Here is a 43,581-nt window from a genome sequence, read left to right on the forward strand (position 1 = left end):
CAGTCCCTGTACGAGCTGGCCCGCCAGAACGGCGGTGTGTGGGACCGCTGGCTGCACGGCGCGAGCGGCACCCACGTCATGAACGGCGACCCCTCGCCGACGGCCCTCGCCGGCATCCACGCCTTCGGCGGCACGGACTTCGACCTGAAGGGGGCCCTCGCCTCCCTGGTGAAGGCGGCGACGGTGCCGACCGAGCAGGACCTGTCCCCGGCGGGCAAACCGGTCCTGTCGGCGGGCCAGCGGCCCTCCCTGGACAAGTACCTGAAGCTGCACTACATGCCGTCCGTCTCCAACGCCTGGGGCGGCGCCGCCGAGACGCTGGAGATGTCCACGTCCGACTTCGCCCTGACTCAACTCGCCGAAGCGGCCGGGCAGAAGAAGACCGCCGCCGCCTTCACCGAGCGCGCCCAGTGGTGGCAGAACAACTTCAACGTCGCCGCCGACCCCTCCGGCGGCTACATCGCCAACCGCAAGGCCGACGGCAGCTGGGTCACCGGCTTCACCCCGGACACCGGCAACGGCTTCGTCGAGGGCACGGCGGCCCAGTACACCTGGATGGTCCAGCACAACCCGGCCGGCCTTTTCGCGGCGATGGGCGGCCGGGAGGCGGCGCTCGCCCGCCTGGACGACTTCTTCCACGACGCCGACGGCGGCTGGGCGTTCACCGGCAGCGGCGGCGCCAAGTCCGAACTCGACAACGAGCCCTCGATCAACGTCCCCTACCTGTACGACTACGCGGGCGCGCCCTACAAGACGCAGGAGACCGTCCGCGCCGCCATGCGGCAACTGTGGACGACGCAGCCGGGTGGCATCCCCGGCAACGACGACCTCGGCGCGATGTCGGCCTGGTACGTCTTCTCGGCGATGGGCATGTATCCGCAGGTACCCTCCCGCGCCGAACTCGTCCTTGCCTCCCCGTTGTTCGAGCGGATCGACATCCACCGGGCGCACGGCAAGGACATCTCCGTCCGCGCCACGGGTGCGGCGGCCGGATCCCCGTACGTCCGGTCCCTGAAGGCGAACGGCAAGGAGAGCGAGCGCCCCTGGCTGCCGGCGAGCTTCGTCCGTGACGGCGGCCGGCTCGACTACACCCTCTCCGCCACCCCCGACCGTACCTGGGGCAGCGCTCCGTCGGCCGCCCCGCCCTCCTTCCGGGAGGGTGAGCAGCCGTACCAGATCGGCGTGGGCCCGACCACGGCGACGCTCGCGCCCGGCGACAGCACGACGATCGACGTGCGGGCCCTGTCACTGAACGGCGGCCAGGGGCCCGAGGTCCGCTTCGGTGTCCGGACCCCGTCCGGCATCACGGCGACCCCCGCCGAGGGCACGGTGACCGGCGGCGCCCAGCGGATCACGCTCACCGCCGCGCCGGACGCCGAACAGGGCTTCTACGACGCGAAGGTCACGGTCACCTCCGGCACCCAGTCCTACGAGCAGCCGGTGGCCCTCACGGTGGCGGCCCCGGGCAGCCTGCTGGCCGCCTACGACAACACCGGGATCTCGGACGACGAGGGCGACCACGACGAGGCCGACTACGACGGGGGCGGCTGGAGCTACTCCCGCCAGGCCCTGGCGGCGGCCGGCCTGACGCCGGGCGGGCAGGGCACGGTGGACGGCCTGGCCTTCACCTGGCCGGACTCGCCGAGCGGACGCCCGGACAACGCCTCCGCGGCCGGTCAGAGCATCGAACTGGCCACCCCCGCTGCCCGGTTGTCCTTCGTCGGCAGCGCGGTCAACGGCAACCAGCAGACCAAGGCCACCGTCACCTACACCGACGGCACCACCGGCACCGTCGACCTGTCCTTCACCGACTGGACCGTCGGCGGAGGCGGAGGCACCGTCCAGTACGGCAACACGGTGGTGGCCAGGACCGCGTACCGCAACGTCGCGGGTACCGACAAGGACGTGGTGACGACCTACGTCTTCGCCACCCAGCCGTACGAGGCCCCGGCAGGCAGGCGGATCAGCAGCGTGCGCCTGCCGGACAACGCCGACCTGCACGTCTTCACCCTCGCCACGGACTGACCTCTGTGCCGAGCAGCACGAAGGGGCGGGGCCCGTCGGCCCCGCCCCTTCCTCATGCCGTACGGAGGTGCGTCAGGCCAGCAGCTCCACCTCCGCCAGCGTGGAGGCGCTGTCCAGGACCAGGCGGTACTGCTGGTACATGCCCGGTGCGGTGATCGTGAAGGGGCGGGTCTGCTTGTCCCAGGCGAAGGACTCGCCGGAGCGCTTGTCCACCGTCTTCCAGGTCTTGCCGTTGGTGGAGGCCTGCAGCGTCCAGCCGGTCGGGGCCTTGGTGCGGTCGGCCGGCGAGGTCAGGGTGTACTGGACGGCCTTGACCCTGCCGGACACCGGCAGGTCCACCGACGTCACGGTCGCCTCCGTGGCCGACGTGTCGTCGAACAGCGGCCCGTCCCCCTCGAGGACGTCGGACCGGGGCGACGGCGCCTTGTTGCCGGTCGTGATCGACACCGGCGCCGCGCTCTTCCCGGTGCCCCAGGACGACGGCCGCGGACCCATGTCGAACTCCAGGGTGCCGCCCCGGGAGAGGACGGAGTGGGGCAGGCTCGTCGAGTTCCACGCCTTGCCGTTGAGCCGCACGCCCTGCACGTACACGTTCTTCGCGCTGTTCTTCGGCGCCTTGATCACCAGGTCGTGGCCGTTCTCCAGGTGCACGGTCGCCTTGGTGAACAGCGGGGAGCCGACAGCGTACTCACCGCTGCCCATGACCAGCGGGTAGAAGCCGAGCGCGGAGAACACGTACCAGGCCGACTGCTCGCCGTTGTCCTCGTCGCCGAGGTAGCCCTGGCCGATCTCGCTGCCCACGTAGAGCCTGGAGAGCACCTCGCGGACCTTCGCCTGGGCCTTGGCGGGCTGGCCGGCCGCGTCGTACATGTAGATCACGTGGTGGGCGGGCTGGTTGGAGTGGCCGTACTGGCCCATCCGCACGTCCCGCGCCTCGGTCATCTCGTGGATGATGCCGCCGTAGGAGCCGGCGACCTCCGAGGACCCCGTCTCCGGCGTGGCGAAGTACGTGTCGAGCTTGTCCGCGAGGCCCTTCTGGCCGCCGTAGAGGTTCGCCAGGCCCCGGCTGTCCTGGGGGGCGGTGAAGGCGTAGCCCCAGCCGTTGGTCTCCGTGTAGTCGTAGCCCCACACGCGCGGGTCGTACTTCGACGGGTCGAGGCGCCAGTCGCCCTGGGCGTTGCGGCCCTGGAAGAAGCCGATCCGCGAGTCGAACAGCTTGACGTAGTCCTGGGCCCGGTTGCGGAAGTACTCCGCTTCCTCCTGGTAGTGCTTCTCTCCGGTCTTCTTGTAGAGGGCCTCGCCCATCTGCGCGATGCCGTAGTCGTTGTTGTAGCCCTCCATTGCCCAGGACAGGCCCTCGCCGGTGGCGGTGCTGGTGTAGCCGAGGAAGGGCGAGGTGGTCATGCCCTTGCGGCCCACGCCGGAGGACGGCGGCACCACCGTCGCGTTCTTCACGGCCGCTTCGTACGCCGTCTTCGCGTCCATGGGCACGCCCTTGACGTAGGCGTCCGCGAAGGCCACGTCCGAGGAGGTGCCGGTCATCAGGTCGGCATAGCCCGGGGAGGACCAGCGGGCGGTCCAGCCGCCGTCCTTGTACTGCTGCACGAACCCGTCGACCATCTCACCGGCCTGCCCGGGCGTCAGCAGGGAGTACGCGGGCCAGGTGGTCCGGTAGGTGTCCCAGAAGCCGTTGTTGACGTACACCTTGCCGTCGACGATCTTCGCGCCGGTCTGCGTCGGGGTGTTCTGGCCGGCCGCGGGCGAGAACGGGGAGGCGTACCGGTCCTTGCCGCCCACCTTCTCGGAGCCCGAGTTCGGGTACAGGTACAGCCGGTACAGGTTGGAGTAGAGCGTGGTCAGCTGGTCGGGCGTGGCGCCCTCGACCTCGATCTTGCCGAGCAGCTGGTCCCAGGAGTGCTGGGCGGCCGCCTTGACGGTGTCGAAGGAGGTGCCGTCCGGGATCTCCTGGCGCAGGTTGTCCTTCGCCTGGTCGACGCTGATGAGGGAGGTGGCAAGGCGCAGGGTGACCGTGCGGTCCTTGCCCGCGTCGAGGCGCACGGTGCCGGTGACGCCGGCGGCCGAGCCGCTGGTCACGGGCTTGTCGAAGACGCCGTAGACGAACAGCCGGGTGGCGCCGGCGGACAGCCCGGACTTCACGTCCGAGTAGCCGGTGACGACGCCGTGCGCGGTGTCCAGGGTCAGACCGCCCTGGTTGGTGACGTTGTCGAAGATCACGCTCGCGTCGTCGCCCGGGTAGGTGAAGCGCAGCGCGGCGGCGTGGTCGGTCGGCGCCATCTCCGCCGTCAGGCCGTTCTCGAAGCGCACCCCGTAGTAGTACGGCCGCGCGGTCTCGTTCTCGTGCCGGAAGGCGAGGGCGCGGGCGGCGCGGCCGGTGTCCGGGGTGCCGGCGGCGGCGGACGGCATCACCTGGAAGGTCTGCCGGTCACCCATCCAGGGGCTGGGCTCGTGGCTGGCGCTGAACGCCTGGAGGGTCGGCAGGTTGGCGTCGTTGTTCGCGTGCGCGTACTCGTACAGCCAGCTCTGCGAGGACGCGTTGGTCACCGGCGTCCAGAAGTTGAAGCCGTGCGGCAGCGCGGTCGCGGGGAAGTTGTTGCCGCGCGAGAAGCTGCCGCTGGAGTTGGTGCCGCGGGTGGTCAGCACGTAGTCCGACAGGTGCGCCTTCGGCTTCTCCTGCGGCACCTGGGCGATCACCACGTCGTCCAGCCAGCCGCGGAACTTCGCCGGGCCGGTGGGGGAGTCGTAGGCGAGCAGGATCCGGTCGATCGTCCTGCCGGCGGCGACCGAACCGATCCGGGAGACCACGTTGTTCCACTGGTTGACGTACAGCGTCTTGGACTCGCCCTGGCCCTGCGGGCTCAGGAGGAAGCCGTGCTGGTCGCTCGCGCCCAGTTGGCTGAGGTAGGTGCCGTCGGTGAAGGCGAGGTCGACGGCGACGTTGGTGGCGTCGTAGTCGCGGTCGCCGTCGGCCATCGACGGGTAGAGCCGGTACGACAGCTGGGTGTCGGGCAGCACCGCTATGTTGACGTCGAAGACCTTGTTGTACGAGTATGCCCGGCCCTTCGCGGTGTGCCGGCCGGCGTAGCGCAGGGCGCTCTTGCCCGTGTAGCCGGCGCCCGACTTCGCGGTCGGGGAGCCGCTCGGGCCGCGGTCGACCAGCGAGAGCATGTCCTGCGGGACGGGATCGCCGTCGGCGCCGGTGGAGAACTGCACCTCGGCCAGCTGGAGTATGTCCGGGGCGCCGTTGTTCTTCGTGACGTCGAGCCGGAAGTGCTGGTACTCGGCCGGCTCGGCCAGGTCGTAGGTGTTGGTCTGGAACCGTTCGGCGAAGCTCTCGCCGGAGCGGGTGTCGACGGTCTTCCAGTCCTTGCCGTCGGTGGAGCCCTTGAGGGTCCAGTCCTTCGGGTCGCGCTCGGCGTGGTCGTTGGCCGAGGTGAAGGCGTAACGGGCGATCTTCACCGGCTTGTCGAAGTCGAACTCGACCCAGCCGGTGGGCTCGAACGCCAGCCACTTGGTGCCGGACTCGCCGTCGACGAGGTTCTCCTTCACCTCCCCGCCGTCGGTGTTCTCCGCGCTGGCCCGGACCTCGGTGATGTGGTCGGCCACGTTGCCCGGGATGCCGGTGCTGTAGCCGCCGTCCACGCCCGAGGCGCGCTTGGCGCCGTCCGGGCCGGTGTCGACGGTGTTCAGCCAGTCCGGCGCAGGCTCGCCGGCCTCGAACGAGGAGCTGAACTCCCGTGCGGCGGCCGGGGCCTTGCCGGGCAGGGCGACCGCGGCCCCCTGCGAGCCGAGTGCCGTGACGAAGGCGGCCGTGATGACGACCGCCGGACCCCATCTGTGCCGTACTCTGCGCTGCATGCGCGGCGTCCCTCCCTGCGTCGGACAACGTTGTCAGCTCTTTACGCAAGGACCAGTAGGGAGCCAAGTGACCAGGGATGTCAAGGGTGTTGGGTGTGGCATTCGGGTGCAAAGCCACGGATATATCCGTCAACGGGAGCCCATAGGCGGCTCATATTCCGCGTGAGGTCTCAACTCGGAAAAGACCCGCGGTGAACCTTGCTCTCGATCTTGCTCCGCTGACGGGAAGTGGACTATACCTGTCGGCGTCCGCGTGACCGCACGATCGGCCGGAAGCGGACCCGGGGGAGTTCGGAAAGGCAGGTGCGACGTGCGAAACGCGTCCGCCCCCTGTCTTCAGGCCGACCTCGGTGCATGGCACACAACGCACTTCCTGCACGACCCAGCTTGACCCGACCGCGGTGCCGGGGAGGATCCGGTTCACCGCCTGAGTCCTGGAGAAGGCGAGGACTTGAGCATGGGATCCACTTCCGCCGAGAACCACGGGGGCGTCGGCCGCCGGGCTCTGATCAAGCGGTCCGCCGCACTCGGTCTCATCAGCGTTCCCGCGATGGGCTTCCTGTCCGCCTGCGCCAGTGGTGGTGGCGGCGGTGACGGCCAGAACAAGGCCAAGACCGGCAAGAAGACCGCGAAGAACCCGCTCGGTGTCAATGACACCGCGCAGATGGAATTCGTCCTGTTCGACGGCGGCTTCGGCAAGGAGTACGCCCAGGACGCCGTCAAGATCTACGACCAGAACTTCCCCAAGGCGAAGACCAAGTTCTCCGCCATCCAGAAGATCGCGTCGACGCTCCAGCCGCGCTTCAACCAGGGCAACCCGCCGGACCTCATCGACAACTCCGGCGCCGAGCAGATGGACATGGGCGGTCTCGTCGGCAAGAGCCAGCTCGCGGATCTGACCCCGCTGCTGGACGCGCCGTCCTACGACGACCCGAACAAGAAGGTCCGCGACACGCTGCGCCCGGGCATCGTCGAGATGGGCCAGTTCGACGGCCAGCCGGTCTGGATCATGTACTACGCCTACACGGTGTACGGCGTGTGGTACTCGCAGAAGGCCCTGGACTCGCTCGACGAGCAGTACCCGGAGACCTGGGACGCGATGCTCAAGGTCTGCGAGAAGGCCAAGAAGAAGGGCATGGCCGGCTGGACCTACGCCGGCAAGTACCCGTACTACCTGCCCTTCTCGCTCTACCCGATGATCGGCAAGGTCGGCGGCCGCGACGTCCTGGACGCCATCGACAACCTCGAGCCGAACGCCTGGAAGCACCCGGCGGTCAAGGCGTGCTTCGAGGCCTACTACGAGCTCTACAAGAAGGGGTACGTCCTCAAGGGCACTCCGGGCCTGGACCACATCCAGTCGCAGACCGCCTGGGCCAAGGGCAAGGCGCTGTTCATCCCGAACGGCTCCTGGGTGGAGAACGAGTCCGCCAACGTCATCCCGAAGGACTTCGACCTCGCCGTCTCCGCGCCCACCGGCATCGACAGCTCCGACAAGATGCCGTTCGGCACCATCTGGGCTTCCGGTGGCGAGCCGTTCATCGTCCCGGCCAAGGCCAAGAACCCCGAGGGCGGCATGGAGCAGCTGCGCATCATGCTCAGCGAGGCCTCCTCGAAGAACTTCACCGCCAAGGTGAAGTCGCTCACCGCGTACAACGGCGGTACGGACGGCCTCGACCTCACCCCCGGGCTGAAGTCCGGAGTGGCGGCGCTGGACAAGGCCGGCTCCAACGTGGTGAACCCGCGGCTCCAGGACTGGTACGTGCAGCTCCAGAAGGAGAAGATCGGTGTGTCGGGCATCGGCGAGATGATGGCCGGCCGCCTCACCCCGGCCGAGGCCATCAAGAAGATCCAGGGCTTCGCCGACGAGGCGGCCAAGGACCAGTCGATCAAGCACTACAAGCACCAGTAGTCCTGAGGATCCGTCACCAGCGGTACCACCCGCCCAGAGATCGGGGTCGGCAGCAATGCAGCACGGCAAGTACCGGTTCATCGTGGGGTTCCTCGCGGTTCCCCTCGGGCTGTACGCGCTTTTCGTCGTCTGGCCGTTCATCCAGTCCATCTACTACTCGTTCACGGACTGGACCGGTCTGAGCCCCGATTTCCAGATGGTCGGCTTCGACAACTACCAGAGGATGCTCCACGACGACATCTTCTGGAAGTCGTTGCAGCACAGCCTGCTGTTCGCGCTGCTGCTACCGCTGGTGACGCTCGGTCTGGCGCTGTTCTTCGCCTTCATGATCAATGTGGGCGGGCGGCGTCGCAGAGGCGGACCGGCGATCTCCGGTGTCCGCGGCTCCTCGTTCTACAAGATCGTCTACTTCTTCCCGCAGGTGTTGTCCATCGCGATCGTGGCCATCCTGTTCGCCTTCGTGTACAACCCGGACAGCGGCGCGATCAACTCCCTGCTGCGCGGGATCGGGCTCGACAGCCTGCAGCCGCTGTGGCTGGGCGACCCGAGTCTCGCCCTGTGGTGCGTCATGGCGGTGCTCGTCTGGTCCACGGTCGGCTTCTTCGTGGTCCTGTTCTCGGCCGGTATGGCCTCCATCCCGGCGGACCTGTACGAGGCGGCGCTGCTGGACGGCGCCAGCCGGTTCGCCACCTTCTTCCGGATCACCCTGCCGCTGCTGTGGGACACCGTGCAGTCCGGCTGGGTGTACATGGGCATCCTCGCTCTCGGCGCGGAGTCGTTCGCGGTCGTACAGATCATGACGACCGGTCCTGGCGGCCCCGACTACTCGACCACCGTCATGGTCCTGTACGTGTACCAGAAGGCGTTCCGTGACGGTCAGGCCGCCTACGCCACCACGATCGGCGTCGCCCTGCTCGTCGTCACGCTGGCCTTCGCCGCCGTCGTGATGCGGCTGGGCCGGCGCGAGCGGCTGGAGTTCTGACCAATGAAAACGACCGAGACCCCCGCCCCCGTTCCGGCCGAGTCCGGTGTCGGTCTCGCCACCGCCGGCGTACCGGCCGAAAAGCAGGACGGACGGAAGAAGGACGGCTCCGTCCTCAACGTCTTCTCGCACGGCATCCTGATCATCTGGGCGATTATGGTGGTCACACCGCTGGTCTGGGCGGTGATGACGTCCTTCAAGGACGACGGCTCCATCTTCGGCTCGCCCTGGTCGCTGCCCGACAGGCTGCACTTCGAGAACTGGTCGCGGGCCTGGACCGAGGCCAATATGAGCTCGTACTTCCTCAACACCGTTCTGGTGGTGGGGGGTTCGCTCATCGGCACCCTGGTGCTCGGTTCGATGGCGGCGTATGTGCTGGCCCGTTTCGACTTTCCGGGCAACCGGTTCATCTATTACCTCTTCATCGGCGGCATGAGCTTTCCGATCATGCTGGCCCTGGTCCCGCTGTTCTATGTGGTGAACAACATGGGACTGCTGAACACCATTCACGGTCTGATCCTGGTCTACATCGCCTATTCGCTGCCGTTCACGGTGTTCTTCCTGACCGCGTTCTTCCGGACCCTGCCGACCTCCGTGGCGGAGGCCGCCTTCGTGGACGGCGCCTCGCACACCCGGACGTTCTTCCAGATCATGTTGCCGATGGCCAAGCCCGGCCTGATCAGCGTGGGGATCTTCAACTTCCTGGGCCAGTGGAACCAGTACCTGCTGCCGACGGTGCTCAACACCGACCCGGACAAGCACGTGCTCACCCAGGGGCTGGTGCAGTTGGCCGTGAGTCAGGGGTACAAGGGCGACTGGTCCGGTCTGTTCGCCGGACTGGTGATGGCGATGCTGCCGGTGCTCGCCGCGTACATCGTCTTCCAGCGCCAGGTGGTGCAGGGGCTCACGGCGGGCGCCCTGAAGTAGCCCCACCGCCCGCGCGCGCCGTCCCGAGCCTCCTGCCGCCCCGCCCCGTCACCCCGGCCCTCCTGACGCCCCGGCCCGTCACCCGTCCCGCACCCGTTCCGCCGCCCGTGCACGCCGCCCTCGCCGCCCCCCTCCGGGGCGTGCGGGGGCGGCTCGCGTATGTGCGCACCCGCGTCCGCACGTGCGCGCGTGGCACGGCTGCGTCAATGTGTCCAAGGACCCGGATACCGTTCAACCTCTTGACGGGAGGGGACCCGAACAGCTCAGCTTAGAGTTCACTAGTTGGACATGGACGGGGCCTCACTGAAGCGGCCCCGCGCTCAGGAGGTCGTCGTGGAGACTCCAGGGTCGCAGTCGTCGCTGCACCGAGCCAACCTGGAGCGGGTCGTACGTGCCGTGCGCCTTGCCGGATCACTCACGCAGGCGGAGATCGCGCGGACCACGGGCCTGTCCGCGGCGACGGTCTCCAACATCGTGCGCGAGCTCAAGGACGGTGGAACGGTCCAGGTCACGCCCACCTCCGCGGGCGGGCGCCGGGCCCGCAGCGTGTCGCTGAGCGGGGACGCCGGCATCGTGATCGGCGTCGACTTCGGGCACACGCACCTGCGGGTCGCGATCGGCAACCTCGCCCACCAGGTGCTGGCCGAGGAGTCCGAGCCGCTGGACGTGGACGCCTCCTCGACGCAGGGCTTCGACCGGGCGGAGGAGCTGGTCAACCGCCTGATCGCGGCCACGGGCGTGGACCGTTCCAAGATCGCCGGCGTGGGTGTCGGCGTACCCGGCCCGATCGACGTCGAGTCCGGCACGCTGGGCTCCACGGCCATCCTGCCGGGCTGGACGGGCGTCAGGCCCGCCGAGGAGCTGCGGGGGCGCCTCGGCGTGCCGGTGCACGTGGACAACGACGCCAACCTCGGCGCCCTGGGCGAGCTGGTCTGGGGCAGCGGGCGGGGCGTGCGCGACCTGGCCTACATCAAGATCGCCAGTGGGGTCGGCGCGGGCCTGGTGATCAGCGGCAGGATCTACCGCGGCCCCGGCGGCACGGCGGGCGAGATCGGGCACATCACGCTCGACGAGTCCGGCCCGGTCTGCCGCTGCGGGAACCGCGGCTGCCTGGAGACCTTCACGGCCGCCGGGTACGTGCTCCCGCTGCTCCAGCCCAGCCACGGCACCGGGTTGACGATGGAGGGCGTCGTACGGCTGGCGCGGGAGGGCGACCCGGGCTGCCGCCGGGTGGTCGCCGACATCGGCCGGCACATCGGCAGCGGGGTCGCCAATCTCTGCAATCTGCTCAACCCCAGCCGGGTGGTGCTCGGCGGCGACCTCGCCGAGGCCGGTGAGCTGGTGCTTGGCCCGATAAGGGAGTCGGTCGGACGCTACGCCATCCCCAGCGCCGCGCGCCAACTCGCCCTGCTTCCCGGGGCACTCGGGGGCCGTGCCGAAGTGCTCGGGGCGCTCGCCCTGGCGCTCAGCGAGATGGGCGATTCGACACTTTTGGACGGCACGCTGCACGCGGCCACTCCTGCCTTCACTTAGAAAACAGATGGCATCGTTGCCATCTCGTTAAGTATTTACTTCTTGACGTCGTACGCGCGGCCGGGATTGACTGCCAGCCACCTCGGCCGCAACGACGCGGCCTCGTCAGGGAGGTTTGAAGAAGTGAACACGCGCATGCGTCGTGCGGCTTTCGCCGTTGCTGCTGGTGCCATGGCCGTCTCGCTCGCCGCCTGTGGCAGCGCCAAGGAGTCCGGCGGCGACTCCGCCAAGTCGTCCGGCAGCGAGAAGAAGGGCGACGCCATCAAGGTCGGCCTGCTGCTGCCGGAGAACCAGACCGCTCGCTACGAGAAGTTCGACAAGCCGATCATCGAGAAGCAGATCGCGGATCTGACGAACGGCAAGGGCACGGTCGAGTACCTCAACGCCAAGGAGGACGCGACCCTCCAGGCGCAGCAGATCGACACGATGATCACCAAGAAGGTCGACGTGCTGATCCTGGACGCGGTCGACTACAAGGCCGTCGCCGCGGGCGTGAAGAAGGCCAAGGAGGCCGGCATCCCGGTCGTCGCCTACGACCGCCTCGCCGAGGGTCCGATCTCCGCCTACACCTCGTTCGACAACGAGGAGGTCGGCAAGGCTCAGGGCGAGGCCCTGCTGAAGGCCATGGGCGACAAGGCCAAGTCCGGCAAGATCGTCATGATGAACGGCGCCGTGACCGACCCGAACGCCGCGCAGTTCAAGGCGGGCGCCCACGCCGCCCTTGACGGCAAGGTGACCATCGGCAAGGAGTACGACACCAAGCAGTGGAAGCCGGAGAACGCCAACGCCAACATGGAGGGCGCCATCTCCGCCCTCGGCAAGGACAAGATCGTCGGCGTCTACTCCGCCAACGACGGCATGGCGGGCGGCATCATCACCGCGCTCAAGGGCGCGGGCCTCAAGACGCTTCCCCCGGTCACCGGCCAGGACGCCGAACTCGCGGGCGTGCAGCGCATCGTGACCGGTGAGCAGTACATGAGCGTCTTCAAGTCGTACCCGCAGGAGGCCGAGACCGTCGCCAAGATGGCCGTCTCGATCGCCAAGACCGGCAAGCTCGACAGCTCGCTGACGACGAGCACCGTCGACAGCGGTACCGACAAGGGCATCCCGGCGGTCATCGTCCCCGTCGTCTCGCTGACGAAGGACAACATCAAGGACACGGTCATCGACCAGGGTTACTACACGCTCGACGAGATCTGCACGGCCAAGTACAAGGCCGCCTGCGACAAGATCGGCCTGAAGTAACACTGCCGGGGCCGCCCGAGCGGCGGCCCCACTGACCTGCACGGGACACCGCGTCCATCGATCACGCGGACCCGTGTCGGCGCGTCCGGCGCCCTGCCGCCGACAGCCCCGCAGCACAACGGCGGGGCGCCGGACGGAACCCCCTCACTCTTCTTGTTCAACCTCCCGCCGGGGTCAGGCTCAGGCGGCGAAGGAGATGGTTCACGTGTCCGCTACGCCCGTGCTGGCGTTGCGCGGGGTCTCCAAGCGATTCGGTGCTGTCCAGGCGCTCACCGACGTAGAGCTTGAGGTCCACGCCGGAGAGGTGGTCGCCCTCGTCGGCGACAACGGCGCCGGAAAGTCCACCCTTGTCAAGACGATCGCCGGCGTGCACCCCATCGATGACGGTGTCATCGAGTGGGAGGGCAAACCGGTCACGGTCAACCGGCCGCACGACTCCCAGAACCTGGGCATCGCGACGGTCTACCAGGACCTCGCCCTGTGCGACAACATCGACGTCGTCGGCAACCTGTTCCTCGGCCGCGAGATCAAGCGCCGCGGTGTCCTGGACGAGGTCGAGATGGAGCGCCGCTCGCGCGAGCTGCTCCAGACCCTGTCCATCCGCATCCCCAGCGTGCGCATCCCGATCGCCTCGCTCTCCGGCGGTCAGCGCCAGGTCGTGGCCATCGCCCGCTCCATGCTCGGCGAGCCCAAGCTGGTCATCCTCGACGAGCCGACGGCCGCCCTCGGCGTCGAGCAGACCGCCCAGGTCCTCGACCTCGTCGAGCGGCTGCGTGAGCGCGGCCTCGCGGTCATCCTCATCAGCCACAACATGGCCGATGTGAAGGCCGTCGCCGACAAGGTCGCCGTCCTCCGACTCGGCTGCAACAACGGCGTCTTCGAGGTCAAGACCACCTCGCAGGAAGAGATCATCTCCGCCATCACCGGTGCCACGGACAACGCCGTGACCCGTCGTGCGGCGCGCACCAACGCGGAGGCCGAGAAGTGAGCATCGACAAGTCCCAGGCCACCCCCGCCGACGCGACCGTGGACGCGCCCGCCGCCGCGGCCGACGCCGCCCCCGCCGTCGACCCCCGCCTTCTCGTGCGCGAGCAGGGATTCGCCGGCTACATCGGCGAGTTCAAGCGCAAGATGCGCGCCGGTGACCTCGGAGCCATCCCGGTCGTCATCGGCCTCATCGCCATCTGCGCGATCTTCCAGAGCCTCGACTCGGCCTTCCTGGGCGCGGAGAACCTCAACAACATCTTCGTCGCCATGGTGGCCACCGGCATGATGTCGGTCGGCATCATCTTCGTGCTGCTGCTCGGCGAGATCGACCTGTCGGTCGGCTCCGTCTCCGGTGTCTCCTCGGCGATCATGGCCGTGATGAGCATCACCCACGGTATGAACGAGTGGCTCGCCGTCGTCAGCGCCCTCGCGGCCGGCGCGGTCATCGGTGCCCTGCACGGCTTCTTCTTCGCCCGCATCGGTGCGCCCGCGTTCGCGGTGACCCTGGCCGGCCTGCTGTTCTGGAACGGCTTCATGCTCCAGATCCTGGGTTCCAACGGCACGATCAACATCGACGGCGACGGCGTGGTCGGCAAGCTCACCACGTACTACTTCTCGGACGTGGCCGCCGCCTACCTCCTGGCCGTCGTCGCGGTCGCCGGATACTTCCTGTCGGCCTTCTTCGGCAACCGCCGCCGCGAGGCCGCGGGCATCCCGTCCCGCCCGCTGAGCGACATCGTGGTGCGCACCGTGCTGCTCGCGGTCGCCGCGTTCGCCGTCGCCTTCATGTTCAACCAGTACAAGGGCCTGCCGCTCGCTGTGCTGCTCTTCGCGATAGTCCTGGTCGGCACCGACTTCGTGCTGCGCCGTACCGCGTACGGCCGCAAGGTCTTCGCGCTCGGCGGCAGCGTCGAGGCCTCCCGCCGCGCCGGTATCAACGTCACCGCGGTCCGTGTCTCGGTCTTCGCCGTCGCGGGCCTGTTCGCCGCGGTCGGCGGTCTCTTCTGGGCCTCCAAGATCGCGGCCGCCAACCAGAGCGCCGGCTCCGGCGACCTGCTGATGAACGTCATCGCCGCGGCCGTCATCGGCGGCACCAGCCTCTTCGGCGGCCGGGGCCGCACCTGGAACGCGCTGCTCGGTGTGCTCGTGATCACGTCGATCCAGTACGGCCTTGCCCTGCAGGGCATCGCCACCCCGATCCAGTACATGATCACCGGCGGTGTGCTCCTGGCCACGGTCGTCATCGACTCGATCACCCGCAAGACCCAGAAGTCCGCCGGGCGCGCCTGAGCGCCACCGGCACCGAAACCGTGCCCGGCACCGACGTCGGTGCCGGGCACGGCCGCGCCTGAACAGGGTTTCCGCGGGGTACGACCGTTCGCGTGAGCCATCACCCACCGCCCGGGCACCGGCCGCTAGGACGGAACATTAGACTCGACGAGCCCGACAACAGCTCGATCAGCTCTACGAAGGAGGCACGGGTGCCGCTGCTGACCCGCATCAGGGGACCGCGCGATCTGGACCGGCTCAGCCTGGAGGAGCTCGACCAGCTGGCGCAGGAGATCCGTACCTTCCTCGTCACCGAGGTCTCCAAGACAGGCGGCCACCTGGGCCCCAACCTCGGTGTGGTGGAGCTGACCATCGCCCTGCACCGGGTCTTCCAGTCGCCGAAGGACAAGGTGCTGTGGGACACCGGCCACCAGTCCTACGTGCACAAGCTGCTCACCGGCCGCCAGGACTTCTCCAAGCTGAAGATGAAGGGCGGCCTGTCCGGCTACCCCTCGCAGGCCGAGTCCGAGCACGACGTCATCGAGAACAGCCACGCGTCCACCGTGCTGGGCTGGGCCGACGGCATCGCCAAGGCCAACCAGCTGCTCGAGCGGGACAGCCACGTCGCCGCGGTCATCGGCGACGGCGCGCTGACCGGCGGCATGGCCTGGGAGGCGCTGAACAACATCGCCGACGCCAAGGACCGCCCGCTCGTCATCGTCGTCAACGACAACGAGCGCTCCTACGCGCCCACCATCGGCGGCCTGGCCAACCACCTGGCGACCCTGCGCACCACCGACGGCTACGAACGCTTCCTGGCCCGCACCCGGGAGGTCCTGGAGCGCACCCCGGTCGTCGGAAGACCGCTGTACGAGACCCTGCACGGCGCCAAGAAGGGCCTGAAGGACTTCATCGCCCCGCAGGGCATGTTCGAGGACCTGGGCCTGAAGTACGTCGGCCCCATCGACGGCCACGACATCGAGGCCCTGGAGTCGGCGCTGGCCCGCGCCAAGCGGTTCAACGGTCCCGTCATCGTGCACTGCCTCACCGAGAAGGGCCGCGGCTACCAGCCCGCCCTTCAGGACGAGGCCGACCGCTTCCACGCCGTCGGCAAGATCCACCCCGACACCGGACTGCCGATCTCGACCTCCGGCGCCGACTGGACCTCCGTCTTCGGCGACGAGATGGTCAGGCTCGGCAAGGAGCGCAAGGACGTCGTCGCCATCACCGCGGCCATGCTCCAGCCGGTCGGCCTGGACAAGTTCGCCAAGGCCTTCCCCGACCGGGTCTACGACGTCGGCATCGCCGAGCAGCACGGCGCCGTCTCCGCGGCCGGCCTCGCCCACGCCGGGGTGCACCCCGTCTTCGCCGTCTACGCCACCTTCCTCAACCGCGCCTTCGACCAGGTCCTGATGGACGTGGCCCTGCACAAGTGCGGGGTGACCTTCGTCCTGGACCGGGCCGGTGTCACCGGCACCGACGGCGCCTCCCACAACGGCATGTGGGACATGTCGATCCTTCAGGTCGTCCCGGGGCTGCGGCTGGCCGCCCCGCGCGACGCCGACCAGGTCCGCGCCCAGCTGCGCGAGGCCGTCGAGGTCGAGGACGCGCCGACCGTGGTCCGCTTCTCCAAGGGCGCCGTCGGCCCCGCCGTGCCCGCGGTGGGCCGCGTCGGCGGCATGGACGTCCTGCGCGAGCCCGGCACCGACACCCCGGACGTCCTCCTCGTCTCCGTGGGCGCCCTCGCCCCGATGTGCCTGGAGGTGGCCACGCTCCTCGACAAGCAGGGCATCACCACCACCGTCGTCGACCCGCGCTGGGTCAAGCCCGTCGACGAGGCCATGGCCCCGCTCGCCGCGCGGCACCGCGTGGTCGTCACCGTCGAGGACAACTCCCGTGTCGGCGGCGTCGGCTCGGCGGTCGCCCAGGCACTGCGCGACGCGGGCGTGGACATGCCGCTGCGCGACTTCGGCATCCCGCCGCGCTTCCTCGACCACGCCTCCCGCGCGGAGGTGCTGGCGGAGATCGGCCTGACCGCGCCGGACATCGCCCGTCAGGTCACGGGCCTGGTCTCCAAGCTGGACGGCCGGTTCGAGCGGCCGGAGCCGGCGGTCGAGGCAGTGGTCGACGCGGAGGTCGAGGCACAGGTCGACGCGGCGGTGCAGCCCGCGCGCGACTGAGCAGCGGGACAGCCGGGACCGTCGGCTGACGGCACGGGCCGGTCGTACCCCCTCTTACGGGTGGCGCGACCGGCCCGTCTGCGTGAACCTGCGAGTGCCGGGGCATACGCATCCCCAGCTCTCTCGATCATGCCGAGCCATGTCGAGGACGACCAGCAGGGGAGGTCACGCCCGTGAGCAGCACCCTCTTCAGGACGAAGAACGTCGAGCAGTCGATCCAGGACACCGAGGAACCCGAGCACGCTCTCAGAAAGTCCCTCTCCGCCCTCGACCTGACCGTCTTCGGCGTCGGTGTCATCATCGGCACCGGCATCTTCGTCCTCACCGGCACGGCGGCCAGGAACACCGCCGGCCCCGCCGTCTCCCTGTCCTTCGTCGTGGCCGGGGTGGTCTGCGCGCTCGCCGCGCTCTGCTACGCGGAGTTCGCCTCCACGGTTCCGGTGGCCGGCTCCGCCTACACCTTCTCCTACGCCTCGCTCGGCGAGTTCCCCGCCTGGATCATCGGCTGGGACCTGGTGCTGGAACTCGCGCTCGGCACCGCGGTGGTCGCCGTCGGATGGTCCGGGTACGTCCACTCGCTGCTCGACAACGCGGGCTGGCACCTGCCCGAGTACCTCAGCGGCCGGGACACCGCGACCGGTTTCGGCTTCGACATCCTCGCCGCCCTCCTGGTTCTGGTCCTCACCGTCATCCTCGTCCTCGGCATGAAGCTGTCCGCGCGGGTCACCACGGTCGTCGTCGCCGTCAAGGTGGCCGTGGTGCTCGTCGTGATCATCGCGGGTGCCTTCTTCGTCAAGGGCGGCAACTTCGCCCCGTTCATCCCGAAGCCGCAGCCGGTGCCCGCGGGCGGCACCCTCAAGGCACCGCTCATCCAGCTGATGTTCGGCTGGGCGCCCTCGAGCTTCGGTGTGATGGGCATCTTCACCGCCGCGTCCGTCGTCTTCTTCGCCTTCATCGGCTTCGACGTCGTGGCCACCGCGGCCGAGGAGACCCGCAACCCGCAGCGCGACGTGCCGCGCGGCATCCTCGGCTCGCTGGTCATCTGCACCGTGCTCTACGTCGCCGTGTCGATCGTCGTCACCGGTATGCAGAAGTACAGCGCGCTGTCCGTGGACGCGCCGCTCGCCGACGCGTTCAAGGCCACCGGGCACCCGTGGTACGCGGGCCTGATCAGCTTCGGCGCGGCCGTCGGGCTGACCACGGTGTGCATGATCCTGCTCCTGGGGCAGGCCCGGGTCTTCTTCGCGATGAGCCGGGACGGGCTGCTGCCCCGGTTCTTCTCGCACACCCACCCGCGGTTCCGCACCCCGTACCGGCCGACCATCCTGCTCGGCGTGGTCATCGCCGTCGTGGCCGGCTTCACCAGCCTGAGCGAACTCGCCGAACTCGTGAACATCGGCACCCTGTTCGCGTTCGTCGTGGTCGCGATCAGCGTGATCATCCTGCGCAACACCCGCCCCGACCTGCCCCGCGCCTTCCGCACCCCCTGGGTCCCGGTGATCCCGGTCCTCTCCGTCTGCGCCTCCTTCTGGCTGATGCTCAACCTCCCGGCCGAGACCTGGCTCCGCTTCGCCATCTGGATGGTCATCGGCTTCGTCGTGTACTTCCTCTACGGCCGCACCCACAGCAGGCTCGGCCAACGCCAGGCGCTGGAGCGCCGCGGGACGGGTGACGCGGGCGCCTCCTAGCGGACAGCGGCGAGGCCGTTCGACGGGCCCCCTGACGGCCGGCGTCCTGCTGCTCGGTAGTGTTCGGGCAGCTACGGGGACGGACGGGCCACCCCGGCGGCAGCGGGCCGGAGGGGGAGCAGGTGACAGCGACCCTGATCGCCGAGGTGGCGCTGGTGACGACGCTGGCGTCGTTCGCGCAGGCGCTGAGCGGCTTCGGGTTCGCGCTGGTGGCGGTGCCGTTGCTGACGCTGCTGACCAGCCCTCAGAACGCCGTCGTGGTGGTCACCGCGCTGGGCGGGGTGCTCTCGCTGGCGGTCTGCGTCCACCAGCGGGAGCACGTCGGTGTGCGCACCGCGGGGCTGGTGAGTGCCGCGGGACTGGCCGGCATGCCGCTCGGGCTGCTCGCGGTGACGGTGCTCGGCGCCCGCTCGCTGTCGGCCCTCATCGCCTGCGTGGTGCTGGTGTTCGCCGTCCTGATCGGCCGCGGCCTGACCTTCCGGCGCGGGACGGGCCCCACCCTCGCCTCGGGTTTCGCCAGCGGGGCACTGCTGACCGCGACCGGTATGAACGGACCGCCGCTGGTCGCCACCTTCCAGGCGATGGGACTGGCGCCCCGCGAGTTCCGGGCCACGCTCCAGGCCACGTTCTGCGTCCAGGACGCCCTGGCCCTCGCCGGATTCCTCGCCGTCGGCCGGCTGACCGCGGACAGCCTGCTGCTGACCGGCGTGGGGCTTCCCGGCCTGCTGGTGGGCTGGTGGCTCGGCGACCGCCTCTTCGCCCGCACGGACCCCGCCCGCTTCAAGCGCATCGTCCTGGGCGTCCTGGTGGCCAGCGCCTGCGTGGCCCTCTACCAGGCCACACTGAACTGACCCACCCCGACCACTCGCCTTCCCCCTGCCCGGGCCCCGCGACCGAGTCCCCGGCCCGGAGCCACCGCGGCCACCGGGCCGGGGCCCGGGCTGGAGTCGGGGCCGGGGCCCAGGGCTGGAACCGGCGCCGGGGCGGGACTCGGGCCGCGGCCGGAGCCGGGTTCGGGGCCGAAGGCGAGCCCTGGGCCAGAGCCTGAGCGGGACTCGGGAAGGGGCCCTGAGCCGAAGCCGAAGCCGAAGCCGAAGCCGAAGTCGGGGCCGGAGCCGGAGGCGCAGCCGGGGTGGGACTCGGGCCACGGCCGGAGCCGAAGCCGGAGTCGGAAGCGGGCCCCGGGGCGGAGGATGGGCGGGCTACGGCTCGGAGCCGGGTTTCGAGGTGGGGCCGTGCAGCGTGCGTGGGCCCAGTGTGGTGGCGCCCGTCGCTGTGACCCGGCGGCGGAGTTCGCGGTCGGCGGTGACGACCACGCGGACCCGGTCCGCCGCGGCGGCGGCCAGGCCGACGATGTGGTCGTCACCGCTGCCGGGGGCCTCCTCGACCCGTACGCCGGGCACGGACGGCACGCCCCGCGCGGCGCCCTCCAGGACCAGGACGATCTCCAGCGGACCCGGCACACCCGGAACGCCTTCCTCGACGTACCCGGCGAGCCGGTCGCGCAGGCGTTCGGCGGCGGCCCGCCGGTCGCGCCACCACCCGTCGGGTACGGAGCCGACGACGTTGGCCCCGTCGACGATCAGCAGGGTCGGCATCCCGGGTCGTTCCTTCCGGTCGGGACCGGACACGCTACCGGTGCCGCTGACGTGGTGGGCCCGCGGGCTAGTGCCGCGACCGGAAAGGTTCACCGGCTCGCGGCGGCCGGCACGGCACCTCGCCGCGTTGTCGCATCACCCGAGTACATCCAGTACGCGGGCGATGCTCCGCCTTGCGATGCTCCCCCAATGTGGCTGGCCGCGGTTGGGGCGGAGCCCCCTCTCCTCCTGGAGCGGCCTACCGCGCGCCAGGTTGTTCAGCTCGGTGATCGCGGTCCCTGCGTGCGGTGCTCACGCTTCCCCGTCGTTGGTGTCCCGGTCGCTGTGGGCGAGGCGCTCGCTCTGGTGGCCTGGCGCGTCGGCTCTGCAGGGTCGGAAGCGGGCGAGGTATGCCGGGCTTGGGCCGCGGTGCTCGGTCAGGTGGAGGCTGGCGGCGTCGGCGAGCCGGTGCAGCCGGCCGAAGGGGATCCAGTGCCGGTCGAAGAACTCGCCGATCACCAGCCGCCCGCCTGGTGCCGGCACCCGTGCCGCCTCGCGCAGTACCCGATCCGGCTCGGGGATCTCGCCGAGCGCGGTCACGGCAGCGGTCGGCGTCACGCGTGCCGGCTCAGCGCCCGCAGCGCCAGCCGGCCGCAGAGCGCGGCGAGCGGCAGCTCGGCGCCGAGCGCCATGGCGACCGCGGTGGCGAAGTCGCCGCCCGGGGCCGCGGTCGTGGTGTCGAACCAGGCGTCCACCACAAGCAGCGTCGCGGTCGCGGCGGCTGCCAGGGCGTGCCGCCGGTCGCCGCGGGCGGCGAGGAGGCCGGTGGCGATCAGGCCGAGCGCCTCCAGCGCGTCGAGCCCGACCCAGGCGACCGGCCAGTGCGCCGCGGTCGCGGTGGCCGGCAGGCCGGTGGCCAGCACGTACAGCCACGGCAGCAGGGCGAGCCCGCAGGCGACCAGCAGCCCCCCGGCCCGCCGCATGCCCCGCGCCGGGCGCGGCTCCTCCGCCTCTTCGTGGAGCGGGATGACCTCGGCGCGGTCGAAGTCCTCGGCGCTGGCCACTTCCTCATCGCACAAGACCAGTTGACGCATCGTCTTCCCCCGCTCCCCGCCGGTTCTCCCCTTCACGTGCTCCACCCTCCGCCGCACACCGGGGCGCCGTCAGTCACGCAGGGTTCCGACCCGGGGTGGAGAAAAGTGCACCCCCGAACCGGGCGGGAGCGTCATGGCACGGGGATGGCCTGCGGCTTTACCGTTTGACGCATGCAACTCACGACGTGGCTTCAGCTGGTGCTGGGCCGGCCGTTCCGCAGGGCGGGACACCGGACCGCGCTCCTCGCCGCCGGCCTGCCGCTCCACCTCGCCGTGGTGCCACTGTGGCTCTGGCTGCTCGGCACGATGGCGGCGTTGGTGCCGGCCGTGACTCCGCTGCCCGTGCTGCTCACGCTCGTGGTGACACCCCTGCTGACCGTCGGGCAGCGGCGGCGCTACCGGGCGCTCGTCGGCAAGGATCTCCCGCGCCCCGCCGTACCCGGGCCGGGACGCAACTGGACGTCGGCGGTACGTCGGCTGGCCACGCGGGCCTTGTGGCGGCAGGTCTGCTACCACGCCGTGGCGGGTCCGCTGCTCGCCGTCCTGGACCTCGCCGTCCTCGCCGTCTGGGCCGCCGCTCTCGTGGCCGCCTCCATCTACGTGTGGATCTGGGCGCTGCCCCCGCAGTGGCGGGTCACCGACCTCGGGTACACCACGCAGGCCGCGTACATCACCGCCGGCGGTCTCGCCCTGCTGTTCCTCGGGCCCCGGCTGACCGGCGCTCTGGTGCGGCTGGAGACCCGGGCGGCCGAGGTCCTGCTCGGCCCCAGCCGCACGGAGAAGCTGGCCCGCCGGGTCGCCGACCTCGCCGAGAGCCGGGCCGGCGTGCTCGACGCCGCCGACGCCGAGCGGCGGCGGATCGAGCGCGACCTGCACGACGGCACGCAGCAGCGCCTCGTCTCACTCGCCGTCAACCTGGGCCTGGCCAGGTCCACCCTCGGCGACCTGCCGGAGGACGCCCGCAAGGTGATCGACGAGGCGCACCGCGAGGCGAAGGAGGCGATCGCCGAGCTGAACAACCTGGTGCGCGGTCTGCATCCGGCCGTCCTTGAGGACCGCGGCCTCGACGCCGCGCTGTCCGGGGTCGCCGCCCGCCTCCCGATCCCGGTGCGCGTGGCGGTGGACCTGCCGCAGCGCCCCTCACCCACGGTCGAGGCCGTCGCGTACTTCGTGGTCTCCGAAGCCCTGACGAACGTGGTCAAACACGCCCAGGCGACCCGGGCGGACGTGACCGTGGACCGGATCGGGGAGACACTGCTGGTGGTCGTCGCGGACGACGGAGCGGGCGGCGCGGATCTCGCGGCGGCCGGCGGCACCGGGCTCGCCGGGCTCGCCAAGCGCGTCGCGTCCGTCGACGGCACGTTCTCCTGCCGCAGCCCCGCCGGGGGGCCGACCGTCATCACCGTGGAGCTGCCGTGCGCGCCGTGATCGCCGAGGATTCCCTCTTGCTCCGCATCGGTGTGGTCAAGGTGCTGGAGGCGGCCGGCTTCGAGATGTGCGCGCAAGTCGCCGACGCAGAAGGGCTGCTGGCGGCCGTCGAGGAGCACCGGCCCGACATCGCCGTGGTCGACGTGCGCATGCCGCCCGGCTTCACCGACGAGGGAGTGCGCGCCGCGCTGGTGATCCGCCGCCAGTACCCGCGTACCGCCGTGCTCCTGCTGTCGCAGTACGTGGAGGAGCGGTACGCCGCCGATCTGCTCGCCGCCAACACCTCGGGCGTCGGCTATCTGCTCAAGCAACGGGTCGCCGACGTCGAGGAGTTCGCCGAGGCGGTACGCCGGGTGGCGGCCGGCGGCACCGCGCTCGACCCGCAGGTCGTCGCGCAGCTGCTGGTGCGCCGGCACAGCGATCCGCTCGACCGGCTGACACCGCGCGAGCGGGAGGTGCTGGAGCTGATGGCGGGCGGCCGGTCCAACTCCGGCGTCGCCGCCGAGCTGGTCGTGAGCGAGAGCGCGGTCGCCAAGCACATCAACAGCATCTTCACCAAGCTCGACCTGCCCAAGGCCGACGCCGACCACCGCCGCGTCCTGGCGGTGCTGCGCTTCCTGGGCGTTGCGACCGCATAGTGCGCGATCACGGCCGCATGCCCAGTCGACAACGGTGCTGAGCAGGCGTGGGAGTCGGCCGGAGCCGGGGAGGACTGGCCGGGAGCCGCCGAGGCCGCCTGCGGGCTGCGCTTTCGGGCGGCGAGAACGCATTGCTCGGCGAGGTCCGCGCTCGTGGCGGCGCTGCGCAGCGTGCCGGTGGCTTCGGCCGGCGCGGTGCGGGCGGCGGTGAGGTGGGTGGCGATCCGGCTTCGGGCGAAGTCGGCGTGGGCACGCGGGTTGGCGTAGGCCGAGGTGAAGTGGTCGATGAAGAGCTGATCGGCCTGGGCGCCGCCGAGGGCCTTGATCGCGCGGCCGACGGCGGCGACGGTGTGGGCGGGGTCCGTTGCGGTTCGGGCGTGGGCTTTGCGGGCGGCCGGAGCGCCCGTGGCCATGGCCGTACGGATGTCCTGGCCCTGGGCGGTCACCAGGGGGAGCAGTGTGCTGAGTTCGGTGAGGGAGTCGGACAGGTGCTGCATGTCCGGTCCCGGGGCGAAGACCTTCGTCAGCGGCCCGGGCGCGAGGACCTGCTCCCCGCACCCGCGGGGTTGGTCCCTCGCAGATCCCCGTGCCGCCGCGGGTCACTACCTGCTCCCCGCATCTCGGGGGAACCTCACCTGGCCTTCCATCTCACCGCCGGACAAGCCGGTGACGCGCCTGCCTTCGCTGACGTGATGGCGCGGCTGCGTGTTCCCCGACGGCGTGGACGGCCCCGGACCCGGCCAGCGGCAGTCCTCGCTACGAGAAGTCAGCAGTCATCTACCTGGCCGGACTCCACGTTGCGAGCATCTTCCTCTGGTCAGCCAGGTGATCCAAACGAAACCGCCTGGTCGCCCGACCCGTCCCGCCCGGCGGGCACCGGCTCCGCCGCGTGGATCTCCGCCGTGTGGATCAACCGCCCGTCGCCGGGGACTTCCGGGCGGACTCCGGGATGGCGGTGTCGTCGTGGAGAGCCTTCCACAGCTCGGTCGCCTGGGGCTCCGCGGCCACGACGCGGTTGGGGTCGGTCTTGTCGTACATCACCGGCAGCATGATCGTCTCCATGCTGGACGGGTCGACCCCGTTCAGACTGCGCCCGAACTCCGCCAGCTTGGTGAGCGAGGCCAGCTCGGAGTCGGTGGTGAGGGCCGCGGTGAGCTTGTCGGCGATCGTGAACGCCTTGGTGGGACTGCCCAGGAGGTCCTGCTTCTTGATCTCGCTCAGCAGGTCCAGCATGAACTGCTGCTGGAGGCTGATGCGTCCGAGGTCGCTGCCGTCCCCGATGCCGTGCCGGGTGCGGACGAACTGGAGGGACTGGGTGCCGTCCAGGCGGTGGGTGCCGGCGGTCAGGTCCAGGCCGCTGGACTTGTCGTGGATGTCCTGGTCCACGGTGACGGTGACCCCGCCTACCGCGTCCACCAGCCCCTTGAAGCCGGCGAAGTCGATCTCCATGTAGTGGTCCATGCGGATGCCGGACATCTTCTCCACGGTCTTCACCACACAGGCCGGGCCGACCTGCCCGTAGATGGAGTTGAACATCACGCGGTTCGCCGACGCCACCGTGGTGCCGTCGGACTTCGTGCACTCGGGCCGGGTCACCAGGGTGTCGCGGGGAATGCTGATGGCGACGGCCTCGGTGCGGCCCTCGGGTATGTGCATCACCAGCGCGGTGTCGGAGCGGGCGCCGGCGACCTTGCCGGTGTTGAGCGCGGCGTTGGCGCCGGCGCGGGAGTCGGAGCCGAGGATCAGGAGGTTCTGCCCGGAGGTGGGCAGCTTCTCGGGCCGGTCGTCGCCGATGGCCCGGTCGATGTCGACGCCCTTGATGTTGTTGTCCAGGCTGTTGAAGAGCCAGTAGGCGACGCCGCCCGAGACCAGCACCAGCACCAGCAGCGTCAGCAGCACGATGCTTCCCCAACGCCGCCTGCGCCGCGGGGGGTGCCCGCCGTCGGGCGCCTCGGCGGCACGCGGGGGCTCCATCGTTTTCGACATCGGGTTCGGTTCCTCTCCTTACGGGCTCCGCTCCGGCGGAGTGGCAGGGCCCGGGTGGGGGAGGCCGGCCCACTGCGTGGTCAATGCAGTGGGGAGAACTATAAGCAACTCCACCTGCGGTTCCTGCCGGTGGGCGACCTGGGGGCGGTTCGTCGGTCCCACGTCCCGCTCTCCCTTGACCTTCCCTAAGATCGACATAAGATGTCGAAATCGTGAACGGCGGATGAGGGGGGCTCAAGGCCGTCTTCACGAGAATCGTGCGATGTTCCACGCGGCCAGGGGCCGCACGGGCACGCCGAGCAGGGGGGTGGGCGTCCACTGTGGAGTGGTGTGCCGTCTGGTGGGCGAAGTGCATTAGTGGGAGTACGAGTTGGCGGTCCATCCGCGTCTGAGTGTTGTCGTTCCGTTTCAGGACGTGGAGGTCTACCTCGCGGAGTGCCTGGAGTCGATGGCACGTCAGTCGTTCCGTGACTTCGAGGTGATCCTCGTCGACGACGGCTCCACCGACGGGTCCACCGCGATCGCCGAGGACTTCTGCGCTCGTGACCCGCGCTTCCGGCTCCTCCGTCAGGAGCCGCACGGCCCCGGCCACGCCCGCAACACCGGCCTGCGCGCGATGCACCCCGAGGGCGAGTTCCTCGCCTTCGTCGACGGCGACGACGTCATCCCCGAGTACACCTACCAACTGCTGGTGCGCACCCTGGAGGAGTCCGGCTCGGACTTCGTCTCCGGCAACGTGCAGATGATGAACTCCACCAAGAAGTGGCAGTCCCCGCTGCACAAGGGCCCGATGCAGAAGAACCGGCGTGGTACCCACATCACCAGGTTCGAGGCGCTGATCTACGACCGTACCGTCTGGAACAAGGTGTTCCGGCGGTCCTTCTGGGACCGACACTCCATCGAGTTCCCCGAGGGCGTCCTGTACGAGGACTCCTGGGTCAACATGTTCGCCCATTTCCGGGCCGACAAGGTCGACGTCGTCACCGACATCGTCTACTTCTGGCGCCGCCGGGAGGGCGGGGCGGCCCCCTCGATCACGCAGCGCCACACCGAACTGTCCAACCTGCGCGACCGGGTCCTGGCCGTGCAGTCGGTCAGCCGCTTCCTCGCCGTCCAGGGCTCGGACGTGTACGAGGAGAGCAAGCGCAAGTACGACCTCGCCTGCCTGAAGTCCGACCTGATGCTCCATCTGAAGGTGCTGCCGGAGGCCGACGAGGAGTACCGCGAGGCCTTCATGCAGTGGGCCAACGAGTTCCTCGACGAGGCCGACCTCGCCATCATCGACGAACTGCCCGCGGAGGCCCGGGTCAAGTGGCACCTGGTGCGGGCCGGGCGGCTGACCGAGCTTCTCGAGGTCATCGCGTTCGAGCGCCGCGGCGGCCCGATACCCGTGCACCGGCGTTTCCGCCGCTACCTGAACTACCCCTACCTCGGGGACCGGGAGGTGGGCCTGGACAAGAAGGCCTACCGCCTCGACAAGGAGTTCTCCCTGCACGGTTCGCTCACCGGCGCCCGCTGGAACGGCGACTCCGATCTGCTGACGCTCACCGGCACCGCGTACATCCGTTTCATCAACGTGCACAAGAAGCACATGTCGGTGAAGGCGATCGCGCTGCGCAACAAGAAGCAGGGGCGGACGCTCGTCGCCCCGGCGAAGACGACCTACGCCCCGCAGGCCACCGAACAGTCGCAGCAGAATCGTTACTGTTACGACTGGGCCGGTTTCGAGGCGCGCTTCGACACGAGCCGCCTGAAGCAGAAGGACAAGTGGGTCGAGGGAACCTGGGACATCGCCGCCGGTGTCCTCAGCCGCGGGCTGTTCCGCTACCAGGGCGTCGACCGGGGCGCCGCCAACAGCGCCGCCAACCCGCCGTACCGCTACGTCGACCGCAACACCCGCGTCCTGCCGCTGTTCGTGCAGGGCAAGCTCAAGCTGCGCGTGGAGATCGTGCGCTGCCGGATCACCGGTCACCGCCTCGTCGGTGAACAGCTCGAGATCCGGGGCGTCTACCTCGGCCCGACCGTGCCCGCATGGGGCAAGTTCCGGATCACCGACATGGGCGGTGCCGGGCGCCACGACGCCGGGGTGCGCTTCACCCCGGGCGGCGAGGGCTGGAGCACCTTCACCACCCGGCTGCCGCTGAGCGCACTCGTCCCGGGTTTCCGGGCCGGCGCGCAGGACCAGGAGGAGATCCCGCGGTCCTGGAACATGGGCGGCAACGGCTGGAAGACCACCTTCCACGTCGAGGGCCGGAAGATGACGATCTACCCGGTCATGGCCGAGGGCACGGCCGACGGGCACTACCGCATGCCCGCCTCGCTCCAGACCCGTGAAGGCGACCGCGAGCTCGTCGTGCACCGCAACGGCTCGGGCTACCTGGTCCTGTTCGAGCGCGCGACCCTGCCCACGGTGACCCGTTTCGCCTGGCGCGAGGACGGCTCGCTCGAGGTCGGCGGCCGGTACGCGGCCGCGGACCGGCTCTCCGCGGCCGAGCACCAGGCGGCCCACCTGGTCGTGCGCTCACGGGCGCACGGCGCCGAACGCGAGGTCCCCCTCGTCTGGGACGGCGGCGACTTCCGCTGCGTGCTGACCCCCGCCGCGATGCGGACCCTGGCCGGCGACATCCCGCTCGCGGCCGGCCGCTGGGACTTCTTCCTGCGCCGCCAGGACCTGTCCGCGGTGGCCCGCGAGGACCGGCTCGACGACCTGATGATGAAGATCGAGCAGGATCTCGTGGCCGCGTTCCCGCAGGACTACGAGGCGAACGAGCGCCGCTACGAGCTCCAGGCGGAGGCCTACGACCGCCTGAGCCTGCTCGTCCACTCCGCCATGCCCGACGACGCCCGCGGCCCGTACCGCCAGAAGCTGCTGCGCACCAAGGCCTATCCGGCGGCCCGTCGCACACCGGTGCGCCCCGCGGTGCTCTTCGACACCTTCAAGGGCACCCAGTACTCCGACAGCCCCCGGGCCCTGCACGAGGAACTGATCCGGCGCGGCGTCCGCCTCGACCACCTGTGGGTCGTACGGGACGACCAGGTTCCGCTCCCGTCGAGCGTGAAGGCCGTCCGCATGTGGTCCCCCGAGTGGTACGAGGCCCTGGCCACCAGCCGGTACGTGGTCGCCAACAACCACCTCCCCGACTGGTTCGTCAAGCGCGAGGGCCAGGTGGTCGTGCAGACCTGGCACGGCACACCGCTGAAGAAGATCGGCCACGACATCGAGGCCATCCACTTCGCCGACCAGCGCTACCTGGAACGGGTCGAGAAGGAGGTGCGCAACTGGGACATGCTGGTCTCGCCCAACAGCTTCTCCACCCCGATCCTCAAGCGCGCCTTCGGCTTCCCCGGCGAGATGGTCGAGTGCGGCTATCCGCGCAACGACATCCTGCGCCGCCCCGGCACGGAGCAGCGCGAGCAGTGGATCCGCCGGCGCATCGGGCTGCCCAGGGGCAAGCGCGTCGTCCTGTACGCCCCCACCTGGCGCGACGACCAGTTCTACGCCCCGGGCAAGTACAAGCTCGACTTCCGCGTCGACCTCGCCGACGCCCGCGCCCGGCTGGGCGACGACCACGTGCTCCTGGTCCGGCGCCACCCCAACGTGGTGGACCCGGTGCCGGGGGCCGGGGACGGCTTCGTCTTCGACGTCTCCGACTACCCGGACATGGCGGACCTCTCCCTCATCACCGACGTGATGATCACGGACTACTCGTCCCTGATGTTCGACCACGTCAACACCGGCCGCCCGATCCTCTTCTTCACCTACGACCTCGACCACTACCGCGACACCCTGCGCGGCTTCTACTTCGACTTCGAGCGCAGCGCGCCCGGCCCCCTGGTGTCCAGCTCGAAGGACCTGGTGACCGCCATCCGGGACATCGACCGCATCCAGGACGCGTACGCCGAGCGCTACCGCCGGTTCCAGCGCGAGTTCTGCGACCTGGACGACGGGCATGCCGCCGCACGGCTCGCCGACCGCATGCTGGTCGCGGGCGGCGACCTCGCGCCCGAGGACGCGCACGCTCCGGCGGTCGGCACGGTCGGCACCCGGCACGCGGGCCGCGCGCTCACCCCGCTGTACGAGGACGCCCAGGACCGGTACGCCCAGGCGGTGCCGATGAGGCCGACACGGCTCCGGCGGCCGCTGGAGCGGGCGATCCGGCCGGATCCGGACGGCGACCGTACCCACGAGGGCGTGATCGTGTGACGCCGACGAAGAGCGGCCGGGCCCCCGGACGTTCGTCCGGACGGCCGGTCACCCCGAACAGCCGTCGACGGCCATGACCGCGCCCGTGGAGCAGCCGGAGGCGGTCACCGCGTCGGGTACCTCCGCACGCCCGGACGGGGGTTCCGCCGGCGCTTCCTCATCCGGTCCGCACCTGGAGCAGCAGGGCGAAGTGGTCGGAGGCGCCGGTGTCGCGCACGGTGCACCGGACGCGGGGAAGCCCGGTGAACAGGTAGTCCAGCTTGTGCCCGGAAAGATGCGTGGCACGGCCGGAACGGGACGACGCGGACGCCTGGTCGCACTCCCGGTGCGTGCGGTAGGGGCCGCCCGACCAGACCCACGAGGAGGGATTGCGCGGTCCCGGCGGATCCACGTTCAGATCACCGCCGTAGACGGTGCGCCGCGCGGGTACCGCGGCCGCCAGCGCCCTGAGCTGGTCGTCGCGCAGCTCCCAGTCCGGATGAGCCCGGTCGCTTCCGCGCGGGCTGAGGTGGGCGGTGCACACCCGCAGGCCACGCGACGCGATCGTGGCACACAGGATGCCCCGCCGCAGTCCCGCGGTGGGCTGCTGGGCGGTCACCGTGGCGACAGCGGACAGCCGGTACGACGAGAGCAGCGCGAAACCGGCGGCGCCCTGCCCGGGTTCGGCGCAGCGGACGCCGCTGGTGCGACCCGAGGCGTCGCGCCAGGTGTAGGGCCGGAACTCCGTGTGCCAGGTCCGGCCGAGGGCCGCGCGTACTGTCTCCAGGTCACCGGCACAGGCCTCCTGAAGCAGGACCACCCGGGCCCCGGACCGGTTGACGAGCCCTTCCAGCTCGCCCCGCTTCACGGCGCGGCTTCCGGTGCCCCGGCAGTTCCACTGCTCCACCCCGCACATGTTCCAGGTCGCCACGGTGAGCGTCCGCTCGGCCGCGGAGGACCGGGCAGGACCGGACGCCCGTCCCGCGGTCAGTGCGGCGGCGAGGCCCAGCAGCGCCGCCGCGGCGGCAAACACCCTGAGCCCGGGACGTCCGCGACGGCGGGGAACGGGTCGGGGGACGGTCCAGGGCATCGGGACATCATGACCGGTCGATCCGTCACACGCCAACGAGTGGAACCCACCATGTCTCAAGCACCCGCGAAGGGCCGCCAGGTGACGCAGGGGACATACGTCTCCGGCGGCTGTCCCGTCGAGTACCGGTTCTCCCATGCGAGGAGCGGCAACCGGCACCTGATGGTCGTCTTCGCCAACCTCTTCGCCCCGGACGACTACGGCTGGGCGACGGGCATCCTCGACAACCTCCGGTCCAACGTCCTGTGGATCCGCGACCGGTTCGACGGCGGCAACACGTACTACCTGTGCAAGGACATGGACTTCGCCGTCGAGCGGTCCGTGATCGGGCTCATCTCGAAGGTGATGACGTCCCTGGGGCTCACACCCGGCGACGTCACGCTCTGGGGGAGCTCGAAGGGCGGGAGCGCGGCGCTGCACTTCGGCCTGAGGTACGGATTCCGCAACATCGTCGCCAGTGTTCCGCAGTTGCGGATCGGCACCTTCGTACGCGACGTGTATCCGCACACCGGCCGGCACATGCTGGGGGAGTCGATGCCGGAGGACAATGTCGCTCTCCTCGACTCGGTCCTGCCCGGCCTGCTGGAGTCGGGTGCGAACCGGGACGCGCACATCTACCTGGTCTCCTCGCCGCAGGACGAGCAGTACGCCGACCAGGTGGAGCCGTTCCTCGGACTGCTGCGGCGCTACCCCAACTTCAACTTCATCCTCAGCGAGTCGCCGTTCATCAGCGACCACGGGAAGGTGACCCAGCGCAACGCGCCGCTTCTCCTCGGGATCGCCTATCTGCTCGTCGAGGGGATCGCCCCCCGGATCGGCCTGACCGGCCACGGGTACGAGGAGCCCGACGCCGACAGGGCGCGGATCGACGCCTTCCTGAAGTCGACGTCGGTGGTGCGGGACCAGTTCGCCCCGCCCGTCGTGACCGTGCCCGCGGCGGACGGGGAACTGCCGCCCACCGGTGTCCACTTCGCGGGGCGCGCGCCCGGCGGCGTGCGCGTCAGCATCTGGGAGAACGGCACCTACCTGGCGTCCGCTCCGGTCGCCGCCGACGGTGGCTGGGCCTGGCACCGCGACACGCCGTGGAGCACCGGCCCGCACCTGGTCAGGCTCTTCGCCGTGGACGCGGACGGCCGTCAGTCCGGGCGTACCGATGTCCGCTTCACCGTGTCCGGGAACGCGGCAGTGCGGCCGGAGGCGCTCGCCGTGAACGTCCCCACGGGCGCGGCATCCACCGGGCACTGAGCCCAGCCGAGTTCGCAGCACTTCAGAGACTGGAACCACGTACATGTCCAAAGCGCCCGCACCCAGCCGGCACCTGCTCGTCGGCATCGAAGCCTCGGGGACGTTCCCGGTCGAGTACCGGTTCACGCACGCCAAGAGCGGCAACCGGCACCTGGTCGTCGTCTTCGCCAACTTCTCGGCGCCCGAGGACTACGGCTGGTCGAACGGCGTCTTCGACAACGTGCGCGCCAACATTCTCTGGATCCGTGACCGCTTCGACGGGATGAACAGCTACTACCTGTGCAAGGAGATGGACTTCACGCTGGCGGAGTCCGTCGCCGCGCTGATCCTCAACGTCATGAGGTCCCTGTCCCTCACTCCGGACGACGTCACCCTGTGGGGCGGCTCCAAGGGCGGCAGCGCGGCACTCTACTTCGGGCTGCGCCACGGCTTCCGGAACATCGTTTCCATCGTGCCGCAGTTCCTGATCGGGACGTATGTGCGCAAGACGCACCCCAGGGTGGCCGCCTTCATGCTGGGGGCGGGGGTGCCGGAGGAGAACGTGCGCGCCGTGGACGCGATCCTGCCCGAACTGGTCCGCTCCGAGACCAGCCGGACCGCCAACATCTACCTGCTCTCCTCCCCGCAGGACGAGCAGTACAGGGAGCAGGTGGAGCCCTTTCTGGGCCTGTTCCAGCGGTACGAGAACTTCAACTTCATCCACAGCGAGTCGCCGTTCATCACCGACCACACCCAGGTGACCCGGCGCAACGTACCCGCCCTGATGGGCATCCTGAACCTGCTCGTGGACGGCCTCCCACCGCGCCTCGGCCACGTCCGCAACGGCGCCGAGGAGCCCGACCGCGACCGGTCGGCCATCGCGTCCTACCTCGCCGCCACCTCCGTGGTGCGCGGGGACGAGTTCCCGCCGCCGGTGGTGACGGCTCCGGCCTCGCGGGAGGAGGTCCGCCGGGACGTCGTACGGTTCACCGGCCATGCCCCGGGCGCCGTCCGGGTGGTCTTCTGGGAGCACGGCAAGTACCTGGGGCAGGCGGATGTCGCCGCCGACGGCGACTGGTCCTGGAAACCGGGCAGGGCCTGGAGCCTGGGCCGGCACTCGGTGAGGCTCTACGCGGTCGCCCCGGCCGGCTTCCAGACGGCGCGCGTCGAGGTGGACTTCACCGCAGTGGACGGCGCGGCCGCGGCCGTCCCGGCGGGCCCCGCGGCACGGCCTGCGAGCCGGGGTCCCGTGCCGCCGGCCGCGGCGGACGGCCCGCCGGCGCCGGTGGTGTCGGAGCCCCTGGCGCACGAGCAGGTGACGGACTCTCGGGTGGTGTTCGCCGGATCCGCCCCGGACGCCACCGAGGTCGGCTTCCGGGAGAGGGGCGTGCCGTTGGGACGTGCCTCCGTCGCCCCGGACGGCACCTGGTCGTGGGACTCCGGCCGGCCCTGGAGCGAGGGCCTGCACGTCGTCGACGTCTTCACGGTGGACGCCTTGGGCGGGGAGTCGTCGGGGACCCGGGTCCTCTTCAGCGTCATGCCTGCCCCCGCCGGGGTGGCGACGGCCCCGTACCGCGCGGGGAGTCGCTAGGGACTCTCGCAACAGGTCCTGGTGCTGTGGACTTTCCGAATCAGTGGCTCGCCGTGCTGCCGTCGTGCGACGGGCCCTGGACGTCGTGGCTGTCCCGGTCGTCGTGGCCAGGTGGGAACGACGACGCGGCAGCGGACAGCACGCCGAGCACGTAGGGCATGTCGTCCTTGTCCGTGCCGATCAGCACACGCGCCCCGGGCACCGGCCCGCCCACGGCCTCGCACTCGGCAACGACCGGGAACGGACCCCGATCCACCCCGTCGGACTTGCGCGGGGAGCCGTTGAACCGCACCCGCAGCGGGTCGTCCCGGTACGGTGTCCGCACCCGGATCAGCCGCAACCGCCCGGGGAACGGCTGGACTCCGAAGGTGCCGGTACCCGTGGCCGGTCCGGGCGGCACGGCGGCGAGTCCCTGCGGGCCCGCCCGGAGCCACCCGATCGTCAGCCCCCTCCACGGACCCGGTCCCCACACGACCCCCGGGAAGCGGTGCTCGTCCACCGGTACGACCGGCTCCATCCGCTCCACCTCCGGCAAGCTGCGCCGCGCCCACCGGTAGGCCCAGAGGGCCGCGCCCACCGCGCTCACTGCCCCCACGACACCCGCGGTCCACGCCACCGTGCGGACGGAATGCGAGTTCGTCGCGAACAGCGCGCCCAGGGCCCCACCCAGCCCTGCCAGGGTGAAGGTCACCCCCGGCGCCGTCGTCTGCCACGGCCGGTTCAACCGGGACGCGCCCCCGCGCACGATCCGCCACAGCCCCGCCCACAAGGCCGCCAAGCCCAGCCCGGCGAGGACCGCGCCGAACGCGGCGGGCGGCGTGAACGCCCAACCCGGGTAGTGCGCCGCGCGGAGCGTCCGCTCCTGACCGCCGGTCGACACCTTCAGGAGCCGCAACGAGTCACGCCACCAGTACAGGGTCGCCTTTCCACGCCCACCGGCGGCCTCGACGAAGTCCTGGTCGTCGCTCCTGACGTCCAGCGACACATCCAGCGTGCGCCCGCCGGACCGGCCGAACTCGAACTGGTAGCGGGCCCCGGTCTTCTTGTTCAGCTTCAGCATCACGTCGTTCACCGTGACGTGCTCCGCCCGCAGGCAGAAGGGCTCCTGGTACCCGTTCCCGCACACCTTCAGACGGCCCGTGTCCCGCCCTTCGGCATCGTGTATCTCCAGGCGTCGGAAGGCGCGGTCGTCCGCGCCTTTGCGCTCCGCGATCTGTGCCATCTGCCAGGCCGACCCGAGCAGCACGACGGCCACCACGACCCGAACCGTCCCCCACACCAGGTCATGCTTTCGCCCGTGCACAAGCCACACCCCCTTGTCCCCCGACGCCCTCGCGCCAGTGCGGCGGATCGAAAGTCTGCCACCAGGGCGAGCGCCGGGCGAGCGGGGGGTGACGCGCTTGCCGACCCACCCTGCCGGCGAAGTCAGGATCTACGGCTGGAGGACCAGGCGGTACGCGTCCGCCCCCGCCGCTGCGAGGAGCGACAGGGGCGGACGGCAGCGCGGGGCCGCCGAGGGCCGGGAGGCGTTACGCCGGAACGCTCGCCACACCCGGCTCCAGGAACCGCCTGCCGTTCACGCGTTCCGAGACGCCCTCGCGGTCCAGGTACGGCGTGATGCCGCCCAGGTGGAAGGGCCAGCCGGCGCCGGTGATCAGGCAGAGGTCGATGTCCTGCGCCTCGGCGACGACACCCTCGGTCAGCATCAGGCCGATCTCCTGCGCGACCGCGTCGAGCACCCGCGCCCGCACCTGCTCCTCCGTCAGGACCGTGTCGCCCTGCTTGAGGAGGGCGGCGACCTCCGGGTCCAGCTCGGGCCTGCCGCTGTCGTGGACGTAGAAGCCGCGCTTGCCGGCCTCGACGACCGCCTTGAGGTTCGCGGAGACCGTGAAGCGGTCCGGGAAGGACTGGTTGAGGGTCTCCGAGACGTGCAGGCCGATCGCCGGGCCGACCAGTTCGAGCAGGACCAGCGGGGACATGGGCAGGCCGAGCGGCTCCACCGCCCGCTCCGCCACCTCGACCGGGGTGCCCTCGTCGATGACGTTCTGGATCTCGCCCATGAAGCGGGTCAGGATGCGGTTGACCACGAACGCCGGGGCGTCCTTGACCAGGACCGCGGTCTTCTTCAGCTTCCTGGCCACGGCGAACGCGGTCGCCAGCGAGGCGTCGTCCGTCCGCTCGCCGCGGACGATCTCCAGCAGCGGCAGGATCGCGACCGGGTTGAAGAAGTGGAAGCCGACGACCCGCTCGGGGTGCTTCAGCTTCGACCCCATCTCCGTCACCGACAGGGAGGAGGTGTTGGTGGCGAGGATCGCGTGCGCCGGGGCGACCGCCTCGACCTCGGCGAACACCTTCTGCTTGACGCTCATCTCCTCGAACACGGCCTCGATGACGAAGTCCGCGTCCGCGAAGCCCTCCGCCTTGTCCAGGACACCGGTCACCAGAGCCTTGAGGCGGTTGGCCTTGTCCTGGTTGATCCGGCCCTTGCCGAGCAGCTTGTCGATCTCGGCGTGGACGTAGCCCACGCCCTTGTCGACGCGCTCCTGGTCGACGTCGGTCAGGACGACCGGCACCTCCAGGCGGCGCAGGAAGAGCAGGGCCAGCTGGGAGGCCATCAGGCCGGCTCCGACCACGCCCACCTTGGTCACCGGGCGCGCCAGGTTCTTGTCCGGGGCGCCGGCCGGGCGCTTGCCGCGCTTCTGCACCAGGTTGAACGCGTAGATGCCGGAACGCAGTTCACCGCCCATGATCAGGTCGGCGAGGGCCTGGTCCTCGGCGTCGAAGCCCTGCTGGAGGTCGCCGCTCTTCGCGTCGGCGATGATGTCCAGGGCGCGGTAGGCGGCCGGGGCCGCGCCGTGCACCTTGGAGTCGGCGATGAACCGGCCGCGCGCGACGGCCTGGTCCCAGGCCTCGCCCCGGTCGATCTCCGGGCGCTCGACCTCGATCTCGCCCTTGAGGACCGCCGTCGTCCAGGCCAGCGACTGCTCCAGGAAGTCGGCGCCCTCGAACAGGGCGTCGGCGATGCCGAGTTCGTGGACCTGCTTGCCCTTGAGCTGCTTGTTCTGGTTGAGGCTGTTCTCGATGACGACCGTGACGGCCCGGTCGGCGCCGATCAGGTTCGGCAGCAGCGTGCAGCCGCCCCAGCCCGGGACCAGACCCAGGAACACCTCGGGGAGCGAGAACGCCGGGAGGGCCGCGGAGACCGTGCGGTAGGTGCAGTGCAGGCCGACCTCGACGCCGCCGCCCATCGCCGCGCCGTTGTAGTACGCGAAGGTGGGCACGGCCAGCTGCGACAGCCGCTTGAAGACCTCGTGGCCGCCCCTGCCGATGGCCAGCGCGTGCTCGCGCTCCTTGAGCAGTTCGACGCCCTTGAGGTCGGCGCCGACCGCGAAGATGAACGGCTTGCCGGTGATGCCGACACCGACGATGTCGCCGTCCGCGGCCTCCTTCTCCACCTGGTCGATCGCCGCGTCCAGGTTGGCCAGCGAGGCCGGGCCGAAGGTGGTCGGCTTGGTGTGGTCCAGGCCGTTGTCCAGGGTGATGAGGGCGAAGCGGCCCGCTCCTCGGGGCAGGTCGAAGTGGCGTACGTGCGCCTGCGTGACGACCTCGCCCGGGAACAGGTCGGCCGCGCCCTTCAACAGCTCAGCGGTGGTGCTCACTTGTCGCCTCCGGCAGCGCTCTCGAAGTGCGGGTTCTCCCAGATGACCGTCGCGCCCATGCCGAAGCCGACGCACATGGTGGTCAGACCGTAACGGACCTGCGGCTGCTCCTCGAACTGGCGGGCCAGTTGCGTCATCAGGCGGACGCCGGAGGAGGCGAGCGGGTGGCCGAAGGCGATCGCGCCGCCGTACTGGTTGACGCGCGGGTCGTCGTCCGCGATGCCGTAGTGGTCGAGGAAGGCCAGGACCTGCACGGCGAAGGCCTCGTTGATCTCGAACAGGCCGATGTCGGAGATCGACAGGCCCGCCTTGGCCAGGGCCTTCTCGGTGGCGGGGATCGGGCCGTAGCCCATGACCTCCGGCTCCACGCCCGCGAAGGCGTAGGAGACCAGGCGCATCTTGACCGGCAGGCCGTGCTCGCGGGCGAAGTCCTCGCTCGCGATGATCGAGGCGGTCGCGCCGTCGTTCAGACCGGCCGCGTTGCCCGCGGTGACCCGGCCGTGCACGCGGAACGGCGTCTTGAGGGTCGCCAGGTTCTCCAGGGTGGTGCCCGGACGCATCGGCTCGTCCGCCGTGACCAGGCCCCAGCCGGTCTCGCCGGCCTCGGGGGTCGTACGGCGCACGGAGATCGGCACCAGGTCGGCCTGGATGCTGCCGTTGGCGTAGGCCTTGGCGGCCTTCTCCTGCGAGCGCACCGCGTACTCGTCGGCGCGCAGCTTGGTGAGGTGCGGGAAGCGGTCGTGCAGGTTCTCCGCGGTCATGCCCATGAACAGGGCGGACTCGTCGACCAGCTTCTCGCTCACGAACCGCGGGTTGGGGTCCACGCCCTCGCCCATCGGGTGGCGGCCCATGTGCTCGACACCGCCCGCGATGGCGACGTCGTACGCGCCGAACGCGACGGCGCCGGCGACGGTGGTCACGGCGGTCAGCGCGCCCGCGCACATCCGGTCGACGGAGTAGCCGGGGACCGACGTGGGCAGGCCGGCGAGGATGCCGGCGGTGCGGCCGATGGTCAGGCCCTGGTCGCCGATCTGTGTGGTCGCGGCGACGGCGACCTCGTCGACCTTCTTCGGGTCGAGGCCGGGGTTGCGGCGCAGCAGCTCCCGGATCGCCTTGACGACGAGGTCGTCGGCGCGGGTCTCGTGGTAGATGCCCTTCGGGCCCGCCTTGCCGAACGGGGTGCGGACGCCGTCGACGAAGACGACGTCCTTGACGGTACGAGGCACGATGGCTCTCCTCCAGGGTGCGGGACGGCACTGCCGCGCAGCGCTGAGCGCGCGCTCAGCACCATGCTACTCATGAGTAATGTGACTGCCCAGTCCCCACGCCCACAGCGGCGAACGTCACACCGCCGGCGGCACCACGGTGGTGCCGTCGAACCCCGCGGGGCCAGCACCGGAGTCGGCACCGGATGCGGTCCCGGATCCTCTTCGAGCAGGACGCCGAACAGGGTGCGGGCCACGTCCGCGCCGAAGCCGTGCACGTCGTGGCTCATCGCGGACAGCGTCGGGTGGGTCAGCCGGCACAGCTGGGAGTCGTCCCAGGCCAGCAGGGACACGTCGGCCGGGACGCGCAGGCCCATCTCCGTCGCCACCGACAGCCCGGCCACCGCCATGATGTCGTTGTCGTAGACGATCGCCGTGGGCCGCTCCGACGGGGCCGCGGACAGCAGCGACCGCGTGGCCCGCGCCCCCGTCTCGCCGGAGAAGTCGGTCGCCACCTGCCACGCACCGGCCAGCTGAAGGCTCCGTGCCGCCGCGTCGAAGGCGGCCGCGCGGATCGCTGTGTGGCCGAGGGCCGCCGCGCCGCCGACCCGGGCGATCCGCCGGTGCCCGAGCGCCGCCAGATAGCGCACGGCCTCGGTGACCGCGGCGGTGTCGTCGGTCCACACGGAGGTGAGCCCGCCGGTCAGCGACGGGTCTCCCACGGCGACCACGGGCAGCCCGATCCGCCGCGCCACGGCCGGGCGGGGATCGTCGGTGCGGAAGTCGACCAGGATCGAGCCCGCGACCTGCCGCGCCTTCCACCACGTCTCCAGCAGGCCCGCCTCCTCCCGCGGCTCGCGTACCAGCCGCAGCAGCAGCGAGCAGGAGTGCTCGGCCAGGACGCTCTCCACCCCCGATATGAACTCCATGTAGAAGGGTTCGAGCCCGAGCAGCCGGGCCGGCCGGCAGATGGCGAGCCCGACCACGTCCACGCGTGAGCCGGCCAGCGACCGGGCGGCCGGGTTCGGCGCCCAGCCCAGTTCGCGCGCGGCCCGGAAGATGCGGTCGCGGGTCGCCTCCGACAGGCCCGGCTTGCGGTTGAAGGCCAGCGACACCGCCCCCTTGGACACCCCGGCGCGGGCGGCGACGTCCTTGATGGTGACCCGGGGTGCCGTCATCGGGCGGGCTCCACGCAGAACAGGGCCGACCGGACGGCGTCGGCCGCCTCCTGGCCGCCGGGGCTCTTCCAGCCGTCGACCCCGATGGTCACCCGTTCCCCGGGGAGCAGGGTGACCAGTCCCTGGTCGGCCCGCGCGGCCGGGTCGAGACGGTCGGCCTGGAGCAGCAGGTCCCGCACCAGGGTGCGGGCGGTCACGGTGACCGCGCCCGGAGCGACGGACACGTCGAACTCCGGCGGCGGCCAGGGGACGTCGCGGTCCGGCACCGGGAAGTACAGGGCGCGCAGCGTGTCCGCCTCCGCGACCAGGAACTCCTTCGGGCCGGCCGGCACCAGTTCGGGCGGGACGGAGACGTTCGCGACCGCGCGTGCCGCGGCGTGCAGGGCCGTGCGCGTGGAGGCGACCACCTCGCCCGCGACGGACATCCGGCGCAGGGTGAGTTCACCGGCCCACGGCGCGGCCGACTGGTTGACCGCGGCCAGCACAAGGCCGCCGTCCTGCTCCCTGAGCGTCAGCAGCCGGTCCGCGTAGAGCCGTTTCAGCTCGTGGTAGAGCGGCTTCTCCCGCCCGTCGCCGTCGATCGCCGCCCAGGACGTCACCGGCCAGCAGTCGTTGAGCTGCCACACGACCGTGCCCGCGCACACCGGCCAGTGCGAGCGCCAGTGCTCGATGCCGGCGGCCACCGCACGGACCTGGTTGAGCTGGGTGAGATAGTGCCAGCGGTCGAAGTCCCCCTCGGGCGGCACGAAGTGCCGGGCCAGGCCGCGCTCCAGCTTGCCGTTGCCGTCGTCGGCCTTCTGGTGGTGCAGCATGCCGGGGGAGTCCGGGGCGAGCTCCTCGCCGGGCAGGGCGCGCCGCAGGGTCGCGTACGCGGGCGGCGCCTGCCAGCCGAACTCGGCCACGAAACGCGGCACGCTGCCCCGGTAGTCCGCCCAGTCGCGCCGGTTCCACACCTCCCACGAGTGGTGCGTGCCGTGCGCCGGGTCGTTGGGGTGGTGCGCCCAGGACCCGGACCAGGGGCTGCCCGCCGTGTACGGCCGGGTCGGGTCGAGTTCGGCCACCACCCGGGGCAGCAGCCCGAGGTAGTACCCCTCGCCCCACGAGTCGCCGGCCAGCTCCGGCTCCCAGCCCCAGTCCCTGAAGCCCCACAGGTTCTCGTTGTTGCCGTTCCACAGCGCGAGCGAGGGATGCGGCATCAGGCGTACGACGTTCTCGCGGGCCTCGGCCTCCACCTCGCCGCGCAGCGGCTGTTCCTCGGGGTAGGCGGCGCAGGCGAACGGGAAGTCCTGCCAGACCAGCAGGCCGAGTTCGTCGCAGGCGTCGTAGAAGTCCCCGCTCTCGTAGATTCCGCCGCCCCACACCCGGACGAGGTCCACCCCCGCCGCGGCCGCCTGGCCGAGCCGCTCCCGGTAGCGCTCACGGGTGACCCGGGAGGGGAACACGTCGTCCGGGATCCAGTTGACGCCCCGTGCGAAGAGCCGCTCCCCGTTGACCACGAGGGTGAAGCCGCTGCCGTGCGCGTCGGCGGAGGTGTCCAGCTCCACGGTCCTGAAGCCGATCCTGTGGCGCCGGACGTCCAGCACGTCCGCGCCGTGCAGCAACGTCAGCTCCAGCTCGTACAGCGGCTGTCCGCCGTACCCCCGGGGCCACCACAGGTCGGCGTCCGGCACCTGGAGCCGCACGACCCCGGACGGGCCGTCGACCGCCGCCCGCGCCCGCACCCCTCCCACCCGGGCCTCGACGGCGAGTTCGGCCTCGGCGCGGGTGCGCTCCACGTCGACGCGCACCTCGACCACACCCGTGCCCTCCTCCACGGTGACGACGGGGCGCACCCGGTCGAACCGGGCCGTGGACCACGACTCCAGCCGCACCGGGCGCCAGATGCCCGCCGTGACCAGGGTCGGCCCCCAGTCCCAGCCGAACGAGCAGGCCATCTTGCGGATGTGGGCGTACGGTTCGGTGTAGGCGGCGGGCCGGTCACCCACCTGTGCGCGCACGGCCTCCGCCTCGGTGTACGCGGAGTCGAAGCGCACCGCCAAGCGCCCCTGACGTCCCGTCACGTCGAAGCGGTACGAGCGGTGCATGTTGCGCACCCGGCCCAGCGCGCGGCCGTCCAGGGTGATCTCGGCGGCGGTGTCGAGCCCGTCGAAGACCAGCTCGGTCCGCTCGTGCTCCGAGGCGGTGTCCAGCCGCCTCTCGTACGTCCACTCCCGGTGGCCCACCCAGGCCACGTCCGCCTCGTTCCGGCCGAGGAAGGGGTCCTGGATCAGCCCCGCGGCCAGCAGATCCGTGTGCACGCAGCCCGGCACGGCCGCCGGCAGTGCGGTATCCGTGTCGTCGGGGTGTCGCAGGGTCCATCCCTCGGTGAACGGTGTGGTCCGAAGCATGCGCTCTCCCTCAACCGGTCCAACCCAACTGGCCTGTGCTGTCGCAGCGTTGACGAGATGGGGACTTTACCGGTTGAGGAAGCGCTGTCAGCGGGCCGAACCAGCCAACCGGCTGAAACCCGAGATGGCGACGGCCGTGCTCGTGGAGGGGGTCACCGTCCGCGACGACTTCTGCGTCCCTACCTCCGCATGCCTCCGCGTGCCCTCCGAAGAGCTTGGCGTGAACTCGACGCCCCCGTTCCGCTTCCGCGGACCCTTCGGGGCCCACCGGGAGACGCTCTCGGCAGGAGCGGTCCTCGCGATCCTGCCGGCCCCGAACCGTCTTCCTGTTCCTCGGCGGCGCGCCTACGCGCTCCGCGCCGACAGCGCCTTCACCAGCACCGGGGTGACCTGCTCCACCTGCCACGGCCGCGCACCGTACCCGGCGAGGGCGGCACCGACCGAGTCGGCGTCGGCGCCCTTCGGCGGCTCCCAGCACAGGCGCCGCACGGTGTCCGGCGCGACGAGGTTCTCCTGTGGCATGTTCAGCCGCTCGGCCAGCTCCGACACCCCGGCCTTGGCCGCGGCGAGCCGTGCCGCCGCCACCGGGTCCTTGTCGGCCCACGCCCGCGGCGGCGGAGGCCCGGTCACCTGCTGCCCCTGCTGCGGCAGCGCCGACTCGGGCAGGGACCTCGCCCGCTCCACCGCGCCCTGCCACTGCTCCAGCTGCCGCCGGCCGGTGCGATGCCCGAAGCCGTTCAGCGCGGCGAGCGCGTGCACGTTGGCCGGCAGGGCGAGCGCGGCCTCCACGATGGCCGCGTCCGAGAGCACCTTGCCCGGCGAGACGTCCCGCCGCTGGGCGATCCGGTCCCGGGTCTGCCACAGCTCCCGCACGACGGCGAGCTGCCGCCTGCGTCGCACCTTGTGCATGCCGGAGGTGCGCCGCCAGGGATCCTTGCGCGGTTCGGCCGGCGGCGCCGAGGCGATGGCGTCGAACTCCTGGAGGGCCCACTCCAGCTTGCCCTGCCGGTCCAGCTCCTTCTCCAGGGCGTCGCGCAGATCGACGAGCAGCTCCACGTCGAGCGCCGCGTACCGCAGCCACGGCTCGGGCAGCGGCCGGCTCGACCAGTCGACGGCGGAGTGGCCCTTCTCCAGGACGAAGCCCAGTACGCCCTCGACCATCGCGCCGAGCCCGACCCGCGGGAACCCGGCGAGCCGGCCGGCCAGTTCGGTGTCGAACAGACCGGTGGGCAGCATGCCTATCTCGCGCAGGCACGGCAGGTCCTGGGTGGCGGCGTGCAGCACCCACTCGACGCCTGACAGCGCCCCACCGAGCCCGGACAGGTCGGGGCAGGCGACGGGGTCGATCAGCGCGGTGCCGGCGCCCTGGCGGCGCAGCTGCACCAGGTAGGCGCGCTGGCCGTAGCGGTAGCCGGAGGCCCGTTCGGCGTCGACGGCGACGGGGCCGGAGCCGGCCGCGAACGCGGCGGTCACCTCGGCGAGCGCGTGCGCGTCGGTGATCACGGGCGGGATGCCCTCTCGGGGTTCGAGCAGGGGGATCGGCGCCCCGGTGCCGGAAGATCCGCCGTCGTCCGGAGGGGCGCCTCCGGTGGTTCGCAGTGAGCTGTCTGCTGCGGTCTCTTGGGCGTCGGTCACATGTCAAGACTATCCGTGGATGGGCGGCGGGGGGCGCGAAAAAAAAACACACAGAGGGGGAAGGGGGGGGTGGGAAAAGGAGAGG

At 70.8% G+C, this 43,581-nt stretch carries 27 protein-coding genes and 2 pseudogenes (1 of these 29 cut by a window edge); 17 read left to right on the forward strand and 12 right to left on the reverse strand.

All coding sequences use genetic code 11. From position 1 onward, the window contains the following. A protein-coding gene (locus tag ACTYVM_RS20725) for a GH92 family glycosyl hydrolase (protein WP_445527343.1) crosses the window boundary here: on the forward strand, positions 1–2,025 show its 3' portion. The gene continues 1,263 nt to the left of window position 1, outside the view; the window shows 2,025 of its 3,288 coding nt (coding positions 1,264–3,288); its start codon lies beyond the left edge, outside the window; the stop codon is at positions 2,023–2,025. A 72-nt stretch (positions 2,026–2,097) separates the two neighbouring features. On the opposite strand, the gene ACTYVM_RS20730 is transcribed toward ACTYVM_RS20725, so the two are convergent. After that, positions 2,098–5,901: a GH92 family glycosyl hydrolase gene (locus ACTYVM_RS20730; protein WP_445527344.1), complete on the reverse strand. Its 3,804-nt coding sequence runs from the start codon at positions 5,899–5,901 to the stop codon at positions 2,098–2,100. A 457-nt stretch (positions 5,902–6,358) separates the two neighbouring features. Between ACTYVM_RS20730 and ngcE the strand changes: the two genes are divergently transcribed. The 10 genes from ngcE to ACTYVM_RS20780 all read left to right on the forward strand — a co-directional run bounded on the left by ngcE (position 6,359) and on the right by ACTYVM_RS20780 (position 19,472). Then, positions 6,359–7,810: an N-acetylglucosamine/diacetylchitobiose ABC transporter substrate-binding protein gene (gene ngcE / locus ACTYVM_RS20735; protein ID WP_445527345.1), complete on the forward strand. Its 1,452-nt coding sequence runs from the start codon at positions 6,359–6,361 to the stop codon at positions 7,808–7,810. Positions 7,811–7,865: 55 nt separating this feature from the next. After that, a complete protein-coding gene (locus ACTYVM_RS20740) occupies positions 7,866–8,792 on the forward strand; it encodes a carbohydrate ABC transporter permease (RefSeq protein WP_445527346.1) in 927 nt (308 codons plus the stop codon). Positions 8,793–8,795: 3 nt separating this feature from the next. After that, complete coding sequence (locus ACTYVM_RS20745; RefSeq protein ID WP_445527347.1) at positions 8,796–9,719, forward strand: carbohydrate ABC transporter permease; 924 nt, start codon at positions 8,796–8,798, stop codon at positions 9,717–9,719. Between the two features lie 333 nt (positions 9,720–10,052). After that, entirely contained in the window at positions 10,053–11,252 is a 1,200-nt protein-coding gene (locus tag ACTYVM_RS20750) for an ROK family transcriptional regulator (RefSeq protein WP_445527348.1), read from the forward strand. 123 nt (positions 11,253–11,375) lie between these two features. After that, positions 11,376–12,497 carry a sugar ABC transporter substrate-binding protein gene (locus ACTYVM_RS20755; protein WP_445527349.1) on the forward strand — a complete coding sequence of 374 codons (1,122 nt, stop codon included), beginning with the start codon at positions 11,376–11,378 and terminating at the stop codon, positions 12,495–12,497. Positions 12,498–12,693: 196 nt separating this feature from the next. Continuing rightward, positions 12,694–13,485, forward strand: coding sequence for an ATP-binding cassette domain-containing protein (locus ACTYVM_RS20760; RefSeq protein WP_445527350.1), 792 nt, complete (start codon positions 12,694–12,696; stop codon positions 13,483–13,485). Continuing rightward, positions 13,482–14,774: a sugar ABC transporter permease gene (locus tag ACTYVM_RS20765; RefSeq protein WP_445527351.1), complete on the forward strand. Its 1,293-nt coding sequence runs from the start codon at positions 13,482–13,484 to the stop codon at positions 14,772–14,774. The genes ACTYVM_RS20760 and ACTYVM_RS20765 overlap by 4 nt, the downstream gene beginning before the upstream one ends. 191 nt (positions 14,775–14,965) lie before the next feature. After that, positions 14,966–16,933 carry a 1-deoxy-D-xylulose-5-phosphate synthase gene (gene dxs, locus ACTYVM_RS20770; RefSeq protein ID WP_445527352.1) on the forward strand — a complete coding sequence of 656 codons (1,968 nt, stop codon included), beginning with the start codon at positions 14,966–14,968 and terminating at the stop codon, positions 16,931–16,933. 173 nt (positions 16,934–17,106) lie between these two features. Beyond that, positions 17,107–18,621 (forward strand): amino acid permease, encoded by a 1,515-nt coding sequence (locus tag ACTYVM_RS20775; RefSeq protein WP_445527353.1) that lies wholly within the window; start codon positions 17,107–17,109, stop codon positions 18,619–18,621. Between the two features lie 122 nt (positions 18,622–18,743). After that, positions 18,744–19,472, forward strand: a complete 729-nt coding sequence (locus tag ACTYVM_RS20780; RefSeq protein ID WP_445527354.1) for a sulfite exporter TauE/SafE family protein — start codon at positions 18,744–18,746, stop codon at positions 19,470–19,472. Between the two features lie 351 nt (positions 19,473–19,823). On the opposite strand, the gene ACTYVM_RS20785 is transcribed toward ACTYVM_RS20780, so the two are convergent. From ACTYVM_RS20785 to ACTYVM_RS20795, 3 genes are all read right to left on the reverse strand, one after another. Beyond that, positions 19,824–20,219: a PIN domain-containing protein gene (locus tag ACTYVM_RS20785; RefSeq protein WP_445527355.1), complete on the reverse strand. Its 396-nt coding sequence runs from the start codon at positions 20,217–20,219 to the stop codon at positions 19,824–19,826. Between the two features lie 291 nt (positions 20,220–20,510). Further along, the gene (locus ACTYVM_RS20790) at positions 20,511–20,816 is read right to left on the reverse strand and encodes a hypothetical protein (RefSeq protein ID WP_445527356.1); all 306 of its coding nucleotides are present in this window, start codon (positions 20,814–20,816) and stop codon (positions 20,511–20,513) included. Further along, on the reverse strand, positions 20,813–21,328 hold the full coding sequence (locus ACTYVM_RS20795; RefSeq protein WP_445527357.1) for a hypothetical protein: 516 nt from the start codon (positions 21,326–21,328) through the stop codon (positions 20,813–20,815). The genes ACTYVM_RS20790 and ACTYVM_RS20795 overlap by 4 nt, the downstream gene beginning before the upstream one ends. 135 nt (positions 21,329–21,463) lie before the next feature. On the opposite strand from ACTYVM_RS20795, the gene ACTYVM_RS20800 reads away from it, so the two are divergent. From ACTYVM_RS20800 to ACTYVM_RS20810, 3 genes and pseudogenes are all read left to right on the forward strand, one after another. Continuing rightward, a complete protein-coding gene (locus tag ACTYVM_RS20800; RefSeq protein WP_445527358.1) occupies positions 21,464–22,720 on the forward strand; it encodes a sensor histidine kinase in 1,257 nt (418 codons plus the stop codon). Continuing rightward, positions 22,708–23,358 carry a response regulator transcription factor gene (locus tag ACTYVM_RS20805; protein ID WP_067360243.1) on the forward strand — a complete coding sequence of 217 codons (651 nt, stop codon included), beginning with the start codon at positions 22,708–22,710 and terminating at the stop codon, positions 23,356–23,358. The genes ACTYVM_RS20800 and ACTYVM_RS20805 overlap by 13 nt, the downstream gene beginning before the upstream one ends. 623 nt (positions 23,359–23,981) lie before the next feature. Then, positions 23,982–24,134: pseudogene (locus tag ACTYVM_RS20810) on the forward strand (IS5/IS1182 family transposase); the annotation flags it as partial. A gap of 133 nt (positions 24,135–24,267) precedes the next feature. Here the strand turns inward: ACTYVM_RS20810 and ACTYVM_RS20815 are convergent. Then, positions 24,268–25,344 (reverse strand): LCP family protein, encoded by a 1,077-nt coding sequence (locus ACTYVM_RS20815; protein ID WP_445527359.1) that lies wholly within the window; start codon positions 25,342–25,344, stop codon positions 24,268–24,270. A gap of 415 nt (positions 25,345–25,759) precedes the next feature. Here ACTYVM_RS20815 and ACTYVM_RS20820 point away from each other — a divergent pair, with 415 nt between their 5' ends. After that, complete coding sequence (locus ACTYVM_RS20820; protein WP_445527360.1) at positions 25,760–29,548, forward strand: bifunctional glycosyltransferase/CDP-glycerol:glycerophosphate glycerophosphotransferase; 3,789 nt, start codon at positions 25,760–25,762, stop codon at positions 29,546–29,548. Between the two features lie 157 nt (positions 29,549–29,705). Here ACTYVM_RS20820 and ACTYVM_RS20825 read toward each other — a convergent pair whose 3' ends face one another. After that, a complete protein-coding gene (locus tag ACTYVM_RS20825; RefSeq protein WP_445527361.1) occupies positions 29,706–30,617 on the reverse strand; it encodes an endonuclease/exonuclease/phosphatase family protein in 912 nt (303 codons plus the stop codon). 51 nt (positions 30,618–30,668) lie between these two features. Between ACTYVM_RS20825 and ACTYVM_RS20830 the strand changes: the two genes are divergently transcribed. Both ACTYVM_RS20830 and ACTYVM_RS20835 read left to right on the forward strand, forming a co-directional pair. Continuing rightward, positions 30,669–31,862: a hypothetical protein gene (locus ACTYVM_RS20830; protein ID WP_445527362.1), complete on the forward strand. Its 1,194-nt coding sequence runs from the start codon at positions 30,669–30,671 to the stop codon at positions 31,860–31,862. A gap of 43 nt (positions 31,863–31,905) precedes the next feature. Further along, positions 31,906–33,432 carry a hypothetical protein gene (locus tag ACTYVM_RS20835; RefSeq protein ID WP_445527363.1) on the forward strand — a complete coding sequence of 509 codons (1,527 nt, stop codon included), beginning with the start codon at positions 31,906–31,908 and terminating at the stop codon, positions 33,430–33,432. A 40-nt stretch (positions 33,433–33,472) separates the two neighbouring features. Here the strand turns inward: ACTYVM_RS20835 and ACTYVM_RS20840 are convergent, their stop codons facing one another. From ACTYVM_RS20840 to ACTYVM_RS20865, 6 genes and pseudogenes are all read right to left on the reverse strand, one after another. After that, on the reverse strand, positions 33,473–34,690 hold the full coding sequence (locus ACTYVM_RS20840) for a hypothetical protein (protein ID WP_445527364.1): 1,218 nt from the start codon (positions 34,688–34,690) through the stop codon (positions 33,473–33,475). 271 nt (positions 34,691–34,961) lie between these two features. Further along, positions 34,962–37,091 (reverse strand): 3-hydroxyacyl-CoA dehydrogenase NAD-binding domain-containing protein, encoded by a 2,130-nt coding sequence (locus ACTYVM_RS20845; RefSeq protein ID WP_445527365.1) that lies wholly within the window; start codon positions 37,089–37,091, stop codon positions 34,962–34,964. Next, the gene (locus tag ACTYVM_RS20850) at positions 37,088–38,317 is read right to left on the reverse strand and encodes a thiolase family protein (RefSeq protein WP_445527366.1); all 1,230 of its coding nucleotides are present in this window, start codon (positions 38,315–38,317) and stop codon (positions 37,088–37,090) included. Before ACTYVM_RS20850 ends, ACTYVM_RS20845 begins: the two co-directional genes overlap by 4 nt. Before the next feature lie 137 nt (positions 38,318–38,454). Beyond that, positions 38,455–39,474, reverse strand: a pseudogene (locus tag ACTYVM_RS20855) (LacI family DNA-binding transcriptional regulator); the annotation flags it as partial. Further along, the gene (locus ACTYVM_RS20860) at positions 39,471–41,861 is read right to left on the reverse strand and encodes a glycoside hydrolase family 2 protein (RefSeq protein ID WP_445527367.1); all 2,391 of its coding nucleotides are present in this window, start codon (positions 41,859–41,861) and stop codon (positions 39,471–39,473) included. The gene ACTYVM_RS20860 and the pseudogene ACTYVM_RS20855, both read right to left, overlap by 4 nt. A gap of 345 nt (positions 41,862–42,206) precedes the next feature. Further along, positions 42,207–43,496, reverse strand: a complete 1,290-nt coding sequence (locus ACTYVM_RS20865; protein ID WP_445527368.1) for a ribonuclease D — start codon at positions 43,494–43,496, stop codon at positions 42,207–42,209. Positions 43,497–43,581: the final 85 nt, after the last annotated feature.

Source organism: Streptomyces cyslabdanicus, assembly GCF_052663305.1.

Coding starts and splice junctions, on each gene's coding strand:
- ACTYVM_RS20730 (WP_445527344.1), bottom strand. CDS start 5,901: ATGCAGCGCAGAGTACGGCACAGATGGGGTCCGGCGGTCGTCATCACG.
- ngcE (WP_445527345.1), top strand. CDS start 6,359: ATGGGATCCACTTCCGCCGAGAACCACGGGGGCGTCGGCCGCCGGGCT.
- ACTYVM_RS20740 (WP_445527346.1), top strand. CDS start 7,866: ATGCAGCACGGCAAGTACCGGTTCATCGTGGGGTTCCTCGCGGTTCCC.
- ACTYVM_RS20745 (WP_445527347.1), top strand. CDS start 8,796: ATGAAAACGACCGAGACCCCCGCCCCCGTTCCGGCCGAGTCCGGTGTC.
- ACTYVM_RS20760 (WP_445527350.1), top strand. CDS start 12,694: ATGGTTCACGTGTCCGCTACGCCCGTGCTGGCGTTGCGCGGGGTCTCC.
- ACTYVM_RS20785 (WP_445527355.1), bottom strand. CDS start 20,219: ATGCCGACCCTGCTGATCGTCGACGGGGCCAACGTCGTCGGCTCCGTA.
- ACTYVM_RS20800 (WP_445527358.1), top strand. CDS start 21,464: ATGCAACTCACGACGTGGCTTCAGCTGGTGCTGGGCCGGCCGTTCCGC.
- ACTYVM_RS20815 (WP_445527359.1), bottom strand. CDS start 25,344: ATGTCGAAAACGATGGAGCCCCCGCGTGCCGCCGAGGCGCCCGACGGC.
- ACTYVM_RS20825 (WP_445527361.1), bottom strand. CDS start 30,617: ATGCCCTGGACCGTCCCCCGACCCGTTCCCCGCCGTCGCGGACGTCCC.
- ACTYVM_RS20830 (WP_445527362.1), top strand. CDS start 30,669: ATGTCTCAAGCACCCGCGAAGGGCCGCCAGGTGACGCAGGGGACATAC.
- ACTYVM_RS20835 (WP_445527363.1), top strand. CDS start 31,906: ATGTCCAAAGCGCCCGCACCCAGCCGGCACCTGCTCGTCGGCATCGAA.
- ACTYVM_RS20860 (WP_445527367.1), bottom strand. CDS start 41,861: ATGCTTCGGACCACACCGTTCACCGAGGGATGGACCCTGCGACACCCC.